Here is a 57,671-nt window from a genome sequence, read left to right as displayed (position 1 = left end):
TCCGGCCTATGAGCCGCTCCGCCTGAACCGTGTTACTATTCTCGGCAGGGTTATCGGACTATTCCGCGATATCCATTAATATGGCCATAGACAAGCAGCTCCGCATTCGTGCGGAGCTGCTTGTCTTATGTTTTGAACCTATAAATGCTCCATAACATATCCTGTATACAAAAGGAGGCGGAATGCTTATGCCTGCATACCGGATTATTGTCGACCTGTCGCAGCGGATGCTTTATCTGCTGGACGGAGATGTAGTGACGCGCGGCTTCCCGGTGGGGATCGGGACCATGTTAACGATGTCGCCGGTGGGAGAGTATACCATTATTAACAAGCAGCCCAATCCGGGAGGACCGTTCGGTGCCTTCTGGATGGGATTATCCAAACCGCACTACGGCATACACGGAACCAATGACCCCTCCTCCATTGGGCATATGGTTTCCCATGGCTGTATCCGCATGTACAATGAGGATGTTCTGGCTCTATCCGCACTGGTACCGATCGGGACAAGGGTTACGATCCGGGAATAACCGAGCACATCCAAGGCAGTTATTACACTGACAGGTTAACCCTGCGCTCTGCCTTACGGAGCAGCGGGGTTAGCTATGACAGCGGCTTATCTTCCGCAGCATTATAGGTTTGCTCATATCCCAGCTCCGCAAGGATGGACTCCGCCAGAGCATATTGCACGCCTGCAGGCTCTTTGGACCGTCTGGCGTACTTCACTGCGCTGGCCGTTACCTTCTCGATCAGCCTGCGGCCCTGCTCTTTGGTAATTGCCACTTCTGCGCCCGAACGCCCGGCTACCTCGGACAAGCAGAAGAAGGCAATGCGCATACTGTAGTTCTCCCTGCTTAGAAAGTAAAATAAATACGGAATATTTCTCAGCAGACGGTCCATCCAGACCGTAATCTCGCGGATTTGATACACTTCGCGCGGATCATATTCATAGCCGGTAAAAACCAGTGAAATACGGCCTCGGTACCGCCGCTTCTCGTATTTCTTGAATTCCTGCAAATAATTTTGCAGACGGCCCCGCTCGACATCTTCCCGGGGGATCTGCAGGAATACCAGTTCCTGCTCTTCGTTACCGGAATTACCGGCCTGCGAATCTTCCGCAATTGCCTGCCTTTCAGGCAGCGCCAGCAATTGCCGTAATCGTTCTTCCATGCTTCCTCACCTTCCGCCAATGGCACAGCCGCCTACTTCAAAGTAACTTAACGGCCACATATTCACATTTCATTATACTACTGGCGGAGCTGCTCTCCAAACGGACCATGCCTGACACAGCAATTCTAGTACGGCCCCATAAAAAAAGCATCCCGAAGGATGCTTCATTCCGCTACAGCAAGCTGCGCAGCAAGCGGATGGCTACAGCGTTAAGCCGCAGCGCTTCACGGATAGAGGCTCTTGCGGCCAGCAGCTCGCGGCGGGCGCGGCTGCCTCTCGGAACTCTGCGCAAGTTCTCGTTGATCTCTTCCAGTCTTTCCAGCAGGACTGCTCTTTGTGCACGCAATACATTAATCGTACGGCGGATTCTTCTGCGTTCTCTTTCCGTCATGATCGCACCTCTTTTACCAGGGATAGTATAAGAGATGCCAGTCTTACCGTTTTGGCCTGTGCGAATTGGCAGATTTATAGAGCCCGCATATATTGGAGCACCTAATCTTCTTCGCCGGATAAACGGACGCGGAATTCATACTCCCGGCGGTTATACACCATTCCGGCCAGCAATACTTCTTCCGGGGTCCATCTTTGGATCGGTCCGGCATAGTCGGCAATGACATGCGGCTTGCCCTTAACCAGTTGCACCACATACACATTCGCTTCGCAAAGAGCTGCTGCGAATAAATCAGCGTCGGTCTTAAGCACTTTATACGTCGTGTTATTCATAAGAACTCCCCCTGTCGGCTGATTCGTATTTCTCACGGATTTCCCGGTTCTTGGCGTATATGTACAAATCCAGCGCAGTGATGCCCCTGCGGGCCAGCTTCACCGCCAGTACAATGATATATATTATTAACACAAGTGACGCAAGCCAAATTAGCAGAGACAATATTCCCCCGAAAACCCCCAGTATTCCAAAAACAGCCTCAGGCTGTGACGACATTGCTAAGCCTCCTCTTAACATAGTACATGAATAGGACTAACGTCTCTCTTTAAAGCCATAATATACAATTTTCCATCTGAGGGGTATGATATCCTTCTCGTTTTACCATATTTCGCGTAAATTCTATGTAAAAAATTGCTCCTGCCATAAATTCGCATTACTCAACCACTATACTCCCAATATATGCCTCTGGCGCAAAGATGTAAATATGCTGGAAGTCATGTTCAATGCTTGATTAAGCATGCACGTGTCAGGCTCAGCCATATTCAGAACAAAAGCCCGCCGGGAAACCACCCGACAGGCTCTGGCACGATTGTGCCGGCTCAATATTTATATCCTAGATATAGAATGCCTTAGTAATAATGACGAGCAGAATGAACAGAACAAGAATAGCTCCGGTCGAGGTCCAGTAGTAGCCGCCTGCTCCAACATTTTCACCCATGATAATGCCTCCTTCGAAAAGTAGATTACAGCATAATTTATGCAGGCATTTGTTACGTGGTCTGGGTGTTTAGGCAAACATCGCACAGTAGCCTTTGGAAGAGCCGGGGCAATTACCCCACGGATATTCCGGAGAAAGTGACCGGTCCGGTGACACTCGCCGTATTCAGTAGAATGTTCAAACTGTTGTTTGCAATGCCCAAAGAATAGGCATGATAACCGGCAGGGACACTGCGGTCCTGATAAGACATGGAGATCGGCTGGATCGCCAGCACCGCCAGTCCGCTGGAACCTACATTATAAACGGGTTGTCCGTCACGGTAAATCGTGAAGATCACGCTTGGAGCACCCAAGGTCGTCTGAAACCCGATATTTGCACTTAACTGCACGAAGCCTCCGGCAACGGTAGCAATGCCAAACTCTGCAAGAATCTGATTGCTGCCGGGGGCAAGAATTGGAATAGACACCGTCTGTGTCCCTGTTGTAGCTGTACTGCTGCCGGAATCAATGATCGTTGCCATAATCGCGCTCACATCCTCTCAATTTTTACTCTACAGACTATGAGCAAAAAAACCGATGTGCTTGGACGATCTCCCCAAATTTCCGGATCTGCTTAACTCTTGCGTTTTGGCGGATGGACTCTGCGGCTGACGGATCGCCCGGATCTTTGGGAGGTAGGCAAGTCATTCAAGCCTGCAATCACCTGGAGCGCGTTCCCGACCGATTGCAGTACGTTACCGGCAACCGTCAAATCATTCGCTTCTTTATCCGATGCTGCGCTTCGCTGTGCTGCGGTCAATTCGGCCTGCGCCGCATTGGCGATGGATTGCATGGCATTGCCCAGGATGGACAGCTTATTCGCTTCTTCCTGCTGCTTTTTGCTCTTGGACAAAGCTTTAGTCTGGCCCAGTGCCGCAATGTTGGTTCCTATAGCCTGCAGCCAGGCAAAGGCAGCCAATTGTTCATCGATACTCAACTTTTTGGCCAAAGCATTCATCCCGCTTCCACACGAAAATAAGGTTTGTACACTATATTACCGTTTCATGGGTTCGGTGCGGAATTTCCATAAACACCCTTTTTCTTCTTACAATAAGCTCAGCGCAGAACTGGTCCCGATTTCATAGATTTTTTGGAGTGTACGGGCAAGCTCCTCCTTGTCTTCAGCGTCCTCTGTATGCACATACCCATCCACAAGCCTGTATCCAAAACATATAAGGATCATCTCGTAGACGCAGGGATCGGAGATCGAAGAAACATCGGCATACTCCGAAAAACCTTTGTAATATGCGGTTACACACCGTTGGTAATATTCAACCATATGATCAATGTCAGCCTCATCCGCGATCAGGCTGGCGAGATCCTCTCCCAGATAGCCCCAGCCGGATGTATCCCAGTCCATAACCGCAATAGTCCCGCCGGCATGGATCAGGTTGGTCACCCAGAAATCCCGGTGGCATAGCACAAGAGGCAGCTTTTCAATTCGGGCAAAAATCTCGTCTGCATGCTCATCGACGCCAATGAGCATTTGCCGGAGGTGCTGCGGCAATTTGCATTCCTCCGAACGGATATAATTATAGACGACCGGCCACGAACGGTAATGCAGATACGTCTTTTTCATGAAGTCCGGGTGGCTCAGATTGGTCAGGCTCTGCAATATTGCAGGCTGCTCCGCATAGAGCTTGCCTTGATAGCGGCCTAACTCCAGGGCAGCCTGCTCATACATGTCACCGGTCAAGTCTAAGCCGGTTGTGCCTTCGATATATTCCAGCCACACCTGGAATTCATCAGCTTCAGCATTCATTTCAGCGTGATAACATTCCGGCCACCGGAGAACGCCCAAGAATGTCGTCCCCAAGTCGGACGCATAAAGGTCATATTCCCGCCGCCATGAACCCGGGTCACCATAACGCTCCCATTTCTTCTGCATTTTCAGCACGATACGGTACGGCAAATGTTCACCATCCACGGTTTCGGCGATCCCGGTTAACAGATACACACTCCCCACAGTTCCGCCATGTAACGAAGTGGCCTGGTAGCCGGCAGAGCTAATATCCTTCTTCAAGCATCGGCTTAAGGCATAGATCAGCGTTTCCAAGTTAATCATTGTTCCCATTCCCCGTTCCTTTAATGTGTTGGTGGACGTAAAAAAGCCACGGACAAGCAGCCTTCAAACCAAAAGCTGATGTCGCGCGGCAATTAAACGCAAAGATAGATACGACCTTCATCGTATCCTGCAAACAGCATTATTCACGAAAGGTTACTTTAGATGGCATACCAAATAACACAGGATTGGTCCCGTTGGTTTGCACATGCCTGCTATTCAATTTTAAGACTCAACCACCTTATAAGTAGCTGCCATTAAAATCACATCCCCCTTCGTGTCAGGAACTCGCTTATCGCTAAGCTGAATATAAAATAACCTGTTATGCCAAATAAATCTATGTAAACTTCATTTAGAAAACGTTTGTTACCGCCAGATTGTCACCCTGATATCTCCTACCCTCACACAACAAAAAACCCCCGGAGCCTTACGGCCCCAAGGGTTACTTTATCCTAGTACAGCGTCATGTATTGATCGCGTTCCCACTCATGCACTTGCGTGCGGTAGATGTCCCACTCGATTTCCTTCAGCTCGTAGAAATGAGCCAGCGCATGCTCGCCGAGCGCTTCAGTAATCACCTGGCTGCGGATCATTTCGCTGAGCGCTTCCTTCAGGTCGGCCGGCAGGCTTGGAATGCCTTCTTCGATCCGTTCTTCCTCGGACATCACATAGATGTTGCGGTCGATCGGTGCAGGCAGATCCAGCTGGCGCTTAATGCCGTCGAGGCCGGCTTTCAGCATTACAGCCAGAGCCAGATAAGGGTTGGCTGCCGGGTCCGGGTTACGGACCTCGATGCGAGTGCTCAGGCCGCGGGAGGCCGGAATACGGATCATCGGGCTGCGGTTGCTGGCGGACCAGGCCACATAGCAAGGCGCTTCATAACCCGGAACCAGACGCTTGTAGGAGTTCACGGTCGGATTCGTGATGGCGGCAAAAGCACGGGCATGCTTCAGGATGCCGGCCATGTAATAACGGGCTGTCTTACTCAGACCCAGCGTGTCGCTTTCGTCATAGAATACATTCTCATTGCCTTTGAAGAGCGACTGGTGGGCATGCATCCCGGAGCCGTTCATGCCAAATAGAGGCTTAGGCATAAAGGTAGCATGCAGGCCGTGCTGACGGGCCACCGTCTTCACAACCAGCTTGAAGGTCTGAATCTGGTCGGCAGCTTTAATGGCATCGGCATATTTAAAGTCGATTTCATGCTGGCCGGAGGCCACCTCATGGTGGGAGGCTTCGATTTCAAAGCCCATTTCTTCCAGGGTCAGTACGATTTCGCGGCGGCAGTTCTCGCCGAGATCCATCGGCGCCAGATCGAAATATCCGCCTTGGTCATTGAGCTCCTTGGTCGGATTGCCCTTCTCATCGGTTCTGAACAGGAAGAATTCCGGTTCAGGTCCGACATTCATGGCGGTATAGCCCATTTCCTCGGCTTCCTTCAGGCAGCGTTTCAGAATACCGCGCGGGTCGCCGGCGAAGGGTGTGCCGTCAGGCATGTATACGTCGCAGATCAGACGGGCAACACGGCTGTCCGTGACCCAAGGGAAGATAACCCAGGTGCTGAGGTCAGGGTACAAATACATATCCGATTCTTCGATCCGGACATAGCCTTCTATGGACGAACCGTCGAACATCATTTTATTGTCGAGCGCCTTTTCAAGCTGGCTGACTGGAATTTCTACATTTTTGATCGTGCCGAGCAGGTCGGTGAATTGCAGACGAATGAAACGGACGTTTTCTTCCTTGGCAATGCGCAAAATATCCTCTTTAGTGAAGCTCACTTTACCCTCTCCCTTTCATGTCTCTTTCAGTTATTTATTAAAAAACCGGGATAGCTCGCCTTGAATAAGTGATACTTGTCCCGGTCTTTTACCGGAAACCAGTTCTTGCTTCAATAATCGGTGCAGCTGCGAATCGGACAGCTCTCTGCGGCGAACCTCGGTATCCGGGGTGATCACCGTAGCTTCCTCGGATTCCTTCGATACCGGGTTCATCACCTGCTTAATGCCGGCGATATTGACACCCTTCTCAATCAAGGCCTTGATTTCGAGCAGACGCTCAACATCATTAAACGAGAACAAACGCTGGTTGCCGGAGGTGCGCGCAGGTACGATCAAACTGTGCTGCTCATAATAACGAATTTGTCTAGCAGATAAATCGGTCAGCTTCATTACGATCCCTATAGGAAATAATGCCATATTTCTGCGGATTTCATCACCCATGACTCATCCAACCTTCCAATGATCTATTATCTCATCTCATTGTACATTTCGTATTCAGGCGTGTCAATGGTATGTAAGATATACTTACAGCAATTTTGCATCCCGCATGCGCTGCAGTGCCATTAACACGCCAAATTTCACATGCGAATAGGTCAGCCCGCCTTGCATATAACCAATATATGGCGCCCGGATCGGCGCGTCGGCAGATAACTCCAAGCTTCCACCTTGAATAAAGGTACCTGCCGCCATGATGACAGGATGTTCGTAACCCGGCATGTCCCAAGGCTCGGGAACTACATGGCTGTCGACGGCGGCAGCACGCTGAATCCCTTGCACGAAGGCGATCAGATGCTCCGATCCGTCAAAAGCTACCGCTTGAATCAGATCGGTGCGCGGCTCGTTCCAGGCCGGCTTCGTGCTGAACCCGCAGCGGGCGAACACGGAGGCGGCGAATATGCTCCCTTTGAGCGCCTGGCCAACCGTGTGCGGTGCCATAAACAGCCCTTGGTAGAGCCCGCGCGTCGTTCCCAGCATAGCCCCCACTTCTCCGCCAATGCCTGGCGCCGTCAGGCGGTATGCAGCCAGCTCCACGAGGTCGGCACGTCCGCAGATATAGCCGCCCGTCTCGGCGATGCCGCCGCCCGGATTCTTGATCAGCGAGCCGGCAACCAGATCGGCACCAACCTGAGGCGGCTCCAGCTCTTCCGTAAACTCTCCATAACAATTGTCTACGAAAACAATCACTCCAGGTTTCAAGCTTTTGACTTTGGCGATCATTTCACCGATCTCGGCCACCGTGAACGACGAACGCCAATCGTAGCCGCGAGAGCGCTGAATACCGATTACCTTGGTATTACCCTGAATAGCCTGGGCCACCGCATCCCAATCCACACCACCATCAGCCGTTAAGGCAGTCTCTTTATAGCCGATTCCGAAATCGGCCAGCGAGCCGGTCCCGTCTCCGGATTCTCCGATGACCTTATGCAGGGTGTCATACGGTCTGCCCGTGATATACAGCAGTTCGTCTCCCGGCCGCAGTACACCGAACAGCGCCGTAGATATCGTATGGGTGCCGGAGGCGAAATGGGGTCTTACAAGCGCCGCCTCGGCGCCGAAAATATCAGCGTAGACGAGGTCCAGCACCTCCCGGCCCCGGTCATTATAAGCATATCCGGTCGAACCGGCAAAATGAAAGTCACTGACCTGATGACGCTGAAAGGCTTCAATGACCTTCCATTGGTTATGGTCGACAATCCGGTCCAGCAGCTTAACCGCTTCTGTGATCTCAAGCTCTGCGGCATCTGCCGCCTGTATAATATCCTCTGCAAAAACTGCCATTTCCCCTCGTTCTCTCCCTATAACTGAATTTTCGCTCAGGCAAAACTCGGCCCGCAAGCATCCGCACCGTCCGGCAGCGCCGGGGGACAAGATGCTTTGCGGGACCGCGTTCGCCTATGGGCAGCGGACTCCAGATACTACTGCTGCTCCAAGAAATCCGCCAGCTTGTATCCCAACTTGCCGTAATCCTCTTTGTTCACACGTACTGTATATAGCACATCGTTCTCTTCATAAGCTGTTTCGAGCACTTCGCCCACCTGATAGAGCAAGGCGGCTGCTTCACCGCGTTCACCAGGAATCCGGAATTTCAAGGTGTCACCGGCCAGCTCATCGGCAATGGTCTGCCGGATACGCTCCAGATCCTGAGGATGAAACGCGCTGATCTTCAAGAACCCCTGTCCGCCGGGCAGCATCTGCAGCTGTTCCGGTGTACAGATGTCGCACTTATTGAACAGGACAATCTGCGGCTTGCCGGCCGCGCCGAGGTCCTGGAGAATAGCTCCGACAACCTCCATCTGCTCCTCCCGCATCGGCGATGAAGCATCGACCACATGCAGTACAAGAGTGGCTTCATTCACTTCCTCCAGCGTGGCCCGGAATGCCGCCACCAGATCATGAGGCAAATTCTGTATGAAGCCGACTGTATCGGTTAGAACGACTTCCTTGCCGCCCGGCAGCTCAAGAACTCGCGAGGTCGGATCGAGTGTCGCGAATAGCTGGTTCTCAATATACACATCGGCATCCGTAAGCTGCTTAAGGAGGGTGGACTTCCCGGCATTGGTATAACCGACCAGAGCCACTTGGACGGTGCCGCTCTTGCGGCGCCGTTCCCGGTGCAGCTCGCGCGTCTTGACGACATCGTCGAGCTGCCGCTTCAATTCGCCGATCCGGTCGCGGATATGCCGGCGGTCCGTCTCCAGCTTGCTTTCCCCGGGACCGCGGGTACCGATGCCGCCGCCGAGCCGGGAGAGGTTCTTGCCCTGTCCCGATAACCGCGGCAGCAGATAAGTCAGCTGGGCCAGCTCTACCTGGATAATCCCTTCCCGGGTTTTGGCTCTGCCGGCGAAAATATCAAGAATCAGCTGGGTGCGGTCAATAATCTTCAGATCCAGACTTTCCTCCAGGTTGCGCACCTGCGCCCCCGACAGCTCCTGGTCGAAGATGGCCGTATTAGCCCCGAGACCCTCGGCAGCCATACGCAGCTCCTCCACCTTGCCTTTGCCGATGAACCATTTGGGGTCCGGTGTCTCTTTATTCTGGCGCAGCACATCCAGAACCTCTACACCCGCAGTTTCCGCCAGCTGGATTAATTCCTGCAGCGACAACTCCGGGTCTATCCCCGTCTGCTTAATTTTATCGGTGACCAGACTGACGAGAATCGCCCGGTCTTTCATTTCGGTGGTTGTGTCATAGGTAGTTGATGACATGGTAAAATTCTCCTATCCGCCGTGCGCAGAGCCATGAGCTCTGTACATAAATAACCGCCCGGTTCTTATTGAAGTCTTTGTTATCAATGCCCCTGGACAGCCGATAATATCCAAGTGCAAAGTCCGCATTATCTGAATCGGGATCTAATCATTGCCATGATAATACTACCATAAGATTTAAATGTAATATAGGCTGAGGGTTTACTCGTTGAGTAAGGCATCAAGGTACACACGGCATAGAAAAATACAAAGCCCCCGCATGGAGAGGCCATCCATCCGGGGGCTTTGGTTTATGATATTGCACTCTTCACCGTCTGAATCTCATCCGCCTCCAGAATATCTCTGGGCAGTATAGTCATCAATTCTTGCCTGGTCGGTTTAATAGGTCTGCCCATAAGTCTGACTGCCTGATGCCTGATCGATTTCTCTATGATATTGCGTACAAAACGGGCGTTGCTGAACACCGTTTCATCAATAATTTCGTCAAGAATAATTAATTTGAGTTTCTCGATCGTTTCACTGGTCAGCGTGTAGTCCCTTTCACCCGCCATCTTCGCTGCAATTAAGACGAGTTCGTCAACCGTATAGTCGCTGAATTCGATCTTAATGGGAAACCTGGACGGCAATCCGGTATTCGAGTCCAGCAGCATATCCATCTCGTCCGGATACCCGGCAAGAATGATAATGAGGTCCTCGTGTTTGTCCTCCATCATCTTGACCAGACAGTCGATAGCCTCCTTGCCGAAATCCTTGTCCCCGCCGCGTGCAAGACTGTAAGCTTCATCAATAAAAAGGATACCGCCCAGCGCTTTCTTGACCAGATCCCGCGTCTTCTGGGCTGTGTGACCGATATATTCCCCCACGAGATCAGCCCGCTCCACCTCAATCAGATGGCCTTTACTCAAGACACCCATCCGCTGGAATAGCTTAGCAACAATTCGGGCGACCGTGGTCTTCCCGGTGCCGGGGTTGCCCTTAAACACCATATGGTATACATGAGTGTTGGCTTTAAGATTAACTTCGGTGCGCAGCTTCTCAATCTGCAGCAAGGCGTAGATCTCGTAAATAAGTGACTTCACTTTCTCAAGCCCCACCATTTCATCAAGCTCATGAAAAAGATCCTTGATCGGATCGGTCAGATGGGATGAGAACGGGGACCGGGGTTCAATATCGCTGGCCACAAGCTTCGCTTCATCTTGAGCTTTGAAGGTTATATTCATTCGTGCATCATTGATTGTGATTTGCCTCTTCTTATCCTCCAATATGGATCACCTCATGCCCATTAATGCGATCATGCATTGATTGGCCCGGACGGGCTGCCTGCTTCCGCTATATTCTATATCTATTCCGGTTGAACTACGGTTATTAGCAGTTTCAGATTATTCCGGACAAATCAGCAGGCATCCCGGCCTTCAATAGGCCGCAGGTAAGCTCAACTCTCACATTCTCACAAAAAAGGCTGCTGCAGCTTCCACTTGGTATAAGCCAGAATTTCACGGGATTTATACTTGAGCATCGACATCGTCTGGCTCTCCGTCACGGCCAGAGCAGGTTGCCGGTAACCGAGTTGTTCGGCCATTTCCAGCGCCCGCGTGCCATGAAAAGTATGCGTGATAACAATGGCGGAAGCGAAGCCTTCCTCTTGCATAATATTCTGGCTGAAGCGCAGGTTCTCATAGGTGCTGGTAGACTTGTTATCCAGATGAATGACTTCTTCAGGCACTCCGTGAGCTACCAGATAATTGCGCATACCCTCAGCTTCCGTATACTTGTAATCCTCTCTGTCCAGCCCGCCGGATACAATGAAATTGCTGAAGGCGCCCTGACGGTACAGCTCAAGGCCATAATTCAGGCGCTCCTGCAGTCCCGGACTGGGCTCATCGCCCCACATTGACATTCCCAGTATGATCCCGGCGTCTGCCTTAGGCAGCGGTGAGTCTGTGGCAGCGCTGTTAATGTTGTTGAACACGACTGCGACCCAGAGCAGTCCAGCCGCCAGCACCCCTGCCAGCATCGTCAGCAGGAGATATTTGCGCCGCGAGCGGCGCCGCTTCCCCGACATTCTGCGAATCGGGGAAGAATCTTTCTGATACACATACCAATCCATTCTTACTTCCTCCTGAATTCTCCGTGATGAAACAATTCGGCACGGTGTTTTAAAGAGAGTGAGAAATAAGGAAACGCATGCGCATCGATGCTCCGCAATACCGAATCTGCCGTCTTCCAGGCCAGCTGGTATTCGTTCTCTGTAATGTCTTCCCGTTCCAGCGCTTCTTCCAGCTCATCCTCGTCTAGCAGGAATACCTCCCCGTTCCACAGCACTACTACGTCGAGGTACAGATCGTCGAACCAGGGTACGCCCTGATCGGTAACCCCCTGCACCTTGCAGGTGTCGATATACCACTGGACGATATTCTGCCGGTCATCGAACATAGCCGTCACAATGTAGTTACTGTCTTTAGGGAAGTACTGCAGCCAGGAATAGCCCTTATCCGCAATGCGGTAGGTGTGCCGGCCGTAGCTCTTCCACAGCGGCTCCTTCAGCCCGTAGATCGTATACAGCGTAATATAACCGCTGAACTCCCGGGTCTCCACATAACGGCAGGCAAAATGACGGCGCGTAATCCGTCGCCAGTTGGCCCGGTCTCCGAATTTACGTTTCATATAGATTTCCCTCTCAACAAATGGTGTCTCCAGCTTAACATATTTAGGAGAGACACTCAAAACATCGTTTAAGAACTTGCTTTGGTGTACAATTGAGCACAGGAAAAAGGCACAAGTTTAGCAGTTCGGGAAACAATGACGGAAATGCGTTATATAAATAAAAACGGTTCTTCCGGTGCCGAAGCAACAGAAGAACCGTTTATTAAATCTATAGACCTCATTCGTCACTACGGTGACGTTACATCCGTAACAGCGCCGGCAGCCGCAGGATCAGCCGTCACTGCAGGACCTCCGCCGGGAACAGCTTCTGTGGCTGCCGGAGTGGCCGCCGGCTCCTGGATAGGCTGCGGAGTGGCCGGCGGCTGTGTCGGAGTTACTTCTCCGTTATTGCCGCCTCCGCCACCGTTGCCGTTTCCATTACCATTGCCATTACCGTTGCCATTTCCATTTCCGTTTCCGTTACCATTGCCGTTTCCGTTTCCGTTACCATTTCCATTGCCATTTCCATTGCCATTTCCGTTATTCCAGTCACTGCCCGGGTCATCAATCCAGCCGTTGCTTCCGTCATCCGTCGGCACCGGAGTCATCGACTCCACCGGTTCTTCGGTCGGAGGCGCTTCGTCCTCCACATAGACGGAAACGGTGGAGGAAGGATCACTTTCTTCGTCCAGTTCCGGATAATAAGCCGTCACATAATACTCGTAAGTGAGACCCGGCATGGCGCTGATATCTCCAATGGCGGTATCCTGCGTATTCAGCAGCTGGCTGTATTCCTCCTCCGAAGTTTCCCGGCGGTACACTCTGTATTCCGCGCCATCGCCCGGAACTGCCTGCCAGCTGAGGTTGACGGTCAGTGTCGACGCATCATAGGATGCGTTCAGACCGCTCACCGGCTGCACAGCCTCCGGCGTCTCCGTCGGCTCATTGACTACCGCACTCTCCGGCTGCGGGAAGGTCTTGGCCGGAACGCCTTCCAGCGCTTCTTCCATAACCTTGCCCCAGAAGGCTGCGGCCAGCGGACTGCTGTTCTTGAGCAGATGCGTCTTGCTCGGCTTGTCGTAGCCCATCCATACCGCCGCTGTCCATTCCGGTGTATAGCCGACGAACCAGACATCACGGTTATAGCTGATGCCCTCGTAGCCGCTCTGGGTAGTACCGGTCTTGCCGGCGACCGGACGGCTGATTTTGGCTTTTTTGCCGGTACCCTCCGTTACTACTTCTTGCATCATCTGTGTCATCTGATAAGCTGTATCCTCGCTCATCACGCGCTCAGGGGTTGTATTGGCCTTGTAGACCGTCTCCCCGTCACTGTTCTCGATCAATTTGATCGAATAGGCCTCCCGCAGCTCGCCGCCGTTGGCGAATGCCGTATAGGCCTGGGCCATTTCCAGCGTGTTCGTCCCCTTGCTCATCCCGCCGAGGGCCAGCGAAAGGTTCTTGTCCTCGTCGCTGAGCGAGATGCCGAGCGATTTGGCGAACTGGAATCCGGTATTTACACCGATTTCATTAAGCAGCCATACCGCCGGAATGTTCTCCGACTTCGTAATGGCGGCGCTCATGCTGATCGTATTGGAATACCCGTGCAGATTGCTCGGGCAATAATTGCCGAAGCACTGCTTTTCGTTGCTGAGCATGGAAGAGCTGTTAAATTTGCCCGATTCCAGGGCCGGCGCATAGGCCACGATCGGCTTAAAGGACGAACCCGGCGAGCGGCGGCTGTCATTGACACGGCTGAAGCCTTTTTTCTCATAATTGCGTCCGCCCATCAATGCCACAATGCTGCCGTTCTCCTGGTTAATAATCGTCATCGAGCCCTGTACCAGCTCCTCGTCGACGCTTTCTTCAAAATTATCGCTGTCGGCAAATGCTGCCTCTACCGTCTCCTGGGCATGCTTATCCATTGTTGTATAGATTTTGTAACCGCCGATGTTCAGATCATCTTCCGACAAGCCGAACTTGTCTTCCGCTTCATCGATGGCAAAATCAATAAATGCCTGGTACTTCTGCTTGCTCTCCGGCTGCTTATAACTGTAATCTACCGCCTTAGCCTCATTCATCTCCTGCTCGGTGATGATCCCCTGATCGTACATCAGCTGCAGGACTACGCCGCGGCGTTCCTTGGACAGCTCGGGATTGCGCGCCGGATTGTAGCGGGACGGACCTTTCGGCATCGCCGCCAAGGTTGCCATTTCCCATAACTTCAAATCCTTCAGATCGCTCTTGCCGAAATAACGGATGGAGGCCGCTTTGATTCCGTAGGTTGTACCTCCGAAGTTGATCCGGTTCAGGTACATCGTGATGATCTCTTCTTTGGATAATTCATTCTCCAGCGCCATGGCAATGGACATTTCCGTCGCTTTCCGGAAGAATGTCTTGTCACGGGTCAAAAAGATGTTCTTTGCCAGCTGCTGGGTAATCGTACTGCCGCCCTCGACCATGCTGCGGGCCATGACGTCCTTCACCGCCGCCCGGCCGATCGACCAGAAGTCGACTCCTTTGTGTTCTAAGAACCGTTTATCCTCCGTGGCGATAAAAGCCTGGACCAGCAGCTCCGGCATATCCTCATAGTCCACAGGATCGCTCTTCTCCAGCGACAGCTCCGCAATCAGATTCGCATTCCGGTCAAAAATTTGCGTCGGCGGATTAACGGTCAGCTTATCCCTGTTCGCATCCAGCAGCTTCTCCCCGTTCAGCATGATGAACAAATAACCGCCCAATGCACAGATAATGGCAAGCGCCATCGCAAAAAACGTCGTCCACAGCACCTTCCTCTTCGTCAAAAACCTCTTGTTCTTCTTCGGTTTCCCTTTGGGATTTGCAGGGCTCGAAGATCTCGTTCTATTCCGATTATTTCTGGACATATCGTCTCTGGCCATGCTTCCTCCTGACTCCCTTTCGGAACTTCTCTGTAATATTAAGTACACGAATGAAAAGAACAACCTTCGCAGGTTGCTCTCCGCACTCTCTATTCAAACGATTTATAAGCAAAAAGGTTTCGCAGCCAAAAAAAGAAATGTTATTCCTCGCCGCCGTTGTCCTGCATCAGCGATACGCTGCGCTGCGGCGTAAAAGTCGAAATCGCATGCTTGTACACCATTTGCTGACGCCCGTCGCTGTCTATGACAATTGTGAAATTGTCAAAGGCTTTAATAATTCCCCGGATTTGAAATCCGTTGGTCAGATATACTGTTGCAGGGATATTCTCTTTGCGCAGCTGGTTCAAGAACGTATCTTGGATGTTAATGGACTTGTTCATATGACGTACCCCCAATGGTTCAATTAGATTGTTCAAAAGTATATTCAAGACCTGTGAGAAACTTTCCTGCTATTATACCATGGCTGCAAGATGCAGAGCAATTCAGGAAAGCGGTGACCCTTCCTTATACATTCGGCGGGCTGAAGGGTTCTCCTCTTTTTCTATGTTAAATCTTTGGAGCCCTTTCCGTCAATCTCGGAACGGAGTCATCTTGCGCAGCCGCGTGTGCTCATGGGTGCAGGATATCTGCGGCACAAAGACGCAATTTCTCAGCGCTAAAGATTAAGCTTCCGGGAAATGATCTCACGGATCAACAGCAGATTCTGGTGATAATGGGCCTCCTGAAAATCGCCGATCCACTCAATCTCCTTCATATGCCGGAACCAGGACAGCTGCCGCTTGGCAAACCGCCGGGTGTCGCGTTTCAGCAGGGTTACTGCATCCTCTAAAGTCATCTCCCCCTCCAGATAGGTGGCGATCTCCTTATAGCCCAAGCCCTGCATGGATACCAGGCCTCTGCTGCAGCCCCGGCGCAGTAAGCCTTCCACCTCGGCAATCAGCCCTTCGTGCAGCATTTGATCGATCCGGTCCTCGATCCTGCGGTACAGAATCTGCCGGTCCATGGTCAAGCCGAGCAGGCACAGCTCATAAGGCGACTCCCGCTTCTGGGCAGCCTGGGTGGACGACAGCGTAACCTTAGTCTGATGATGTATTTCCAGCGCGCGGATAATCCGGCGGCGGTCATTCGGGTGCAGCCGGGCTGCGCTCTCCGGATCCACGGCCGCCAGCCGCGCATGCAGCGCTTCCGCCCCATGCTCCTCGGCGAAGGCGTCCTGCGCCTGCCGGAAGGCCTCATCGGCCACTGCCGGGGAGAAGCGGAAACCGTAGCACAGGGACTCGATATAGAGTCCGGTGCCGCCGACGATAAACGGCAGCTTGCCGCGGCGGCTGATCTCCTCGATCAGCCGGCCGCCCTGCTCCTGGAATTCGGCCACGGAATACGGCTCCTCAGGGTCATGGATGTCAATCAGATGATGCGGGATACCGTTCATCTCTTCCGGCCGGATTTTGGCAGTGCCGATATCCATTCCGCGGTAGACCTGCATGGAATCTCCCGAGATAATTTCGGCATTGTATTCCCGCGCAAGCTCCAGGCTGAGTCTGGTTTTGCCGACGGCGGTCGGGCCCAGCAGCACCAGCACTTTTTGTTTCTTTGTGGTCAAAGCTCGATCACCCCGTACGATGTTTTGGCGCTGCCGCGCTTTTGTTCTGTAAAGCCCAGCCGGGCGAATTCTCCGCTTTGCGCCTTCTCCTTCAGCACTACCCGCTTGCGGGCGACCCGGAGCGCTTCAGCCACGCTGCCTTCTGCCAGCGCTTCGGGATTCGCGAACCGGCGGAGCGGCGATATCGCCGCCGAATCGGTCAGTGGCGAGCGGAACATCGGGTCGAAATAGACAACATCCACGCTGTTGTCCGGCTGTGCCCGCAGATAGGAAAGATGGTCGCTGTGCATCACGCGGATGCGGCGCAGCGCATGGTCCACCTCGGCGAGACCGGAAACATAGCTGTCCATTCCGGCACACAGCAGCGAATAGATCGGCAGAGAGCTTTCCAGCGCCGTAATCTCCGACCCTGCGCCGCCATACACGGCGAAGAGCAGGGAATCGCTGCCCAGCCCGGCCGTGCAGTCAAGCACGCTGTCCCCGGGCTCCATGCCGGCAGCCTCGATCAGCGGATCGGGTTCGCCTTTGAGAATCCGTTTGGCCCGGACAAAACCCATGCTGGGGTGAAATTCCAGCGGCTCCGCGCCAGAAACGAGCAGCCTCACCGTCTCCTGGAGCACGACCAATATTTCCCTGCCTTCATAGCGCTTCATCAGCTTGTTCAGAGAACATCTGCCTCTGGATACATACATGGCTCCGGTATGCTCCGCGAAACGCAGGGCGCGCGCTTCGTTCTCGGGTGTCGGGTCAAAGCCCGTCGTTATAATCATGATGCCTCCGTTCAGTACACACGTTTGCTGTGATGATATACATTTTTAATGATTGGCTGATCACGGGCTGCCAAATACTCAGCATCGTCATTACATGACGCGCTTAAACAGCTTCTCCAGATCATAGGCGGAGAAGGAGACGACAATCGGCCGCCCGTGCGGGCAGGTATACGGCTGACGGCATGCGGCAAGTCTGGTAAGCAGTGCAGACACTTCCTGCTCGGTCAGCTTCTGGTTGGCTTTAATCGATGCCTTGCAGGAGCAGAGAATGGATGACTTCTCGCGCAGCTTCGCCAGGTCGATCATCCGCTCGCTGAGCACCCATTCCGCCATTTCTTCCACAATCGCCTTCTCGTCGCCTTCCGGGAACCAGTAAGGCAGGGAGCGGACCAGAAACGTCTGTCCCCCGAAATGTTCGAGGTACACGCCTGCCTGCTCGAACCAGTGCAACCGTTCACTGAGCTGGCGGCTCTCCGAAGGTGTAAATTCCAGCGTAATCGGCAGCAGCAGCTCCTGCGAGGCATCCGCCGGCTGTCCGAACTTCTCGTAGTAATATTCATAATTAATCCGCTCATGCGCTGCGTGCTGATCGATCAGATACAGCCCGCTGTCATTCTGGGCGATAATATAGGTGCCGTGATGCTGGCCGATATAGTTCAGCTCCGGGAACTGCGGCAGTCCCGGCTCCAGGCTGCCGGAAGGCGCGTACAGCACTTCCGGCGAGGGATACCCGCCCCGGCCGGCTGCAGCCGGGGCACTCCCGCGGTAGCCGCCGGCGCTGTCCGCGCGGGCCGGCGGCTGGTAGGCAGCGTAGCCGGACGCTGCCTCTCTGATCTGCGGCGGCAACGGCTGGGCCGGAGCCGCCGCAGGCGACAGCAGCGCCGCGGCCGGCGGAGCGGCCGGTGCGCCGGGCCGGGGGTCCGCCCCGCCGGAGCGGACCGGGCCGCCTGCTCCGCTGCCGATCCCCGTGCGGGGATCGGCGAGCGGTGAGCCGCCGTGCGGAGCCTCGGCGGCAGGCGTTCCCGGCGCATCTGATGGCTGCGGTTTGGGGAAGGCAAACTGCTCCTGGATGAAGGCGCCGCTGTTCTTGCCCCCGATGACCTCCCTCGTCGGCCGGGGGATCAGGTTCTCCCCGAGCAGCACCTTGCGCAGCTCCTGCTCCACAAAGGAATACAGCTCAGGCTCCTTGCTGAACCGCACCTCCAGCTTGGCCGGATGAACATTGACATCGACGAGCGACGGATGCATGTCCAGCCGCAGCACCAGCAGCGGATAACGGTTAATCGGCAGCAGGGTATGATAAGCCCGCATAATCGCCGCGTTCAGGCCGTTGCTGCGTATATACCGCCCGCCGACAATCGTCGTAACCCCGTTGCGGTTCGAGCGGGTCCACTCCGGCCGGCTGATATAGCCGGAGATATGATAATCCGGGTCTTCCGCTTTGACCGGCAGCATCGCCTTCGCGGCGGAGGTGCCATACACCGCCGCGATGACCTGCAGCAGATCCCCGTTGCCGAGGGTATGCAGGAGCTGGTTCCCGTTATGCTGCAGCGTAAACGAGATATCCGGATGGGCCAGCGCCATCCGGTACATCGCGTCAGAGATATGGCCCAGCTCGGTTTGAATGCTCTTCATATATTTCAGCCGGGCCGGTGTATTGTAGAACAGCTCGCGTACCGTCAGCTCGCTGCCCTGGCCGGAGGGCGCATCCTCACTGCGGATCAGCTTGCCCCCTTCGATCTCAACCACCCGGCCTTTGCCGTCGTCGGCGCTGGCCGTCAGCAGGGTGAGCTTGGAGACAGAGGCAATACTGGGCAGCGCCTCGCCCCGGAAGCCCAAGCTCGTGATCTGGAACAGATCGCGTCCATTGGCAATTTTGCTAGTCGCATGGCGGTAAAAGGCAGTCTCGCAATCCTCAGGCTCGATGCCCGAGCCGTTGTCCTTGACGCGGATGCTCTGCAGCCCGCCTTCCTCCACCGTCACCTCGATCCGCGTACTGCCGGCATCGATCGCGTTCTCCACCAACTCTTTGACGACGGAAGCCGGACGCTCCACCACCTCACCGGCAGCGATCTGGTTGGCAATGTGCTCGTCCAGCACATGAATTTTAGCCATATTGTTCACCTCATTTACTTGGCTTATGGAACCAACAGCGTCAATACCGATAATAGTTACAGAGTAGAATCATTATATTATACCTACATGGAGATTTGGGCAGTAACCAAAGGGCTAACGGACCTAAGTGCACTTATTCCTGCTTATCGTAAGGTTTGCAGCCGTTACGGACCCCATTGCCGTTATTTCGAACAAATCACGACAAAACTTGCCTTTGGTAAAAGAAATAAGCGCAGCTGTGTCCGTTCCGGCAGCAAAATCCGGCTATTCCACAAAATAACGGTGCTGGGGTCCGCCAGTACAAGAGTACATCCAAATTCAGCGTGAATGACCCGCTGCTTACAGACCTTTGGCCTTAAGCTTCAGCTCATTGAGCAGCCCCATCGCCTGCAACGGAGTCATATTCATCAGATCCGCGTCCTGTACGGCGGCGATCAGCTCTTTAACGACCGGTGCAAGCGGTGCCTGCGCCCCGGCAGCCTGCCGGCGGCCTTTGCGCGGCTCTTCCTCGCCGAAGATGGACAGCTGGACGACTTCCTGGTCCGCTTCGGCGAGGGAGACTGCGGTTTGCGCATAAGCAGCTGCTGCTGCCGCTGCCGGGGACGCGTTCTCGTGCACGGCAGCCGCCCCGGCGGCGTTTGGTCCGCCCGAATGGCTGCTGCTAGGGTAATCCGCTTCGTTTCCGGCTGATTGATCCGCTGGTTGGCCGCCGCCCGAAGCAGGGCTGCCGTCCGCAGACGGAACTGACCCGCCGCTGCCCTCATCCCTGCCGCCCGCATGCGGCACAGGCGCCACAGCGGATGCCTGCTCGATGCCCTGCAAGAGCGTATATGCCCGGTCGATTATGCCCTCCGGCAGTCCCGCCAGCCGGGCGCAATAGATGCCGTAACTGCTGTCAGCCGCACCCGGTACCAGCTTGCGCAGGAAATTGACCTTGTCGCCGCTCTCCTGAACAGCCATGGAATAGTTCCTGAGGCCCTGCAGACTCTGCTCCAGATGCGCCAGCTCATGGAAATGCGTAGAGACCAGCGCCTTGCAGGCAATCGTATCATGCACATATTCGATAACGGCCTGGGCAATGGCCATTCCCTCGCTGGTGGAGGTGCCGCGGCCCAGCTCATCAATGATAATCAGGCTGCGCGCGGTCGCTTTCTCGGTCATGACCTGAATGTCGGCCATCTCCACCATGAAGGTGCTCTGGCCGCCGATCAGGTCGTCAGCCGCGCCGATCCGCGTGAAGATCCGGTCGATCAGCGGCACTTCCGCACTGGCCGCCGGAACGAAGCAGCCGATCTGCGCCAGAATGCAGATCAGGGCGACCTGGCGCATATAGGTGCTCTTCCCGGCCATATTCGGGCCGGTGATGAGCAGAATATTGCCTTCCTCACGGCCCAGAGCTGTACCATTGGCGATAAAAGCCGTATCTTTCAGCACGGCCTCGACCACAGGATGCCGGCCGCCCGTAAGCCGCAGATCATAGCCGTCGGACAGCTTCGGCTTCACGAAGCGGTGCTCGGCGCTGACCGCCGCCAGACTCTGGTACACATCGATCTCGGCCACCTTCTCGGCCAGAGCCTGCAGGCGCGGAATCTGCGCGCTGATCCGCTCGCGCAGCTCGGTGAACAGACTGTACTCCAGGTCGGTCATTTTGTCCTGCGCTTCCAGGATCAGTGCTTCCTTCTCCTTCAGCTCCGGCGTCACGAAGCGCTCGGCATTCGCCAGCGTCTGCTTGCGCTCATACCGGCCTTCCGGCAAGGCCGCAAGGTTCGAACGGGTTACTTCTATATAATAGCCGAACACCTTGTTGTAGCCGATCTTCAATGACTTGATGCCCGTGGCCTGCCGCTCCTTCGCTTCCAGCTCGGCAATCCAGCGTTTGCCGCTGCTGCTGGCTTCCCGCAGCTCGTCCAGCCGTTCGTGGTAGCCCGCCCGGATAATGCCCCCGTCGCGTACGGAAACGGGCGGATCCTCCGTAATGGCCAGCGCAATATCCTCGCGCACTTCAGGGCATTCGTCGATGGATGTTCCGATTTCGCGCAGGGTGGAAGAACCGGAGGCCAGGCACAGCTCCTTCAGGGCAGGAATCTGCGCAAGCGACTGCTTCAGCGCATTCATGTCCCGGCCGTTGGCGCTGCCGAAGGCGATGCGGCCGACCAGCCGCTCGAGATCGTAAATCTCCTTCAGCGCTCCGCGCACATCCTCGCGCACGATAAACTGGTTATACAGATAATCGACGGCCTCAAGCCGCCGCTCAATCGGTGCCCGCTGCAGCAGGGGCTTATCAATCCGGCGGCGGAGCAGCCGGCCGCCCATCGATGTCTCGGTACGGTCAAGCAGCCACAGCAGGGAGCCCTTCTTGGCGCGCTCCCGCACCGTCTCAGTCAGCTCCAGATTTCGCCGCGTGAACGGATCGAGAATCATATAATTCCCCGGTTCATACGGGGAAATCTGCCGCAGCTGGCCCAGGGAACGGCGCTGCGTTTCGCCGAGATACGCGATCAGCAGCGAGAGACAGTGTCCGCGTTCCTGCTCCAGACGCACCCAGGCGGCTTCGCCGAACTGGCGGCGGGCCTGTTCCTCGTCGCGCTTGTCCCACGGGGTATACACCACGGGCTTGGCCAGGAGCGAGGCTTCAGCGCGCAGCGTCTCCAGCAGCCTGGCATCCCCGATAATCTCCGCCGGCTCGTAAATACCGATTTCGTCGCGCAGCCACTCCAGGTTGGACATCACGGAGGTGACATACAACTCGCCAGTCGTCAAATCACAGGCCGCCAGCGCCAGCAGGCCATCCTCTTCGGTTACGCAGACCAGGTAGTTATTGCTCTTGTCGGCAATCTTCCCGTCCATGACCGTTCCGGGCGTGACCACCCGCACGATATCCCGCCGCACCATGCCCTTGGTGACCGCGGGATCGTCCAGCTGCTCGCAGATGGCGACCTTGTAGCCCTTCTCGATCAGCCGCTGTATGTAGCCCTCGGCCGAATGGTAAGGGACGCCGCACATCGGAATGCGCTCCTCCCCGCCGCCTTCGCGTCCGGTTAATGTTATCTCCAGCTCTTTGGAGGCGAGAATGGCATCATCAAAGAACATTTCATAGAAATCGCCCAGCCGGAAAAAAAGGAAGGCATCCTGCGCCCCTTCCTTGACCTTCAAGTATTGTTCTATCATCGGCGTATATTTAGCCATCGTTAACCTCCAAGACTATCACTAAGTGCTATCTATTATAGCAGAAACTTGGACAGTATCGTTACCCACATTAAGGGTCTGGCAATTCCGGCGCCGGCAGGGCAGATGAAAACAGACCGGCCCGATATCCAATTCCGGCGGCATGAGGTACAATGGCAAAAGGCAATTATACATAATGTGTATGGAGGTGGCACCTATGATCCGTAAGCTGGCAGAAGCGGACCGCGAAGCGGTCTTGTCGTTTCTCGGTGCGGAAGCGGCGCTGAATTTGTTTCTGATCGGGGATGTGGAGAATTACGGCTTTAGTCAGGAGTTTATGGAGGTATGGGGGGAGACGGAGGGCGAAGACGGCCCGCTGAAGGCGGTGCTGCTGCGCTATTACAGCAGTTATTTGCCTTACGCGCGCGGACCTTTCAATGTAGAAGGGTTTGCCGCTTTGATCGGAGCCAACACGAAAGCCGAGATGATCTCCGGCTCGGCACAGGTGGCGGAAGCCTTCCGCGGCCAGTTTAACTTCCGCCTGCAGAAGCAGATGCATTTCTCTGAGCTTGCCGCCATGACGGAGGAAGTCGGACAGGCCTGCAGGAACACCCAGATTACGGTAAAAAAGGCCGGCATTGACGATGTCGAAGCCATCTGTGCCCTGACAGATATCATTGAAGAGTTCGCCGGCAGCGGCGGCGGCATGCGAACGGGCCTGCGCCAGTCGCTGCAGAGCGGTACCGGGCGCACCTATTATGCGGAGCGGGACGGCAAGGTCATTGCCTGCGCCTCTACATCGGCGGAGAATTCGCTGTCCGCGATGATTGTCGGCGTTGCCACTCATCCGGATTACCGTAAGCAGGGACTGGCCCGCAGCCTGGTGGCACAGCTCTGCAGCGACCTGCTGGCGGAAGGGAAGTCGCTCTGCCTGTTCTACGATAATCCCAAAGCGGCAGAGCTCTATGAGCATCTCGGCTTCCGCCGGATCGGCTCCTGGCGGATGATGTACCTTCAGCATTAGAGCTGCTTCACAGACAAGGTCCGGGCGCTCCACAGCGGCCGGATATTTCGCGTTTCATCCCAGGTACGCCCCTCGGAAATCAGCCGGAACAGCGGCTCGATGCTCCCTGCAGCTTCCGCATAGCCCTCCAGCCTGCGCAGCCGGGCGATCAGCGGCGGAATCTCGGGGCGCAGCAGCGTTCTATCACCGCTGTAGAATGCGGTGTGCAGGTCATCGCGGTCGAGCGGCCGGTCCGGCAGCTCTTCATAGCGGCTGGCGATCAGGTGGGCCAGATACACGGCGCCCCGGGCGATCAGCGGCGACACCAGGAAGCTCGGCAGCGTCCGGTATTCGAAGCCGCCGTGCGGCTGGCGGCGGAAATCGCCGAGCGTCCCGTAATGCGGACGCCGGCCCGCCGCCCGGCCGTCCTCCAGCAGCAGCAGCGGCAGCGCGAGATAGTTGTCGAGCGCCCGCAGGAGCGGCGCTGTCAGGGCTACGCCGCTGAAGTGCAGGTGGCCGCCGAGCGCCCAGCCCGGCAGCGGCATGCCCCCCGCCCGCCACGCCAGCGTGCGGTCGGCGATGCGCCGGTCCGCCGTGGCCGCGGCGGACATTAGCTGCGCCAGCAGCGCCCGCGGCGTGCCGCGCGGCGCCGGGCGCAGCTCGGCGACCGGGAACGCGCCGCGCGTTCCCGCAGGTCCGGCGTCGCACCCAGCGACGCCGTCCGTGGGCAGGAACCGCGCCGCCGGCACGACGCGGCCCGTATCCTCCCGGAGCAGGAGGAACTCCGGGTCCATGCCCATAAGCAGCCCCGGGCGGCCGGGCTGCTCTCCGGCAAGCGCGCGGGCGAGCCGCCGCTCTTCCGCGCGGCAAGGCGGCGGCAGCGGCCTGTCCGCCGCCAGGGGCTGCACCGCTTCCACCGTATAGCGGCGCTCACCCAGAGCCGCCAGCCGCACTTCCCCGCTGTCGAGCCCAAGCGCCTGCAGCGCGCGCACGGCGGTCGACGCCAGGCGTTCGGCGGCTCCGCCGCTCCGCCGCTCCGGTTCGGCAGGTCGAGCCGGGCCGGGCCCGCCTGCATCTGGAGCAGCTGCGGGCTGTGCAGCAGCATCGCCAGCCAACAGAGCCGGCCGGCCGGCGCCCTCCTGCCTGTACCCGCGCAGTCTTCCCTCCAGCTGTTCCTGCATCCCGCGCCCCATACCCCAGGATCGGATTTCCACCACTTGCAGCTGAAACACCAGCAGCGAATACCGCAGACGATGGCGCTCTGCAGTTCCGCCTCCATATGTACTCAGGCCGGTCAGCCTACAGGCTGCCGCAGGAACGGAAGCGAGCTCGGCGGCCAAGCCGCTGCGCCGTAAGCGGGCTTCCCGCCCGGCCGGTGACAGACTTCGGTATACTTCCAGCCCCTCATTCATAAGCGCTCTCCTAACGGAACAAAAATAACTTTACATTTTTACAAAAAAGGAGGGCATCCGCCCTCTCGCCGCCGCCCCCGCTACATATAATGTATTATCATTTAGGCAGTCACCCGATGAAGCGGCGGCACCGTCCTCCTACAGCTCATCATCCAGGGCATCGGGGTCCAGATCGTCATAATCGAAGCTCTCGCTGTCATAGTCATAATCCTTGTCTTCCGGATCGTCGCTCTGATCGCTGACATACACGCGGACCTTGGTCTCAGCCACCAGTTCCGCCTCGAATTCCCGTTCCACACGGAGCGTCACACTTCCGCCGCCCGGCGATACTCCGGCTTCCACACAGTTGGGTTCCTGCGTTGCCTCCGCAGTGACCTCCACCGTGGAAGCCCGGTGTCTCGGGTCCAGATAGGACAGCGGAATAAGCTCTACATAGGAGACCGTTTCTTTGGCTACCTCCGTCTGTTTGTTTTTGTCATACGAATACCAGATGTTTACATCATAGGTCCCGATGACTTCGATTCCGTTCCCGGCGGCAACCGCTTCGTACTGGTGGTTGATAATCCAGGCCCCCAGAATACTCGTCGGATGATGTGGCGGAGTCACGGTATGGGTTGCTGTAGAGAACTTACGACCTTTGCCGCAAACAGCCTTCGTAATGATCTCTCTTGTCTGACGTTTATGGCTTAATGACATCTTTGAACCTCCTCCATACAATCATTCACTATCAAGTGTATGCAGGTTCTGGGCATTTGTTGATTGTTAGAGTAGAAATTATTTGGGTAAGCCCTGAACCCTCATATTTATTTCAGGCGGAAGCCGGATATGAATTACAAGGCGAAATAACTCCTCAACACATGAGCCTTAACCATCAGTACCAGCAAAAAAGGACCCCCGCCGGCGTGAGCCTTAACAAAGCGGAGGTCCTGATTCTATTTCTCTTTTAGCACCGCATTACGGAATCACCTTCACGACCCCGAGATCGCGGCGAAGGCTCAGATCGATGAAATCCTCACCGATGTTCACCAGCGGACGCAGCGGGTCGTGAACCGGGATCATAATGATTTTCCCCGTCCTGCCGTCGCTTAGAAGCACATCGCTGCCTATCATCGACTGCATCAGCTTACCGATAAACACCCGGCAAATGTAAGGGTCGAGCTTACCGAAGACATCGTCTTCCATCTGCCGCAGCACCTCATAAAGAGGCGCAGCCGGACGGTGATTACGGTCCGAGGTCATCGCATGAAAAACATCGCATACCGCGACAATTTTGCTGAAGTCAGTAATCCGGTGCCCCTGTACGCCAAACGGATAGCCGCTCCCGTCCATCCGTTCATGATGCTGCAGCGCGACCAGTGCCTGCATATGGGAGGTTCCAACCGTATCACGGATCATTTCGTAGCCGTAAGTGGTATGTTTCTTGAGCAGGGCATGCTCCTCCGGAGTCAGCGCCCCGCTCTTGGCCAGGATCTCTGCGGGGATCATCACTTTCCCGATATCATGCAGGGTGGCGGCAATCGTCAGCGAGCCGAGCTCTTCCGGCCTCAGCTTCAGCCAGCGCCCCAGCAGGGTGGACAGGATGCCGACAGCGACATTGTGCCGGTATGTATAATCGTCCTTGGACTGCAGCGCAGCCAGAATGCCAAAGAAATCATTTTTCTCCGAGACCTGCTGGATGAACGGGAGAACTTCACCCCGCAGCTCAAACATCGGCAGACGGCGGCTCTTCGTATAGTGCAGCTGTTTAAAAATCCGTTCCATGGCAGCCGTGCATTCATCCACCGCCAACTGATAGTAGACGGCATTGTCCAGATGCACCACGTCATGCTCTTCCAGAAGAATCCCATGCTGGGAAATCAGCCGGATATGCTCTGCCGTGAGTATGGTGTAGGCGGGCAGGACAAATACCCCGCTTTGGTTAAAGAGATTGGCTGCAAGCTGTTTACCGATATACTGTTCGTTGTTGTAGATTATCCTCACCTGCCGGAGCAGAGATTCACGAAAGGCGAACCGCTGCCAATTTGGGGACTGCACGCAAGCTGCTTAACTCAATGATGCCTTCTGCGAATTATAAAATGCTGATAAGCACCTTTACTTTGTTATCGTATGAAGACGCCTGATAATAAATAGGCCTTGCCGCTTATCCAACCATAGTCTTATTCATGTCCGTACAGCCGCAGGCTGCGTCTGGCCGGTTTGACCTCCACCGGAACTTTGTGCCGCTTGGCGATTTTGAGATACAGCGCCAGTTCCCGGCACAGCTGCAGAATGGCCGAGCGCACCTCGAACTCCTCCCGTGTCCCCGGCAGCTCCATCTCCTGAAATTCCTGCTCCAGTTGGTCCAAAAGCTTCTCCGTCCGCCCCGTATATTCTTCGGCCAGCACGTCGCCGCTGAGCTGATCGAACAGCTCGGCCACCATCTCGCCGTGCGGAAGCTGACTGTACACCTGGGAGAGCAACTGCATCATGTTTTGTATGGACTCCAGCTGTTCCTTGCGCATGTAAAAATAGACGTTCCATGCTTCGTCCGGATGAATCACGTGGTTCTCCATCTCCCGCGAAGCCGCCGTTATCCCGCGCTGAATCGCATCGTTTGCCGCAATCAGCTCCTTGCCGTCCCAGACCAGCGAGGGATCGCGCAGCGTACGCGCCATCTGCCTGAAAATAACCGAGAACTGATTGTCCACCTCCTTGCGGATACCGGCAAGCTTGCTTCCGCCCTGGGGCATATAGATCAGGTTGACCAGGCCCGCCGAACCTAACCCGATAATGAGCAGCTCAATCTGCTGCAGCAGCACATGCAGCGAAAGCTCGGCTTGTCCGAACACGCGGAAGACGACGACGGAACTGGTGACAATGCCTTCCTTGAAGCCGGATTTCACAATCAGCGGGAAGCCGAACAACACATACAGGCCCAGCACCCAATAATGAAAGCCCAGCAGATAAAACAGGACAACGCCGCAAAGGAGCCCCACCAGTGAGGCCGAGAACCGTGCCGTTATGGTGCGCAGACTCCTTTTGCGCGTCGTCTCCACCCCGAGGATGGCCAGCAGTCCGGCGCTTTGCGCGCTGGGGATTCCAGCCGCCGCCGCCAGCAGAATCGACAGCAGCGTGGCGGCCGCTGTTTTGATCACCCGAAATCCCATGTAAATACCTCTCTCTTTAAACGTTATGCGAAGATACAGGTAAAGATATAGACATGGTACAGGATTTTCCGGGAGGACACAATATGACATTCTTCTCACCGCCGCGACAAAATCAGTTTCTCCACATAGACCACAAGCTGATACATCGCCGTCGCCACGGCCGCAATAATGAGCAGACTGGACATGACCAGTGTGAAGTTAAATACCTGGAACCCGTAAATAATCAAATATCCGAGACCGGATTTGGCGACGAGAAACTCACCGACAATGACGCCGACCCAAGACATACCTACATTGACTTTCAGCGTGGAGACGATCGCGGGAAAAGAGGCCGGCAGAATCACTTTATTGAATTCCTGTACGCGCGAAGCGCCGAAGGAGCGGACCACTTTTACCAAATTCGGATCAACGCTGCAAAAGCTGTTATAGACCACCAGTGTCGTAATAATTACAGTAATCGATAAGGTTGTAATGACGATCGCGGTAAATCCTGCGCCGAACATAACGATGAAGATCGGGCCCAGCGCCACTTTCGGCATGCTGTTAAATACAACCATGTACGGATCGAGCACCGCGGATAAAAAAGGCGACCACCAGATGACGACAGCCAGCAAGGTCCCGAGCAGGGTCCCGAGCAGGAATCCTATGATCGTCTCCCCGACTGTCACTGACAGATGCGGCCACAGACTGCCCCCGGACAGATCGGCCCATATATGCCGGAAGACTCTGCCGGGTGAACTGAACAGCAGCGTATCAATCCAGCCTGCCCGCGCAGCCGTCTCCCACAGGGCAAAGAGAAACACCAGCAGAAGGGCGCGTACAGCCATAACCCGGCTGGTGCGGCGCAGCTTGGCTTTGCGGAATTCCTCATGCTTCTGCTCCAGCCACAACTTGCGGGAAACGGCAAGTTCAATTTGCTCTACCGATTTCATATTATTCCTCCCTTCCGGCGATCTCCATTTCCTTCCACACGGTATGAAAAAGCTCCGCGAAGCCCGGCAGATCCCGCGCATACAGCGGCGGTGCACTGCGGATAGCTTCCGGTACGGTAAAGATGCGGCGGACCCTGCCGGGATTCGGCTGCAGCAGAATGACCCGGCTGCTGACGGCAATGGCTTCAGCCAGATCGTGCGTCACCAGAATTGCCGTTGTTCCCCGGCGCAGCAGCGTCTCCGCCACCAGATCCTCCAGCTGCAGCTTGATTTGGTAATCCAGCGCCGAGAACGGCTCATCGAGCAGCAGCAGCTTCGGCCCGGTGGCCAGCGTCCGCACGAGGGCTACCCGCTGGCGCATCCCGCCGGAGAGCTCGGACGGGAAGGCCTCCTCTTTCCCCTCCAGACCCAGCTCCTTCAGCAGGCTCAGCGTATGCCGGCGCGTCTCGTCATTCAAACTGCCCGTCAGCTCAAGTCCGAGCAAAGCGTTGTTCAGAATCGTCCTCCAGGGAAGCAGGTAATCCTGCTGCAGCATATACCCGATCTCGGCGGAGGGTTCGGAAACAGGATGTCCTCCTACATACACTTCTCCGCGGGAAGGCTGGAGCAGGCCGGAGATGATGGACAGCAGTGTAGTTTTGCCGCAGCCGCTGGGTCCGACCAGACTGACGAACTCGCCTTTGTCCACGGTGAGGTGCAGATCCTCAATGGCCAGCATAGCCTCGCGGTCGCCCAGATAGGCATGCGTCACTCCCTTTAATTGCACAAGCGGCAGCATCTTGATCTCCTCCCCATGTATGGTCGGCATACGGCCTACTCGCCCGATTTGACCGTTTCCTCCGCTTTTTCCGCAAAGCTGTTATCCACGATATCTGTGAGCGGTACACGTTCCTTCAGTTCCCCCGCATTCTCCATTACATCCAGCAGATTGTTCCATTCCTTCTCGTCGATGACGGGATTCCCAGCATACGTATCCTGCTCTTTGTAACGTTTGATTGCGGACACCACGATCGCACGGTCGGTATTCTCGAAATAAGGCAGCACCGCGTCGGCTATTTCTTCCGGACTATGAGCTTTAACCCACAGCTGCGCCCGCTGGATCGCGTTCGTGAATTTCTGCACGGTTTCTTTGTTGCGGCCGATAAAGCTTTCCTTGGCCATAAATACCGTATACGGCAAATATCCGCTCTCCACACCGAAGGAAGCCACGACCGCCCCGCGGCCTTCACTTTCAAAGATGGAAGCCTGTGGTTCGAACAGCTGCACATAGTCGCCTGTACCGGAAGCAAAGGCACCGGCAATGTTCGCAAAGTCAATGTTTTGGATTAGCGTAAGATCCTTCTCGGTATCGATGCCCTTTTGCTTCATCGCGAATGCGCCAGCCATCTGGGGCATTCCGCCTTTTCTTTGGCCAAGGTAGCTTGAGCCCTTCAGCTTCTCCCAATCGAAGCTGCTGTCTGCCTCGCGCCCGAATAAGAATGTCCCGTCCCGCTGGGTGAGTTGGGCGAAATTGATAACAGCGTCATCCGTTCCCTGCTGGTATACGTACACGGAGGTCTCCGATCCGACCAATGCGACATCGATCGCTCCCGATAGCAGTGCAGTCATCGTTTTGTCGCCGCCCGGGATGGTTTGCAGTTCAACATCTAGGCCTTCTTCCTTAAAGAAATTTTGCGACAGAGCCACATATTCCGGCGCGTAAAAGACCGAACGGGTCACTTCGCCGATCTTCACCTTTAACTTGGCAGAATCGTTGCCGCATCCGGCAAGGACGGTCAAACCCAAGGCAATGAGGCAGCAGAGCAGCAGCGGCTTTTTTCTCCTATTCATTCTGATTTCTCCTTTCATCCGGGTCTTGCGCCCTTGCTTGCAGCATATGCACCGGCCCAGAGAAATGTTAACAGGAAGGCTGCCGAACCGTTTGCATGGATAATTAAGCGGAATTATGCCTTTCCCGCGCACTGTAACCAGGCATTCGAACTATATACACGTTCCATAGAGCTGAATAAGTAAATAAATTAATGAAAATAAGAGGATTAAGGAGCAAAAAATACGTTTAACCTTAATATTAGCTTAAATCAGCTAAAAATCGTTGTATTCACCATGTGCAAACGTTTTACCTAATTAATGAATTCATCTAATATAGCAGTGAAGCGCTTACTCTATATAAATGAAGCAAGTATTCAGGAAGGAGTTCATCATTATGAACTTAAAGCACAGCCCATGGTCCCATTCGTCTCTGCGCAAATCGGCTGCCGCCTTGGCGGCAACAGCTTTGCTGCTGGCCGGCTGTTCCGGCAGCGGGAATCATCCGGACAAAGAAACTGCGCAAGCGTCAGACTCCGTTTCGGCGGCACCGGAAGTCTCTGTGGCCGCCAGCCCTGCCGCCGCCAGCAGTCCTACGCAACCTGCGTTAACCGTTGATGAGCAGCCGGGTACAGTCTATTACGAGATTTTTGTCCGCTCCTTCTATGATTCCGACGGGGATGGCATCGGCGATCTCCGCGGGGTGACCCAAAAGCTGGATTATCTGAACGACGGCGACCCGGCGACCACAGACGACCTCGGGGTCGGCGGCATTTGGCTGATGCCGGTCAATCCTTCGCCCAGCTACCACGGCTATGATGTAACTGATTACCGGACGATCAATCCCGATTACGGTACGCTGGAAGACATGAAGGAACTGATCCGGGAGGCGCATAAGCGGGGAATCAAGGTGATCATGGATTTGGTGGTCAATCATACTTCCAAAGAGCATCCCTGGTTCGTCGATGCTGCCAAAGGGGGCGAACATCGAGACTGGTACGTGTGGGCAGAGGACAGCGGCCGTACGCCATCAGGCTCAAGTGCCACAGGCAGCGGCAATCCATGGCATTCTGTACTAGGTAGCCATTACTTAGGGGTATTCTGGGACGGGATGCCGGATTTGAACTTCGATCAGCCCGAGGTTCGTACTGAGATGAAGGATATCGGGAAATTCTGGCTGGAGCTTGGGCTGGACGGCTTTCGTCTGGATGCCGCAAAGCATATTTATGAAGATCTCTTGTCTGACAAAAGCGAAGCGACCACAGACAAAAACGTCGCCTGGTGGCAGGAATTCCGCTCAAGCATGAACGAAATCAATCCCGAAGCTTATATTGTAGGGGAGGTTTGGGAGAATTCAGCCACCGCTGTGGGGGCTTATTTGGACAAGGCGTTTGATTCCGGCTTCAACTTCGGTCTGGCCGAGTCGCTGGTGAACTCCGCAAAGACAGAGACGAACAGCGGCATCGCCTTTACACTGGAGAGGACTTACAAGCTATACTCAACGATTTCCGGCGGTGCGTTCACCGATGCCATCTTCCTCAGCAACCATGATCAGAACCGGGTGATGAGTGTGCTGGCGAACAACTCCGATCACGCCAAGACGGCGGCGGCCATGCTACTCACCCTGCCCGGCAATCCGTTCATTTATTACGGTGAAGAAATCGGCATGCTGGGCGTGAAGCCGGATGAAGGCATCCGGGAGCCAATGGTCTGGTCGGCGGATGCGGCAAGTGCAGGAACGGCCACTTGGGAACCGGGCACCAATAACGCCGGGAACAGCGGAGGGGATGTAGCGAGTCAATCCGCGGAAGACGACTCGCTGCTGTCGCGGTACCGCCAGCTGATCGCTGCTCGTAGTGAAGTGGAAGCGCTGAACAGCGGTGATATCCGCGACTACGCGCTGGATAACAGCGGCATTATGGCCTTTGAGCGGATCAGCGCCAAGCAGCAGGTCCTGGTGGTGCACAATCTGAGCGGCCAGCCGCAGGAGATTGTGCTCCACAGCGGCAGCAATAACGTCACCTATTCCAAAGTGCTCAAGATGATCCCAGGCACAGCCGCAGTCGATGCAGGCAAGCTTACCCTGGGCCCTTATTCATCGGCTATTCTGGAGTAGTAAGCGGCTTACCGGCAGCAGACCCATTCGAACAAGGCTGCACTCATCTGCATTTTGGAGGCCGGGACCGCAACGATCCAGTCTTCTCCGGTCCGGCAGCTCATGCGCAGCAGCCATCCGCCTCCGGCATCCTCGATATAGCCGGCCTGCTGCAGATTCCAGCCGCTCCCGCTGCGCGAGCCAAGACGCAGCTCGCCGTCGGCGGTGCGGCATTTCAGCGCCCGGGCCAGCTGTGCCGAGTGCACGAGATCGCCGGTTTCGGCGGTAAGGCATTCGGCAAGAAAATACAGGGTGTAGGAACCCGCTTTCTCCTTCAGCTCCTCGTATCTGCGCCTGGACAGCAGCAAGGCCGGCGCCTCCGGCGCCTCAGTCTCGTCTGCATCCAGGCAGTTGAACAAATAGAAGCAAGCCCGCTTTATTTCAGCAGAGTCCCGCAAAACATAGGCAAAGGCATCCGCCTGCTGCAGACTGGAAACCAGCGTCTGATCTTTATGTACCTCTAGGCATACATCCTGTGTATAGTCGCCTTCTGTGTATGTTAACCGGCAAATCCGGTCTGCGGCGGATACCCTTTGCAGCACATCCTTTCCGGCTCCGTCCGGAAACAGAAAGTGCGCCAAATCCACCCCGTCGTTTGTTTTCACATTGATAATCCTTCCTGGCTTCTCGGAGAATATCCGGAAGTGGCCCAGAATTCATGAGCTCTATCTCTGAAACTTGCAATCTTTATGTTATCATAAGCTAATTTTAAGGTAAAATTAAGAAAAGCAAGGTATCATCTTATCATGAATTACTTGTAGCGAGGTGATTTCAATATGAGAACACTCATCACATTTCAGAACAAGCTTGTACCCGTGTATATCACTAGCGAAGATAACAAACAACCAACCCAAAAGGTGCTGCGCATCCTGAACAGCACGCTGGAGCTCAAATTCCAAAAAGGCAAAAGTGCCATTCAAAAATGTCTGAACTCTCTTATCAGTATAGAAATTAAAGGCTCTGAGGCTATATTGCACAGTTACAGTGAAAATGATTCATTGGCGCTATCCCTCTATTAACAGAGGGGTAGTTTTTTTGTACAGACATAGAGATAAAGAAGCTGTTTACATAATAAAAAAAAGCACATCGCCCCAGATGTGCCCCGCTCTATATATGGCCTTAAGTATTCACAGTGTATTTGTGCATCACTCAACATCAGCTTATCCGGTGTTTACGGTCCTCTTCTTTTTCCGCTTTTTGAATCCGCAGCTTGAACAACTGTACTAAGTTGCGCCGTGTATGCTCTTCGTGACAGCTGTCCAATTTTTTAATAATAAAACGGTCAATGGACATGTCAATCGCTCCTTTAACAGTAAAGGTTATTCGCCAGAGCGGAGAGGAAATGATTACCTGTCCCCCCTTGTATGACCTATATAACCGGGTCCCGCGCAGCTTAAACCTTGCCCAAAAACGCAAAAAAACCTGTCAAATCACCGCTACACTATATCTTGAGGCATTTAGCCGAAATCCCCAGCCTTATAAAGAATATGTGGTGGCTTTGCGAAGAATAGCAGGCTCCTGTCGAGGAAAACAAAATTTGTTTCGACCGCAGTTTACAAACGAAATATTAAATGCTATATTAAATATAGTTAGTAATAAATATATATTTGAGGAGAAACCATAATGTCTAATGTACTTTTTATCAAAGCCAATAACCGCCCCGCAGAGCAAGCTGTAAGTGTACAGCTTTACAACGCCTTCCTGGCCAGCTACAAGGAAGCTCATCCGGAAGATCAGGTTACTGAACTGGATCTGTTCGCCGAACAGCTTCCATACTACGACAACACCCTGATTACCGGTGTTTTCAAAGCGAACCAAGGTCTCGAAGCAACTGCCGAAGAAGCTGCAGGCGCTGCAACTGTAAGAAAATATATCGACCAGTTCCTGGCCGCCGACAAAGTAGTCTTCGCTTTCCCGCTGTGGAATATGACGGTTCCGGCAGTTCTCCACACTTACATTGACTATCTGAACCAGGCAGGCACTGCATTTAAATACACTGCTGAAGGTCCTGTTGGTCTGATCACCGGCAAGAAAGCCGCTGTCCTGAACGCCCGTGGCGGCGTATATTCCGAAGGTCCGGCCGCAGCTGCTGAAATGGCTGTGAACTTCATTGTCGGCAACCTGAAGTTCTGGGGCTTCCAGGACATTACCCAAGTGATCATCGAAGGACATAACCAGAACCCTGCCGAATCCGCCAATATCATCGCCGCCGGCCTTGATCTGGCTAAAGCTGAAGCAGCCAAGTTCTAATCTAGCAAGCTTGATGAAGATAAAAGAGGGGCATCCGTTCTTGCGACGGATGCCCCTCTTTCTTAATATTCCTCCAGTTCCCGCCGCCAGTTTACCTTCCGCGTCCTCGGCACCGCCGGTTTGGCCGCTGCAGCCGTCTTGCGCTGCTGCTTCGCTTCCTTGCTGCTCTGGTAACGCAGCTCCCGCTCTGTCTTGCGGAAATTCAGCAGCCGCTTCTCCTCCAGATCCCCGGAGGCGACGGCCGCCGTTACGGCGCAGCCTTCTTCCCGGTCATGACGGCAGTTGCTGTAACGGCAGGCTGCCGCCAGAGTGCTGATATCCCCGAACGCCAGGTCCAGACCACCTTCATCCTCCCACAGCTGCAGCTCCCGCATCCCCGGCGTATCCACAATAATTCCGCCTTCGGGGAGCAGGAACAATTCGCGGTGGGTAGTCGTGTGCCGTCCACGGCTGTCATCCTCCCGTACCTCCTGGGTCAGCTGAAGCCGCTGTCTGCTGAGCCAGTTCACCAGCGTCGATTTGCCGCAGCCCGAAGAACCGGTCAAGGCTACCGTCTGACCCGGCCGGATGTACGGCAGAAGCGTCTCTCTGCCTTCGTCCCGCAGCGCGCTGACGGCGTGTACGGCTACGCCGGGGGCAGCGTGCTCCATTTGGGTCATCCGTTCTGCCGCATCGGGACACAAGTCCGCCTTGGTCAACAGGATGACGGGCGTCGCGCCGCTGTTCCAGGCCATGATCAGATAACGCTCCATCCGCCGTACGTTATAATCGTCGTTCAAGGCGCTGACCAGAAACAGTGTATCCACGTTCGCAGCCACAATCTGCTCCTCCTGTGTCGTACCGGCCACCTTGCGCGAAATAACGCTGCGTCGGGCCAGCACCTCCTGGATGACGGCTTGATCACCGCTTGCCGGCAGCGCGGCCGCGACCCAGTCGCCGACGGCCGGGTAAGCGCCTTTCACCGTCAGTGCATACCGCAGCTTGCCGGACATTTCGCCCCACACCTCGCCCCGCATGGTCATAAGCCGGTATTTGCTGCCGAAATCGCCGACGACCCGTGCAGGCGCCAGCTCTTTGCCCGGCTGCCCGCAGGCTGCGGCCGCCCAAGTCTCTTCCCATTGTTTATTCCAGCCATAATCCTTTATACTCATCCAATTCCTCCAAAAAGTTTTTTTCGGGTTCTGCTACATGTCCGGGAACGCAAAGAAGCCGCCGGATTCGTTATTCCGGCGGCTTGAGCGTCACAGTCCTCCTGCCGGGAAAGGCAAGATCAGGAATGGTTCGCCCGCTGGCAGGGAATCCGGCCTCTCCCGATTGGAGAAACCGGATTCCCCGGCATACTTCAGAGTCATTGTACGGATAGCATCTCACTATCTGTAAACGCTGAATACAGCAAAAAGCCGCCGGAACACTAACGTTGTCCGGCGGCATGAAAGACCTTGCGAAAAGTTACAGCTTAAACGGAATCAATTCCGGCTAGACTGAACCTGTTCCCGGAGAACGCGTAAATACAACAGACAGGGGTGAAATTGCAGATAATACTGTCATATTACATCGTCTCCTTTCCATCATTTCTGCAGCAATCATACGACTTGTAGTGAAGAACTGTCAAGTGCGCTGATATATAACAGCAGTTGTAAGGTAATTAATGGTATTCATTTAAAAATAATTATATATCCATATAATCTTATTATCAATAACCATTTTAATATGTAAATAACATTTTTTAGTATATACTCTCTTCAATTCTTAGAAGGGAGGTGAATAATATGAAACGAGAAGAAGAAGAATTGTTGTTATCCATCATGAATATTACAGAAGAATGCGGTGCCATCTTTTCACCGGACAATAACAATATCAACATCAACTAACATGATTGCATCTGACAGCCTCCCCATTTACATAAATGGGGAGGTAACCTTTAATAATGGAGGCAATGCAATGCTAAAAACTGCACTTATATATCCTCCTATCAGTGACCCTACATCGGGCTATCATAGCCTATGCGCATTGGCAGCCTTTGCACAGCAGTTCGGGTTTGAAGACATTGATATCATCGACAGCAATATCGAGTCCTGGTTACATACTACGAGCCCTGAACAAATTGCAGCAACCATGTCAGCGATTGAGAACCGCTTGGAAATCTTAAAGAAACTGGATAACCCTTCAGCCATTGAGCAAATGGAACTATACTACGCCCTGAAAGTTCAAGGAATTGATTTTCTTGCTGAGCTGCCGTCAGCTATAAGCACCTTGCGGTCGGAAGCAGATTTCTTCGACTATTCTAAATATACCGTTGCTGTAGAAACCCTTTTACTCTGGATGGATGCCTTATCATTACATGCATTTCCGGGACAATTCAAGGGGTTTAGCCTGAACACCCACGGTTTCTATAATTTATTCAGCTCAGCGGATATCAGCGACCAGGCAATTACCGAACGAATATCCCAGCCTTTCAGCTCTTATTTTAAAGACGTGCTGATCCCGCAAATCCGGCATAACAATTATGCGCTTGTAGGCATCAGCATTACCTATATTGCCCAGATGCCGTTTGCCTTAAGTATGGCGCGGCATATCCGGACAAGCCTTCCGGAAGTAAGACTGATCTTTGGGGGTACGGCCGTATCGGATTTTTGGAAGTACATTCTCGACAAAGCGCAATTCCAGGTTATTTTCGAAAGCGCGGACGCCTGCATCATTGGCGAAGGGGAAAGTGCTTTTGTTGCGGTCCTTGACGCCTTGAACCATGATGCCCCGCTTCCATCGACTGCCAATATCGTGTTGATTTCCGGGAATTTCGCGCATCCTTCCGGTTCACTCCCGGAAATCCGATATGAGAATATTTGCTCTTTGCCTGTACCCGACTATTCGAAGCTGCCGTGGGACCAATACCTTTCCCCTTTTCCTTTTGTCTACTATTCCCCTTCCCGCGGGTGTTATTGGAACAAGTGCACGTTCTGCGATTATGGCCTGAATACCGATTCTCCCACCAGTCCATGGCGACAGTATACTGTCGAGAAAATCATGGAAGATCTAAGGACAATCACTGTCTCTTATAAATATATATACTTTTCGGTAGATGTGCTCGCCCCGTCCTTACTGTTAAAGCTGGCCAGAGCAATCATTGCAGAGAACCTGGATATCCGTTGGAGCGCTGAAATCAGATTAGAAGAATACTGGTCGCCGGATAAATGCGAGCTGCTGTATAACAGCGGCTGTATTGCCATATCGGTAGGCTTCGAATCCGGTAACCAGCGTATATTAAATCTGATCGATAAAGGAACCAAGGTGGATCGTCTGCAAGAGACCATTCAGATGTTCAGCAATGCAGGAATTGGTGTGCAAATCATGGGATTTACCGGTTTTCCGACAGAAACGATAGAAGATGCTTTAAGTTCCACCGCTGTACTGGAGCAAATCAGAGAATACTGGACCTTCGGAGGGCTTGGCCATTTCATTCTGACCAAAGGTGCCATTGTTGCGAGAGAACCGGATCGTTTCGGTATTACCGGCGTTCGTCCTTATGAGGGAGAAGATATTGCATGGAGGCTTCATTACAAGGACCAGGATGACTTACTTGAACATTTATCCCGATACGGCTCCAAAGAACTCACTCAAGCAAAAGCAGCCCTGACCGTCAATCATTTTGACCGGCCTTGGGTTGGCGGAGTAGATTCACCGCACACGATGTTCTATCATGACCGTTACGGGACCGACATTTTGAGGATTATCAGTAGTACGGGCAACCCCGAAGCTGCTGAAATGAGTATTTTAGAGCTGAATGGATATATCCTGGATCATGTACACCATCTTCCCGTAAATCAACTATTCAACAAAAAGGACTTGCAGAAATTTCATGATTACTATGAAAAAAGCGGCATAGCGATTACCGCCCAGAACTTCAGCGAGCTTATGGAGCGTTTTAAATCGGATAACAGCGAAGATCAGGCCGAACAAGAAGCACAGAGGCTATTTGTACGCCGGGATGGAACGGTTTACCCTTTTCCGGAGCCTATGATTGATTTCCTGCTGCGGTTTAAAAATGGTTTAAGCCTGCAGGACCTGCTGGCTCATTCCACACAGAAGGAGTTTCATACTAAGCTCTGGCATCACTGTATCCGCAACCGATTTTTGCGTGTAAGAACTCCCGAACCCGTTGTCGTAAATTTGGCTGAGGCATAAATATGTTAAGGCAGGAGGAAGAAATGAAAATGAAGGTCACACCGGCAAAACCTAACTACAGACTGCTGCTGAAGCTGAACCCGGACTTCCGCTTCCTGTGGATGGCCCGCACCTTCTCGTTCTTCGGTGATTCCTTATATAATCTGGCAATCAGCTGGCTCGTATACTCAATGACCGGCTCTTCGCTGCAGGTCGGGCTAGTGATCGTCACCAAGTTCCTGCCGGAAATGCTGCTCGGGTTATTCATCGGCGCTTGGGTAGACCGGCTGAACAAAAAACTGCTGATGCAGATCGCAGATGCCGCCCAAGCCATCCTCACCGGTATCCTTGCACTGCTGATGATTACCGGTCGACTTGAACTGATGCATATCTACCTGATTACGGTCTGCTTATCCATCACAGGCAATATATTCGCCACCTCCCAAAGCTCCTGGCTGCCTGAATTGATTGAGGATAAATCCTATTTGCTTACCGCCAACTCACTGCTCTCGGTCTCGCTGCAGATTACCCGCATCGTCGGTACCGTGGCTGGCGGGATCCTTGTAGCTGTCATTGGAAATTCGGGAGCGGTGGTTTGGGATGCGGTAACGTTTGTCATCTCCCTTTGCCTGATCCAATTTATTAAGAAACGCGGTAAATTTCAAAGAGAAGCCCGCCAGGATTCCACGTCAATCTTTACGGAAATCCGGGAGGGCTGGGGTTGGTTGAAGGGACAGACTGCTCTGCTCTTTCTTATCCTCCTCGGTACTCTGAGCAACATCGCACTCGGGCCGAGCAATGTTCTTCCGCCGATGCTGGTGCAAGACAGATTACACGGGGATTCTACGCAGCTGGGAATCTTCAATGCTTTCATTGCGGTCGGGTTGCTGTTGGGCGGACTCTTTATCGGGAGGATATCGCCCAAGAAAGTTGGCCTATGGTTTGTGTGCGGACTCGGGATTCAGGGCATCGGCATGTTCGTAATCGCCGCTTCGCCTGTCCTCTGGCTGGCGTGTGCAGGCAACCTGATCCTCGGTTTGGGGGTCACAGTAACCGTAATCCCAATGAGCACCCTGTTTCAGCTGCTTGTTCCGGCAACGCTTCGCGGAAGAGTCAACAGCATCACATCAATGGCATTTAACGTATCCATCCCTATAACTTACGGTGTGGTGGGTATCCTTGGTGATTGGCTGGGCGCGGGATTATGCTTTGGACTTGCGGCTGTGCTGTTTGGGGTCTGCCTGGCGATTGGCTTGTCCAATCCGCAACTGCGAAGCCTGAACCTGAAAGCCTTGCAATCCTCTGCACCAACTCAATCCAGTCTGTCTGTATAGTCCCGCTTTTAACCGTTAAACGCTCGCTCTCAGTTCGTCAAGCTCATGAATCGTCTTCCATGGGTGCACATCCAGGCTGTCATCCCAGGCATGATTCCGTTTCAGCCAGATGGTAGTCATTCCGGCCTTGCCGGCGCCCCAAATATCGTTGACGGGATGATCCCCGATAAACAAGGTATGCGCAGCCGCGGTCTCCATCCGTTCCAAGGCCAGCTTGTAGATGGCGGGATCAGGCTTGCGGATGCCCACCGCACCGGAAATGACGATAGCTTTGAAGTATTTGCGCAAGCCGAGCAGGTCGATTTTACCGTCCTGAATCGCTTGTTCACCGTTGGTCACCAGCCCCAGTACGTAGCCCTTGCTGCGGCAATACTCCAGCACATCAATAGCATCCTTCATAATTGCCCCATGTCCCGCATAATTTGTTTCGTAATAATCGCGGATTTCTTCCGCAGACAGCTTGGTGTCCCATGGCAGCACGTCACTGAGCTCTCTGAAGAAGCCGTTCTTGTCCCGGTATCCGTCCTGGTCCCGTACGATAATGTCTTCCACAACGCGCTGCGCTTCCTCCGGGGCGAGATGACCCAACTTGTCGCACACAAATTGCGTACTGAAGCCGCGGAAGGTAGAGTCGCGGTCCATCAGCGTGTTGTCCAGGTCAAACAAAATGCCTTTCATTTCTTCCATTGCCCAAGTCTCCTTATCCGCTGGTTTCGGTTTATTGTACTATGCCGCTGCAGACAAAGAAAAGACCGCTGCAGACAGAAAGGCATTGGTTTCTCCTTCTGCTCAAGCGGTCCGCGGGTACATCAGCGTTCATGTCTCAACCGAAATGCTCCGGCCGGTGCGTCAGCATCATCTCGTCTTCGGTAATGTAAAGCGGGAACGGCGGCGTTTCCTTGAGATAACGTTCCGTCGCCAGCAGCCGGTAATGCACCTCGGGCAGCCAGGCATCCTCGAGCAGCGGAAGTTTACCGGTGTCGCTGATGTAATTATCGACAGCAGTTTGTACCAGATCAAGATAGTAAGGTACCAGCTTGTCGGTTTCCTCGAAGATTTCATACGTTTCGCGCGACATATAGAATTTCTGCTCCGGCACTCCGCCCAGATAGCGTTTCAGCCGGCTTAAGTCAATGCTTTTATCATCCATAATTAACGCGGTCCGGTTAATGGGTGCGGGCATATCCGTTTCAAACTGGCGGACGGCCTGTTTCACCTGATGCAAAGTAACGGTTATCGTCTCAGGGGTTTTCTTGGCGCGTTTGAAGATCATACTGAATCTCTCCTTTCGAAGAATATGTCAGATAACGCTTACAATTCTATTTTATTCGTTATTCGGACAATATAATCAGACGACTTCGCATTTGTCACAAAAGCTCCTTAAATTTGAACCAATTATTTGACATTTTCCCAACGCGTCCACATCTCCGGCGGGTTCAGCTCATAGATTTCATTCTCACGGTACATAAAATGGTGCATAATAAACTCGCGGCGGATCGTGGCATAATCTTCGTGGAACTGTTGAATGAAAGCGTTAATCTCTTTCTCGGTGTATTCGGTACCGGGCTCCAGCTGCTCGGCCATATGCTGCAGGGCGATCAGCTTCTTCTTGTATTGGGCAGGAATCTGCCGCAGGCGGCCATCCTTGGCGAAGAAATTGCGCAGCACTGAATCCTTCAGGCTATTCTCCGGAGACAGCGACTCCAGCTCCTCTGCACCTTTGGCAAAAATAAACTTCAGCGAGGCCTCCGATCCTGCGCGGATAAACTCCGGGTTCAGCGAGAAATACACGGTGTTCTTCTCCCTCCGCTCCTTGATCAATGCGGCTTCACGCAGCTTGGCGGCATGATGCGTCACCGTCGGCTGCGACAGGTTCAGCTTCTCAGCCAATGCCTGGCCGTGCAGCTCCCCCTTGGACAGCAGCAGCAGCAGCCGCAGACGGGCCGGATCGGCCAGCGCTTTATGGTAATTGACGATTTTATCGAGCTGCATCGGAAACACTCCCAAGAATTGTATAATGGTAGTCGCAGTATATAGTTTAGATATATATCTAATTATATCTTATTTTTAAACTAATGGCAATGAGCCTCGGCGGTATTGGCAAAAATTTAAGAATTGCGGTACGATTTATACTGCGATTCAAATCACCCGGGGAGGTCAGTATAAGCATGAAAGACGTTATTATTATCGGGGCCGGCCCGTGCGGCCTCTCGGCTGCCATCGAATGCCAGAAGCAGGGGCTCTCTTCGCTGATTATCGAGAAGAACTTTATTGTCCATTCGATTTATCTGTATCCCGTGAATATGCAATTTTTCAGCACCACCGGACTTCTGGAAATCGGCGAGGTGCCGTTTACTTCACCCAACGACAAGCCATACCGCCACGAGGCTCTGGTCTATTACCGGCGTGCCGCGGAGCAGCATGGTCTGGAGATTGCGGCCTATGAAGAAGCGCTGAGTGTGGACAAGCTGGAGGACGGCAGCTTTAATGTACATACCGTGAACAACAAGGGGGATCGCCAGAGCCGCCGGGCGGCTCATGTGGTCATCGCCACCGGCTATTTCGACCAGCCGAACCTGATCGGAATTCCGGGCGAAGACCTGCCTAAGGTATCGCATTATTTCGGCGAAGCCCACCCCTATACCGGAATGAAGGTTGTCGTCATCGGCGGCAGCAATTCCGCCGTAGATGCGGCGCTGGAGCTGACTCGCGTCGGAGCCGAGGTCGATATGGTCTACCGCGGAGCGAGCATCTCGGACAACATCAAGCCGTGGGTACGGCCGATCTTCGAAAGCATGGTGCAGAAGGACAAAATCAGGCTCCATCTGCAGTCCCGCGTAACCGAAATTACGCCGGGCTCGGTAATGATTACCGGCGCGGACGGAGAGACTAGTGAAATGGACAATGATTTCGTCTTGGCGCTCACCGGCTTCCGTCCAAGCCGTACCCTGCTCACCTCGGCAGGAGCGCACATGAACGATGAGCAGGACAAGCCTCACTTCAATCCGTCTACGATGGAGAGCAATATAACGGGACTGTATGTTGCCGGAGTTATTGCCTCCGGCCGCAATGCCAACGAGGTCTTCATTGAGACCGGCCGGGGCCACGGCAAGCTGATTGCCGATCATATCGTATCGAAACGGTTATCAGGCAGCTGAACACCTAAGAAAGGATGCACCCTCTGATGGATCTCACCTCACTTCTGCTGCTGGCATTTGCAGCGCTTGGCATCCTCAGCAGCAATACACCGATTACGGTGGCCATGACCGTGCTTCTGCTGCTGCGGGTGCTCGGGCTGCAGCAGACTTTTCCCTGGCTGGAGAAATACGGGCTGACCGTGGGCATCATCATCCTTACCATCGGCGTTATGACACCGCTGGCCAGCGGCAAAATTCCGCTCAGCACGGTCTGGCACTCCTTTCTGCACTGGAAGTCACTGGCCGCCATCGGCATCGGCATGCTGGTTGCCTACCTTGGCGGACGCGGAGCCACCCTCATGGGCAGCCAGCCCACCGTAGTCGCCGGTCTCCTGATTGGCACTGTGCTTGGCGTCGCACTCTTCAAGGGAGTGCCCGTCGGGCCGCTGATCGCGGCCGGCATCCTGTCGCTGCTGATCGGCAGAATTTAATCCCAATTCACATGCAGGCAATAATCAGGCTCCCGTCCGCTGCTGAGACAGATGGACGGGAGCCTGATTTGCCGATGGTTGATGTTATCTAATATTGGAAATTTTTGTGTTAAAAACAAGGTCATTATGATAAGATAGTAGTAGCAATAGAAGCGCTTACAAGGGCGGACAGCGCATCTTCCGGCAGGGAGGTGATGCTCTGTGGAGGTTAAAGACGCTTTGTCGCTCATGATCAGCTTTGGTGCGCTTATCGTCGCCCTGATGACCCTGGTCGTGACCATCGTCGTTGCCAATAACCGAAACATGAAGAAATAGGCCGCCCTTGAACGGGTCAGCGGCCTATCTCACAGAGTGTTAAACCGCGTTCGTTCTGCTTCCGCCTCTTTAGGCGGCTGATTGCTTAAAGGGAGCCGTGTTGGCGCACGGCTCTCTTGGCGGTGCTTTTACTACATACACTATACCACACCCGGATGGCAGAAGTAAGGGTTAATTTACAAATTATGGACCATTAACCTTCGATCCAGAGCTCCTTTTCCAGTGCTGAGCGATGACCGGCCTCAAAGCGGATAATCTTGGCCGGCGTACAGTCGAGGAGTTCCCGCTCGTCTTCCTGCGTCTCCTGATCCCTTCCCGCAGCCCGTTCTTTAATCTTCGTAACCAGCTCTTCGTCCAACTCCAGCTCAAGCTGTTCCGCTTCCGCTGCATCCACGATCCGCAGCGGCACCGTCCAGCTTTCACTGCTAAGGTTACCGGCAGCATCTTCTGTATCAAGCCGGAGGATAACTGCAGTTATCCCGCAAGCTATCGGATGTTCGGTATATACTGCAAACAGCAGCTCACTGGATGAATCGGGATACGGCAAGATTCTTCTTCCGCTGCTATCCATCCTGCCCGCATCGTCACCGTCGCCGGCGTATATCCCCGCAGGCAGCTGTAGCTGCAGCCATGCAGCTTTGATGCCGGCCATCGGCGGCACCTGCACCCATAAATGGTTCATTCCCTCTTCATGCTCCAGCAGCGGTTTTACCCAGCGGAAATACACATTCGCAATGTGTTCACTCACTACTGCTTCTCTCCTTTCAGTACTTTCCCCAGGGCAGCCACAATTTCTGATCTTAGCTCTGCCGGTACGCGGGGGGTTAGGGTCAGCATGACATCCTCACTAAGCACCAGCGTTTCATTGGCCAGAATATGCTCCGGCTGAAAGAAGCGCAAGCGCTCGCCCAAGCCGGCGATTTCCGCTTCCGGCATCGTTTCCAGCTTACTTTGGATTTGCGCCAGGGTCTCTCCGCTTTTGGAGAGCGTCAAGATGGCCCGCAAATGGTCCAGATGCCGTCTGGTGTATACCCGCTTATTCCCGGCCAGCTCCAGCGGCGGAAGCATGCCGAGCTGGGTATAATAACGCACTTTCCGGAGATTCATCTCCGGGTCCTCCTGCTGCAGAATATCGGCGAGCTGCTGTGCCGTGTAGATATCCGTTGTAGTACACCTCCAGAGTGAAATTACAGTTCAGTGTTATAGTTACAGTATAGTGTAACTATAAGCTGAAAGCAAACAAAAAGGCATCCCGCACAGGGATACCTCTTTAACCGTTTTCGCTTTACCCATCGAGACGCTGCACATTGAAGAGCCTGGCATAGCTGCCCTCCAGCTGCATCAGCTCTTCATGGGTTCCGCGTTCAGTAATCTCACCGTTCTCCAGTACGATGATCTGATCGGCATGGGTGATGGTGGATAACCGGTGGGCAACTATCAGCGTCGTCCGCTCCGAAGCCAAAGCTGCAAGAGATTGCTGGATCAGATGCTCCGATTCCAGATCCAGCGCCGAGGTTGCTTCATCAAGAATGAGCACCTTAGGGTCCTTGAGGAACACGCGGGCGATAGCCACCCGCTGCTTCTGGCCGCCGGACAGCTTCACGCCGCGCTCGCCGACCTCGGTATCGTACCCCTCCGGAAGCTGCATGATGAAGTCGTGGGCATTCGCCGCCAGCGCAGCCCGCACGATCTCTTGCTCGCCGGCGTCCGGGTTCCCGAACAGAATGTTGTCCCTGACTGTTCCGCTGAACAGAAAGTTGTCCTGCAGCACCATGCCGATGCTCCGCCGCAGGCTCTCCTGCGTCAGCCCGCGCACATCCTGCCCGTCCACGCGCAAACTGCCTTCCGAAATATCGTAGAAACGCGGGATCAGGCTGATGAGCGAGGATTTGCCGCCTCCGCTCATCCCCACGAATGCGACAGTCTGGCCCGGACGGATCTGCAGACTGATATCCTTGAGCACCCAGTCCTGGTCTTCGCCGTATTTGAACCAGACCCGCTCGAATTCGATGGAGCCGGCCGGTTTCAGCAGCGGCCGGGCAGCCGGACTGTCGGTAATATCGTACGTCTCAGAGAGCAGCTCCATCACCCGTTCGAGCGAGGCGGAAGCCTGGGTCAGCACGGTCGAGGAATTAATCAGCCGCCGCAGCGGCGCATACATCCGGTCCAGGTACCCGAAGAAGGCGACAAAGGTCCCCAGCGTCAGGTTCCCTTGAATAACCTCATATCCGCCATAGCCGATGACAAGCAGCGGAGCAATGTCCGTCAGTGTGTTGATAATGGCAAAGGTTACAGCGTTCCAACGCGTATGGGCCATGGCTTTGTTCAGAAATTTACCATTGATGCCCTCGAACTGCCGCTTGTCCACCTGCTCCATCGTAAAGCTACGGATCACGGAAATGCCCTGAAACCGCTCGTGCAGATAACCCTGAATGCCTGCCAGCGCCTGCGAGCGGTCCTTCGTGAGCAGCTTGAGCCGTTTATAGAGCAGGTTGACAGCAATTCCGTAGAGCGGCAATATGGCGATCGAGACGAGGGCCAGTACCGGGTTCAAATAAAACATGAAGGCGAGCGCGAACACAAGCGAGAACATATCCAGCCAGACGTTCATCATGCCCACCTCGACGAGGTTCTTGGATTGCTCCACGTCGTTGATAAACCGCGAGATCGCTTCGCCGACCTTCGTGTTCTGGTAATACCGCAGCGAAAGCCGCTGCATATGGGCGTACAGCCGGTTGCGCATATCGAACAGCACCCTGCTGGTAATGTACTGGGCGAAATACTGCCGGTAGTATTCCACAGGCCCGCGGACGATGACAAAGAGCAGCAGTGAACCTCCGAGCACCGTCATTAGCTTCGAGATACGTTCCTGCATGGTCAGAACCGTATTGCTGAGCAAGTCGTCGACTACATATTTCAGGATCAGCGGAAGCGTCAAAGGAATGGCGAACTTGATCATTCCGATGAACAGCGTGAGCACAATCCACTTCAGATACGGCCGGACAAAAGGATAATAGGATTTCCAGAGTTTCACAGAATGTTACGTCCTTTCCGTTGTTACTTGACTGGGTATGGTTGACATTTGGGCCGCACAATGTTTTTATATTTTTAAGATCAATTGCAGGTTGCAGCACCGAAATTCAGGAGGATAATGATGTCCAGACAATTTGTGACGGAAGCCGTCATGATGGCAATCTACGGCCAGCTTCTTGTGCCGAACAGCCATGTAGAATATATCGTGCCTTACACCACCGTAATGGAACTCTACGAGCTGCGCGACAGCGACGAGCCATTAATGAACCGTGCGGATGATGACCGCCATGTCAAGCGCAAGATCAGCGAGCTGATCGCCTACTTTGAAGAGCCGCTCAATGCCAAGAAAATTAACCGCTGCCTTAGTGTTCCCTGGACGAAGAGCTCTGGCATACTGCTCGGCAACCAGGCGCAGATCACCATCATCAACAGCGTGGACAACGCTACCTACGGTGAGCTGTTCGACCCTATCGAGACCGAGCTGCTGCTGGCCTCACAGCGGGAGAAGGCGCCGATTCTGACCGACCAGTTCGAGCTGATCCAGCGGATTATCGAAGGCGGCGTGCCTGTTCAGGTATACGATATCGACGATTTTGATTTCGCCATGGAGGAAGAGACCTTCCGCAGCTCGCACTGAGCTTCCCGGCAGCGTTAAGCAGAATAAGCCCTTGCCTTCTCCTGGAGGCAAGGGCTTATTCGTTCTTTCCGCTAAGTATTTCTGGCGCTCCGGCACCTCAGCAGCGGTTATTCCTGCACGCCTCCGGCTACGGCCACAGGCTTGTAATTATATTCGATATCGTCTTCGGCCTTCGAATATTCAATGGCCAGACTGTATCCTTCCATATACCACAAGTCCTGTTCTTCCATATAAAATACAATGCCGCCCGCCTCGGTCTCTACCGCCGGGCGGGCCGGACGCTCATTTGCGATTCCCAGTGAAAATCCGGGATGAAGCCCTCCTCCCGAACTGTAGCGGGGAAACAAGCGGATATAATCCTTGTCCTGAAGTCCGAGCTCCCGCCGGAACCAGGCGGACGCTTCGGGGCTAACGGTCATAATCATCGTGGTCAACTCCTCCATATGCAGTTATCATAACCCAAATCAGCGTGATTCCAAACTTCGCCTGCTTTCTATCTTACCGCTATTTCGCAATATGTTCAAAATTATGTTTGACAATTCTTTTAAGTGGATGATAAGATCGGAACAGAACTTGAGCGATTTCAAGTTATTACCAAACTGATGAAAGGGTGAGCATGGTGTTTACTATGGTTAAATTAGATGATCAATACTTTGCCGGCAATAACCAACCGAATATCCATGCAGCCCGAATAGTGGAATCCTTCTGAAGCGACAGCTGCGCCGGAACAGGCGCGCTCCTAGTTGCAAGAATGCTAATTCCATGCTCTGCGGCTGCCATAATCACCGCAGACATGATAACCGCTGTATCAACACAGGCGTATCGTCCGTTTTCGGATGGTATGCCTTTTTTGTTGCCAACCGGTATGTTCCGCTATCTTCAAGTTACGTAAGCCCTCAATACAAAGACAACCAATATCAACCCGAAAGGAAGCGATTCACTTGTTCTCCGTTCTCCGTGACCTCGGCTGGTTCTTCCGCCGGGAAAAAAGGCGTTACGCCGTGGGCATGATCCTGCTAATTGTGGCAGGCGTACTCGAACTGCTGCCGCCCCGTCTCCTTGGCAACGCCATTGACGAAATTGTGTCCGGTTCGATTACTACCGGCTCACTCCTGACGTACGTCGGCCTGATTCTGGCCCTGCTGCTCCTCATTTACTGGATCACCTACATATGGATGCACAGCCTGTTTGGCGGCTCTAATCTAGTGGAGCGTCTGCTACGCTCACGCTTTATGAACCGCCTGATGACCATGACGCCAGCGTTCTTCGAACGCAACCGCACAGGCGATCTGATGGCCCGTGCGACCAATGACATCCGCGCGGTCTCGACCACCGTAGGCTTTGGGATGCTGACACTTGTCGATTCTACCATGTACTTCACGGTTGTGCTGATGGCGATGGGCTTCCTGGTCAGCTGGAAGCTGACCCTGGCCGCCGTCCTGCCCCTGCCGCTGATCGCCATTGCCATGATCTATTACGGCAAAGCTATCCATGACCGTTACAGCCTGGCCCAAGACGCCTTCGGCGACATGAACGACCAGGTGCTGGAGTCGGTCTCGGGGGTCCGCGTCATCCGCGCCTATGTACAGGAAAGGCTGGACGAGAAGCGGTTCGCCGACATTACTGAGGATGTTTACCGCAAAAATATGGCCGTGGCCAAGGTAGACTCCTTCTTCGAGCCGACCATCCGCTTCTGTGTCGGTCTGAGCTATATTATTGCGCTGACTTACGGCATTTATCTCGTATTCCGCAACCAGATTACCCTTGGCGACCTGGTATCCTTCAACATGTATTTGGGTATGATTGTGTGGCCGATGTTCGCCATCGGCGAACTGATCAACATTATGCAGCGCGGCGGTGCCTCGCTGGAGCGGATCGACGAAACGCTGAACACGAAGCCGGATGTCGAGGATGTGCCGCATCCTACAGCTGTAACTGAACCGAAACGGATTGAACTGAAGGACGTTACCTTCCGTTATCCGACCTCGACCGTCGATAATCTCAGCGGGGTCAGCCTGATGCTGGAGAAGGGCCAGACCCTCGGCGTCGTTGGACGGACCGGCAGCGGCAAATCGACGCTGCTCAAGCAGCTGCTTCATGAATATCCGACCGGCCGGGGCGAAATCCTCATCTCCGGTGTACGGATTGAGCAGATTGCGCTGGAGCAGCTGCACAGCTGGATGGGTTATGTCCCGCAGGAGCAGATTCTGTTCTCCAAGAGCGTGCGCGAGAACATCCAGTTCGGCTATGCCGGCGCAGACGATGAGCGGATTATGGCCGCCATCACGGCAGCGGCATTCCAGAACGATCTCGGCACCCTTTCGGACGGCCTGGATACCCTGGTCGGTGAACGCGGCGTATCGCTTTCCGGCGGACAGAAGCAGCGCGTATCCATCTCGCGGGCATTCATCGCAAACCCGGAAATTCTGATTCTCGATGATGCCCTGTCGGCCGTCGACGCCCGGACCGAAGCGCAAATTATCGAGAACATCCGCCGGGAACGCTCCGGTAAAACGACCCTGATCTCGACCCACCGGCTCTCGGCCATTGAGCATGCCGACCATATAGTCGTACTGGAAGACGGCCGGATTACAGAGCGCGGCACCCATCAGGAACTGCTGGCACAGAACGGCTGGTACCGTGAGCAATTCGACCGTCAGCAGGTTGAGAATAATCTTACGAACGAATAATCTGCATCCAGCAGCATAGGAGGTGTCACCGTGACACAGAGTACAGGCAAACGCCTGCTGCAGTACGCCCTGACCGCCAAAAAAACCTTTATCGCCGCCCTGCTCCTGCTAACCATCGGGGTAGCCGCCGAGCTGGCCGGTCCGTTTATCGCCAAGAGTATGATCGACAATCATATGCTGGCTATCGAAAGGCCCTACTTCGCCACAGATTCTTCCGAAGAGGCAGCACAGTATAATAACCAATATTATAAACGCGGCGACCGCTTCGCCGAAGGAGAAACGAAAGGCCAAGAGGTGCGGCTGCTGCAGATTGGCCGAAGCTTCTATTTCATTAACGAGCCTGTTGCGCAGCAAAGCGGCACGCGGGCCTACAGCGACGGTATGGTGAAGATCACGAACGGGGATACCGAAGCCGTCTATCCGGCCGTGAAGCTGTCGGCGGATGAGCTGTTTGCTTTTTATAAACCCGAGCTTCCCGGCATTTATGAGCTGGTCGGATTGTACGCGGTCTTCCTGGTGATTTCCATCTTCGCCGAATTCGGCAAAACCTACTGGCTGCAGTCGTCGGCCAACCAGGTCATCCGCAAGCTGCGGACCGATGTGTATGCACATATCCAGCGCCTGCCGGTTTACTTTTTCGACAATCTGCCTGCCGGCAAGGTCGTCTCCCGGGTCACCAACGACACAGAAGCGGTTAAGGATCTGTTCATCGCCGTATTATCCAATTTCAGCTCCGGCATCATCAATATCACCGGCGTGTATATCGCGCTGTTCCTTCTGGATTGGCGCCTGGGTCTGGTCAGCCTGTTCATTGTGCCGATTATTATCGTCTGGATTGTGCTGTACCGGAAAATTGCCACCAAATACAATACCATCATCCGCTCGCGGCTCAGTGAAATCAACGCCATTATTAACGAGTCGATTCAGGGAATGTCCATCATCCGGATTTTCCGCCGCCAGAAGCAGAGCTCGGAAGAGTTCGAGCGGCTGAATGACGACTATATGACCTATCAGAATAAGATGCTGAACCTGAACGCCTTCACCTCGCATAATCTGGTCGGCTCGCTGCGCAATTTCGCATTCGTCATGATCCTGTGTTACTTCGGCTTCGGCAGCATGGGCGGTTCCACCTTTGTGTCGCTGGGCGTACTGTACGCCTTCGTCGACGTGCTCGGGCGGCTGTTCCAGCCGATTACCGGAATGGTGAACCAGCTGGCCAACCTGGACACCTCCATGGTCTCCGCCGGACGCGTCTTCAAGCTGATGGATGAGCCGGGAGAGCCGGTTACCGATGGTTCCATGCCGCGCTACAAAGGAAATGTGGTCTTTAAGGATGTTTCGTTCGCCTATAAGCAGGACTTTGTACTGCGTGACATCTCCTTTGAAGCCCGTTCCGGCGAGACAGTTGCTCTAGTCGGACATACCGGCTCCGGCAAAAGCTCCATCATCAACCTGCTGTTCCGCTTCTACGATCCGCAGCGCGGCAGCATCACGATCGACGGGCAGGAGGTCAAGGAGATTCCGAAGCAGTGGTTGCGCAGCCATATGGGCATCGTGCTGCAGGACCCTTATCTCTTCACCGGGACAATCGCCAGCAATGTAAGCCTCGGCGATGAACGGATCTCCCGTGAACGGGTAGAGCGCGCACTGCGTGAGGTCGGAGCCGACAAGCTGCTGGCCCACCTGCCGAAGGGCTTTGACGAGCCGGTGGTCGAGAAGGGCAGCACCCTTTCCGCCGGACAGCGCCAGCTGATCTCCTTCGCCCGGGCGCTGGCCTTCGATCCGGCGATCCTGATTCTGGACGAAGCGACATCGAATATCGATACCGAGACGGAAAGTCTGATCCAGCAGGCGCTTGAGGTGCTGAAGCAAGGGCGAACCACCTTCATCATCGCCCACCGCCTCTCCACCATCCGCAGTGCGGACCAGATTCTCGTGCTGCACCGCGGCGAGATTGTCGAACGCGGCAGCCACGACGAGCTGATGGCGCTGGGCGGCAGATACTTCCGCATGTACCAGCTGCAGCTCGGTGCCGGTGCTTCCGGACAGCCGGAAGCTGCGCCAGGGGAACACTCAGCCGCACGGCTGCAGCCGTCAATTAACGAAGGCTGATTCATTTAAGAACAGAGGCAATTCTAACAAGAGACAGTTCCTTATGGGGGAGCTTGTCTCTTTTTTTGATGCAAAGATTAGCTATAAAGGAAAGTTTCCATAGACACAACGCAGCCGGGCAGTTATGATACCTGCAACTAACAACGAGTATACCTTCTTAATGAATAATGATAATGAGGAGTGAAGATAACGATGTCCACAGCGGTAACCCGCTATTTCGACCATGCCGTTATGCCGGTGATCCGAAAACAATTTCCTGAGGCTGTTCCCGAGATGAGTCTCATGATCCTGGGCTCTGTCGGGCTGGGGATCGATGATCCCCTGTCCGATCTGGAAGCGGCCGTATATTTGCCCGATGACCGCTGGAAGGCCTATGGAGGACAATTGCAGCTGTCGCTGAACGGGCTGTTGGCCCGGACAAACCCTTGGAAGCAGGAAGGCTCTGTGATCTCGGTCCTTCCCGTGTCCTGGCTGCTGGACGGGAAGGCTCAGGCATTCCTCGAAGGCTCCGGCGATCTGCCATGGGAAAGCGTGTCCTTTGAATCATTATTCACGGTCCAGTACAACCGGATTGTTCACGATCCGCAGGGTATTCTGCACCGTCTAAGGTCAGCTACTGCTCCTTCCCTCTATCCGGAACCTCTCTGGAAGAAGAGCATCCTCCGGGCACTGCAGCAGTTGATCGCGGAGGATTATGCCGAACTGCGTTCTTGTGTGTTACGGGAAAGGCTGGCTGAAGCGCATCTGATTTATGGCCGGGTAATCGAGGGCTTGTTCCGGCTCGGGTTTGCGGTATTCCACCGGTATTACCCGTGGCGGACGCATTTACGGTGGGCTTTCGGGGAACTGCCGGATGAAGCAGCAGGCTTCACTTCCGCTCTGGATGAGCTTGCCGCATCGGAGCGCTGGAATGAGCGGGTAGAGATCATAGCGGGCTTGATCACATCTTATAAAGCTTTTATTACGGGGCATATGCTGCTTCCTGAGGTGAATCTGTACAGCGGGAATCCCGGCGAAGAACTGCTGTGGGCAGAGCGTCTTAGCGCCTGGGAACATCCGCAGTGGCGGAACTGGATCGACGACTGCTCCAGGAAGGCTGTCCAGAACGGGTATTCCGCCGAACAGTTCTGGGTGTGGAGCTTATGGGGCTGGAACAAGGAGGCGGACCAATAATAAGCTGCTGGCTATCAACGCTTTTGTCAGCTTAATTTATATATAATGTACTGGTTCAAGGAAATTCCCTCCTGCCGCGCTTTGATGGCAAGCTTCTGATGCAATGACCGGGGAAGATGCAGCATAAGCTGCCCGCTATACACCGATTGGGGTTCAGGAATCAGTTCACCGCGTTCATACCGGATCGAAATCCAAGCCAGCTTAGCATCCGTCATATTAGAGACTAAGTCTTCGATCGTATCTCCTTTGCTTTCGCATCCATTAAGCTCAACATAATTCCCATAGAAATAGTGTCCCAACTCATCATGAATTTCCCGGATTTCCAAGGTGTAGGGCAAGTTCAAATAATATTCTAAGTTGTTGTCCATCATAAAGTTTGTCATCCCATCGTCGCCTTTCTTATTATGATACATCGGTATTCCGTTCACTGGGCCTATATAATAATAACATGCTTTCCTAACAAAATCCCAGATTCGTGAGGGGTATACTGTGCTTCATCCATAAAATGATCTCCGTAACTGGTGAAAAGGGTAGTGCAATCTTCCATTCTACGTTATAATCGTGTGAGCTGCATACATTACACCCCAGATTAAGGAGGACTATCCCGATGACCATTAAAGTTGGAATTGCCGGTTATGGCAACCTTGGAAAAGGCGTTATTCATGCCCTGGAACAAAATCAGGATTTTGAGCTGGCAGCCGTATTTACACGCAGACAGCCGGAACAGCTTCATTCCGCTCACCCCGGAGTGAAATTTGAGCATATTTCCGCAGCGGAAAGTTATGCAGGTAGCATTGATGTCATGATATTGTGCGGTGGCTCCGCTACCGATCTGCCTGAGCAGACTCCAATGCTTGCCAGGATGTTCAACACAGTAGACAGCTTTGATACCCATGCCAAAATCCCGGAATTCTTTGAAACCGTCGATGCCGCCGCCAAAGAAAACGGCCACCTCAGCGTGATTTCCACCGGCTGGGACCCGGGTCTCTTCTCCTTGAACCGGCTGCTTGCCGAAGCCATTCTTCCGGTAGGAACGGATTACACATTCTGGGGCAAAGGCGTCAGCCAAGGCCATTCCGATGCCATCCGGCGTGTACCTGGCGTCAAGGGCGGCGTACAATACACCGTTCCTGTACAAGAAGTGATCGAACAGATCCGGGCAGGCGAAACGCCCGAGCTGTCCACGCGGCAGAAGCATCTGCGCGAATGTTATGTGGTGGCCGAGGAGCACGCGGACCAGGAAGAGATTCGTCAGGCGATCGTTTCGATGCCGAATTATTTTGCCGATTACGATACGACCGTAACCTTCATTACTGAAGAGCAGTTGCGCGAAGAGCACGGAGAAATGCCGCATGGCGGCTTCGTCATCCGCAGCGGAGTGACCGGACAGGGCAAGAAGCAGATTGTTGAATTCGGCCTCAAGCTGGACAGCAATCCTGAATTTACGGCCAGTGTGCTGGTGGCTTATGCCAGAGCGGCCGTCCGCCTGAACCGTGAAGGACAAAGCGGCGCCAAGACCGTATTCGACATTCCGTTCAGCTATCTGTCGCCTAAATCGGCGGAAGAGCTCCGGCGGGAGCTGCTGTAATGATGTCAGTCCTTTTGTAAGTACAACAGCGCTGAAATAACAAGGAGCGGTCCGTTGGACCGCTCCTTGTTCCATTTATACAATCATATCTCCGATTCCGTTTCTCTCTATATCTGACTTCATTTGGAACACAGGCTTGAACTTGGTATAATGATCTGCCCATATCAATAGGTCGTCACCCGTAACGAATTGGTCGACAGCTCCGGGAATCTCCAAATGCTGAAGCTCCTCCGGCAGGGAGTACAGCAATGCCTGTTCTATATAATCATAAGAGTAACTTTGCATCCCCCTCTTTAACGGCACAGAAGCTTGAGGTTCTACAGGCCCCGTTACTCCGAGCTTGTTATGGATATCCACCACTTCATTCAGAACGCTTTCAATGAGTTCAACCGCTCGCGATACATCAGCTTCTAGCACAGCGCTTTCAAGCTGACCGGCGAGCCGCTCTGCCAAGGGGCTGCTCTGCAGAAGTTCCCTGGAAATCCACTTGTAGGTGCCGGGTCGGTATTTCCTGTTGTACAGAAAGATCAGTTGGACCACTTTCTCAGCCATTCTATTGATAGCCAGCCGTGCCGAGAACGAATCGCCTCTTCGGTCAGCCAGCCTCGCGATGTAGAGGGGTTGAAGGGAATTCCAGGCGTACTTCAGTTTAAAGCGCCATATGTCGTCCGGGAAATAGGAAAGCACCTTGCGCAGTTCCGTAATCTCCTCGACAGGATCCGTAAAAATTCTTCCTCTCGTCCACTCCAGCAGCTTTTGCTCCGGGATCACCAGCCAATCGAGCGTTGACAGCTCCGGTGTCTGCACACCCAATTGCACATGTTTATGCCGCTTAACCGTTGTAATGGCGACATGATGGATATTGCGGTTACCGTTATAAGGAACCAGCACCTGATGATGATCATCCAGCGAGAAGCGGGCGGGCTGCCCTTTGAATAACATTGGCAGTTCTTCATCGAGCGCTTGGTTCAGAAGGCCCGCATAGTCTTGGTAATCTGATTCCTGTAGCCATAGGTGACATCTCGCCCCCCACTCATGGTCCGTTGACAGGTCATCGTCATGGCCGAGCACATCTGAACCATATCCGATCAATCCTGCAGCATGCCGCTCAAGCAGCTGTGGTAAACGCCTGGCAATGATCGGTCTCACAATTTCCCAGTAAAACGCTTCACTCAAATCTAATCCCTTCAAGCTAATCTCCAGTCCATGCAGAGGGTGCGCACCCGCATCATTTTTTACCGGTTAACTCATCTTAGCATTTCCAGGAAAAATTACTAGACTATTCTTTCCGCTTCAGTTATCATTTAGTTTGAGGTCTTGGTAAAATATACAACTCATTTTTTAAAAGAGCCTGGTTATCCAGGCTCTCAGGCTGTCGAGAAAGTCTCGACAGCCTTCTTTATGGAATATTAATTTCACACGACACCGCGTTAATGTTGTATAATATAGGAAACTACTCATGAACGG

Annotated in this window: 58 protein-coding genes (1 of these 58 running past the window's edge); 18 read left to right on the top strand and 40 right to left on the bottom strand. The window is 54.0% G+C overall.

Annotated elements, in window-relative coordinates:
* Together lexA and F1381_RS18315 are read left to right on the top strand one after the other, a co-directional pair.
* Positions 1-79, top strand: the final stretch of a protein-coding gene (gene lexA / locus F1381_RS18320) for a transcriptional repressor LexA (RefSeq protein WP_151736290.1). Its footprint begins 548 nt before the window's first position; only the last 79 of its 627 coding nucleotides appear in the window; its start codon lies off the left edge, out of view; its stop codon occupies positions 77-79.
* A 109-nt stretch (positions 80-188) separates the two neighbouring features.
* Positions 189-527 carry a L,D-transpeptidase gene (locus F1381_RS18315; protein WP_151736466.1) on the top strand — a complete coding sequence of 113 codons (339 nt, stop codon included), beginning with the start codon at positions 189-191 and terminating at the stop codon, positions 525-527.
* 73 nt (positions 528-600) lie between these two features.
* Here F1381_RS18315 and F1381_RS18310 read toward each other — a convergent pair whose 3' ends face one another.
* The 21 genes from F1381_RS18310 to mutS all read right to left on the bottom strand — a co-directional run bounded on the left by F1381_RS18310 (position 601) and on the right by mutS (position 22,850).
* Positions 601-1,167 carry a hypothetical protein gene (locus F1381_RS18310; RefSeq protein ID WP_151736289.1) on the bottom strand — a complete coding sequence of 189 codons (567 nt, stop codon included), beginning with the start codon at positions 1,165-1,167 and terminating at the stop codon, positions 601-603.
* 172 nt (positions 1,168-1,339) lie between these two features.
* On the bottom strand, positions 1,340-1,558 hold the full coding sequence (locus F1381_RS18305; protein ID WP_151736288.1) for a hypothetical protein: 219 nt from the start codon (positions 1,556-1,558) through the stop codon (positions 1,340-1,342).
* A 101-nt stretch (positions 1,559-1,659) separates the two neighbouring features.
* Complete coding sequence (locus tag F1381_RS18300) at positions 1,660-1,890, bottom strand: hypothetical protein (RefSeq protein WP_151736287.1); 231 nt, start codon at positions 1,888-1,890, stop codon at positions 1,660-1,662.
* Entirely contained in the window at positions 1,883-2,023 is a 141-nt protein-coding gene (locus F1381_RS28920; RefSeq protein WP_246188097.1) for a hypothetical protein, read from the bottom strand. Before F1381_RS28920 ends, F1381_RS18300 begins: the two co-directional genes overlap by 8 nt.
* Positions 2,024-2,444: 421 nt before the next feature.
* Positions 2,445-2,549: a YjcZ family sporulation protein gene (locus F1381_RS28595; protein WP_222850459.1), complete on the bottom strand. Its 105-nt coding sequence runs from the start codon at positions 2,547-2,549 to the stop codon at positions 2,445-2,447.
* Positions 2,550-2,661: 112 nt separating this feature from the next.
* The gene (locus F1381_RS18290) at positions 2,662-3,069 is read right to left on the bottom strand and encodes a hypothetical protein (RefSeq protein ID WP_151736285.1); all 408 of its coding nucleotides are present in this window, start codon (positions 3,067-3,069) and stop codon (positions 2,662-2,664) included.
* A 92-nt stretch (positions 3,070-3,161) separates the two neighbouring features.
* A complete protein-coding gene (locus F1381_RS18285) occupies positions 3,162-3,536 on the bottom strand; it encodes a DUF6944 family repetitive protein (RefSeq protein ID WP_246188096.1) in 375 nt (124 codons plus the stop codon).
* A 96-nt stretch (positions 3,537-3,632) separates the two neighbouring features.
* Positions 3,633-4,652, bottom strand: a complete 1,020-nt coding sequence (locus F1381_RS18280; protein WP_151736284.1) for an aminoglycoside phosphotransferase family protein — start codon at positions 4,650-4,652, stop codon at positions 3,633-3,635.
* Between the two features lie 449 nt (positions 4,653-5,101).
* Complete coding sequence (gene glnA, locus F1381_RS18275) at positions 5,102-6,430, bottom strand: type I glutamate--ammonia ligase (RefSeq protein ID WP_151736283.1); 1,329 nt, start codon at positions 6,428-6,430, stop codon at positions 5,102-5,104.
* A 30-nt stretch (positions 6,431-6,460) separates the two neighbouring features.
* Positions 6,461-6,871, bottom strand: coding sequence for a MerR family transcriptional regulator (locus F1381_RS18270; RefSeq protein WP_019910684.1), 411 nt, complete (start codon positions 6,869-6,871; stop codon positions 6,461-6,463).
* An 84-nt stretch (positions 6,872-6,955) separates the two neighbouring features.
* Entirely contained in the window at positions 6,956-8,209 is a 1,254-nt protein-coding gene (locus F1381_RS18265; RefSeq protein ID WP_151736282.1) for a methionine gamma-lyase family protein, read from the bottom strand.
* 137 nt (positions 8,210-8,346) lie between these two features.
* Positions 8,347-9,636: a GTPase HflX gene (hflX, locus tag F1381_RS18260; RefSeq protein ID WP_151736281.1), complete on the bottom strand. Its 1,290-nt coding sequence runs from the start codon at positions 9,634-9,636 to the stop codon at positions 8,347-8,349.
* A 290-nt stretch (positions 9,637-9,926) separates the two neighbouring features.
* Positions 9,927-10,856, bottom strand: a complete 930-nt coding sequence (locus F1381_RS18255; RefSeq protein WP_151736280.1) for an AAA family ATPase — start codon at positions 10,854-10,856, stop codon at positions 9,927-9,929.
* A 227-nt stretch (positions 10,857-11,083) separates the two neighbouring features.
* Positions 11,084-11,743: a YdcF family protein gene (locus tag F1381_RS18250; RefSeq protein ID WP_151736279.1), complete on the bottom strand. Its 660-nt coding sequence runs from the start codon at positions 11,741-11,743 to the stop codon at positions 11,084-11,086.
* Between the two features lie 2 nt (positions 11,744-11,745).
* Positions 11,746-12,300: a ribonuclease FAU-1 family protein gene (locus F1381_RS18245; RefSeq protein WP_151736278.1), complete on the bottom strand. Its 555-nt coding sequence runs from the start codon at positions 12,298-12,300 to the stop codon at positions 11,746-11,748.
* A 227-nt stretch (positions 12,301-12,527) separates the two neighbouring features.
* Positions 12,528-15,176 carry a PBP1A family penicillin-binding protein gene (locus F1381_RS18240; protein ID WP_151736277.1) on the bottom strand — a complete coding sequence of 883 codons (2,649 nt, stop codon included), beginning with the start codon at positions 15,174-15,176 and terminating at the stop codon, positions 12,528-12,530.
* A 140-nt stretch (positions 15,177-15,316) separates the two neighbouring features.
* Positions 15,317-15,556: an RNA chaperone Hfq gene (gene hfq / locus F1381_RS18235; protein WP_151736276.1), complete on the bottom strand. Its 240-nt coding sequence runs from the start codon at positions 15,554-15,556 to the stop codon at positions 15,317-15,319.
* A 275-nt stretch (positions 15,557-15,831) separates the two neighbouring features.
* Positions 15,832-16,779 carry a tRNA (adenosine(37)-N6)-dimethylallyltransferase MiaA gene (miaA, locus tag F1381_RS18230; RefSeq protein ID WP_151736275.1) on the bottom strand — a complete coding sequence of 316 codons (948 nt, stop codon included), beginning with the start codon at positions 16,777-16,779 and terminating at the stop codon, positions 15,832-15,834.
* Complete coding sequence (locus F1381_RS18225; protein WP_151736274.1) at positions 16,776-17,549, bottom strand: class I SAM-dependent methyltransferase; 774 nt, start codon at positions 17,547-17,549, stop codon at positions 16,776-16,778. Before F1381_RS18225 ends, miaA begins: the two co-directional genes overlap by 4 nt.
* A 90-nt stretch (positions 17,550-17,639) precedes the next feature.
* Positions 17,640-19,664 carry a DNA mismatch repair endonuclease MutL gene (mutL, locus tag F1381_RS18220; RefSeq protein WP_151736273.1) on the bottom strand — a complete coding sequence of 675 codons (2,025 nt, stop codon included), beginning with the start codon at positions 19,662-19,664 and terminating at the stop codon, positions 17,640-17,642.
* A gap of 339 nt (positions 19,665-20,003) precedes the next feature.
* A complete protein-coding gene (gene mutS / locus F1381_RS18215) occupies positions 20,004-22,850 on the bottom strand; it encodes a DNA mismatch repair protein MutS (protein WP_151736272.1) in 2,847 nt (948 codons plus the stop codon).
* A gap of 196 nt (positions 22,851-23,046) precedes the next feature.
* On the opposite strand from mutS, the gene F1381_RS18210 reads away from it, so the two are divergent.
* Positions 23,047-23,853 (top strand): GNAT family N-acetyltransferase, encoded by an 807-nt coding sequence (locus F1381_RS18210; RefSeq protein WP_187355440.1) that lies wholly within the window; start codon positions 23,047-23,049, stop codon positions 23,851-23,853.
* Here F1381_RS18210 and F1381_RS18205 read toward each other — a convergent pair.
* Positions 23,850-24,626: a putative amidoligase domain-containing protein gene (locus F1381_RS18205; RefSeq protein ID WP_246188104.1), complete on the bottom strand. Its 777-nt coding sequence runs from the start codon at positions 24,624-24,626 to the stop codon at positions 23,850-23,852. The two genes, F1381_RS18210 and F1381_RS18205, sit on opposite strands and share 4 nt — an antisense overlap.
* Between F1381_RS18205 and F1381_RS29115 the strand changes: the two genes are divergently transcribed.
* Positions 24,625-24,756, top strand: coding sequence for a hypothetical protein (locus F1381_RS29115; RefSeq protein WP_281349933.1), 132 nt, complete (start codon positions 24,625-24,627; stop codon positions 24,754-24,756). The two genes, F1381_RS18205 and F1381_RS29115, sit on opposite strands and share 2 nt — an antisense overlap.
* 626 nt (positions 24,757-25,382) lie before the next feature.
* Here the strand turns inward: F1381_RS29115 and F1381_RS18200 are convergent.
* The 6 genes from F1381_RS18200 to F1381_RS18175 all read right to left on the bottom strand — a co-directional run bounded on the left by F1381_RS18200 (position 25,383) and on the right by F1381_RS18175 (position 31,152).
* On the bottom strand, positions 25,383-25,940 hold the full coding sequence (locus F1381_RS18200; protein ID WP_151736269.1) for an outer spore coat protein CotE: 558 nt from the start codon (positions 25,938-25,940) through the stop codon (positions 25,383-25,385).
* 258 nt (positions 25,941-26,198) lie between these two features.
* Entirely contained in the window at positions 26,199-27,224 is a 1,026-nt protein-coding gene (locus tag F1381_RS18195; RefSeq protein ID WP_246188095.1) for an HD-GYP domain-containing protein, read from the bottom strand.
* Positions 27,225-27,400: 176 nt separating this feature from the next.
* Positions 27,401-28,390: an aromatic acid exporter family protein gene (locus F1381_RS18190; RefSeq protein ID WP_151736268.1), complete on the bottom strand. Its 990-nt coding sequence runs from the start codon at positions 28,388-28,390 to the stop codon at positions 27,401-27,403.
* 95 nt (positions 28,391-28,485) lie between these two features.
* Positions 28,486-29,322 (bottom strand): ABC transporter permease, encoded by an 837-nt coding sequence (locus F1381_RS18185; protein WP_151736267.1) that lies wholly within the window; start codon positions 29,320-29,322, stop codon positions 28,486-28,488.
* A gap of 1 nt (position 29,323) precedes the next feature.
* Entirely contained in the window at positions 29,324-30,100 is a 777-nt protein-coding gene (locus F1381_RS18180; RefSeq protein ID WP_151736464.1) for an ABC transporter ATP-binding protein, read from the bottom strand.
* A 35-nt stretch (positions 30,101-30,135) separates the two neighbouring features.
* Positions 30,136-31,152, bottom strand: a complete 1,017-nt coding sequence (locus F1381_RS18175) for an ABC transporter substrate-binding protein (RefSeq protein WP_151736266.1) — start codon at positions 31,150-31,152, stop codon at positions 30,136-30,138.
* Positions 31,153-31,525: 373 nt separating this feature from the next.
* Between F1381_RS18175 and F1381_RS18170 the strand changes: the two genes are divergently transcribed.
* Entirely contained in the window at positions 31,526-33,244 is a 1,719-nt protein-coding gene (locus F1381_RS18170; protein WP_151736265.1) for an alpha-amylase family glycosyl hydrolase, read from the top strand.
* Positions 33,245-33,252: 8 nt separating this feature from the next.
* On the opposite strand, the gene F1381_RS18165 is transcribed toward F1381_RS18170, so the two are convergent.
* Positions 33,253-33,888: a hypothetical protein gene (locus F1381_RS18165; protein ID WP_151736264.1), complete on the bottom strand. Its 636-nt coding sequence runs from the start codon at positions 33,886-33,888 to the stop codon at positions 33,253-33,255.
* Positions 33,889-34,059: 171 nt separating this feature from the next.
* On the opposite strand from F1381_RS18165, the gene F1381_RS18160 reads away from it, so the two are divergent.
* Positions 34,060-34,302 (top strand): hypothetical protein, encoded by a 243-nt coding sequence (locus tag F1381_RS18160; protein ID WP_151736263.1) that lies wholly within the window; start codon positions 34,060-34,062, stop codon positions 34,300-34,302.
* 136 nt (positions 34,303-34,438) lie between these two features.
* Here F1381_RS18160 and F1381_RS28405 read toward each other — a convergent pair whose 3' ends face one another.
* Positions 34,439-34,576, bottom strand: coding sequence for a hypothetical protein (locus tag F1381_RS28405; protein WP_187355438.1), 138 nt, complete (start codon positions 34,574-34,576; stop codon positions 34,439-34,441).
* Between F1381_RS28405 and F1381_RS28400 the strand changes: the two genes are divergently transcribed.
* Positions 34,569-34,907: a hypothetical protein gene (locus F1381_RS28400; RefSeq protein WP_187355437.1), complete on the top strand. Its 339-nt coding sequence runs from the start codon at positions 34,569-34,571 to the stop codon at positions 34,905-34,907. The genes F1381_RS28405 and F1381_RS28400 overlap by 8 nt on opposite strands.
* On the top strand, positions 34,907-35,533 hold the full coding sequence (locus F1381_RS18155) for an FMN-dependent NADH-azoreductase (protein WP_151736262.1): 627 nt from the start codon (positions 34,907-34,909) through the stop codon (positions 35,531-35,533). The genes F1381_RS28400 and F1381_RS18155 overlap by 1 nt, the downstream gene beginning before the upstream one ends.
* 62 nt (positions 35,534-35,595) lie before the next feature.
* On the opposite strand, the gene rsgA is transcribed toward F1381_RS18155, so the two are convergent.
* The gene (gene rsgA / locus F1381_RS18150) at positions 35,596-36,684 is read right to left on the bottom strand and encodes a ribosome small subunit-dependent GTPase A (RefSeq protein WP_151736261.1); all 1,089 of its coding nucleotides are present in this window, start codon (positions 36,682-36,684) and stop codon (positions 35,596-35,598) included.
* A 790-nt stretch (positions 36,685-37,474) separates the two neighbouring features.
* Between rsgA and F1381_RS18145 the strand changes: the two genes are divergently transcribed.
* Entirely contained in the window at positions 37,475-39,715 is a 2,241-nt protein-coding gene (locus F1381_RS18145; protein ID WP_187355436.1) for a B12-binding domain-containing radical SAM protein, read from the top strand.
* A gap of 23 nt (positions 39,716-39,738) precedes the next feature.
* A complete protein-coding gene (locus F1381_RS18140; protein WP_187355435.1) occupies positions 39,739-41,028 on the top strand; it encodes an MFS transporter in 1,290 nt (429 codons plus the stop codon).
* A 15-nt stretch (positions 41,029-41,043) separates the two neighbouring features.
* Here F1381_RS18140 and F1381_RS18135 read toward each other — a convergent pair whose 3' ends face one another.
* The 3 genes from F1381_RS18135 to F1381_RS18125 form a co-directional block, all read right to left on the bottom strand.
* Entirely contained in the window at positions 41,044-41,715 is a 672-nt protein-coding gene (locus F1381_RS18135) for an HAD family hydrolase (RefSeq protein WP_151736258.1), read from the bottom strand.
* Positions 41,716-41,851: 136 nt separating this feature from the next.
* On the bottom strand, positions 41,852-42,301 hold the full coding sequence (locus tag F1381_RS18130) for a DUF3939 domain-containing protein (RefSeq protein WP_151736257.1): 450 nt from the start codon (positions 42,299-42,301) through the stop codon (positions 41,852-41,854).
* A 122-nt stretch (positions 42,302-42,423) separates the two neighbouring features.
* Positions 42,424-43,020, bottom strand: coding sequence for a DUF2087 domain-containing protein (locus tag F1381_RS18125; protein ID WP_151736256.1), 597 nt, complete (start codon positions 43,018-43,020; stop codon positions 42,424-42,426).
* Positions 43,021-43,196: 176 nt separating this feature from the next.
* Between F1381_RS18125 and F1381_RS18120 the strand changes: the two genes are divergently transcribed.
* The 3 genes from F1381_RS18120 to F1381_RS28395 all read left to right on the top strand — a co-directional run bounded on the left by F1381_RS18120 (position 43,197) and on the right by F1381_RS28395 (position 44,971).
* The gene (locus tag F1381_RS18120; RefSeq protein WP_151736255.1) at positions 43,197-44,186 is read left to right on the top strand and encodes a YpdA family putative bacillithiol disulfide reductase; all 990 of its coding nucleotides are present in this window, start codon (positions 43,197-43,199) and stop codon (positions 44,184-44,186) included.
* A 26-nt stretch (positions 44,187-44,212) separates the two neighbouring features.
* Positions 44,213-44,656 (top strand): DUF441 domain-containing protein, encoded by a 444-nt coding sequence (locus F1381_RS18115; RefSeq protein WP_151736254.1) that lies wholly within the window; start codon positions 44,213-44,215, stop codon positions 44,654-44,656.
* 201 nt (positions 44,657-44,857) lie between these two features.
* The gene (locus F1381_RS28395; RefSeq protein WP_187355434.1) at positions 44,858-44,971 is read left to right on the top strand and encodes a putative holin-like toxin; all 114 of its coding nucleotides are present in this window, start codon (positions 44,858-44,860) and stop codon (positions 44,969-44,971) included.
* 193 nt (positions 44,972-45,164) lie between these two features.
* Here the strand turns inward: F1381_RS28395 and F1381_RS18110 are convergent, their stop codons facing one another.
* The 3 genes from F1381_RS18110 to F1381_RS18100 form a co-directional block, all read right to left on the bottom strand.
* On the bottom strand, positions 45,165-45,719 hold the full coding sequence (locus F1381_RS18110) for a hypothetical protein (RefSeq protein WP_151736253.1): 555 nt from the start codon (positions 45,717-45,719) through the stop codon (positions 45,165-45,167).
* The gene (locus F1381_RS18105) at positions 45,719-46,078 is read right to left on the bottom strand and encodes a MerR family transcriptional regulator (protein ID WP_246188094.1); all 360 of its coding nucleotides are present in this window, start codon (positions 46,076-46,078) and stop codon (positions 45,719-45,721) included. The genes F1381_RS18110 and F1381_RS18105 overlap by 1 nt, the downstream gene beginning before the upstream one ends.
* 178 nt (positions 46,079-46,256) lie before the next feature.
* The gene (locus F1381_RS18100) at positions 46,257-48,005 is read right to left on the bottom strand and encodes an ABC transporter ATP-binding protein (RefSeq protein WP_151736251.1); all 1,749 of its coding nucleotides are present in this window, start codon (positions 48,003-48,005) and stop codon (positions 46,257-46,259) included.
* Between the two features lie 120 nt (positions 48,006-48,125).
* Between F1381_RS18100 and F1381_RS18095 the strand changes: the two genes are divergently transcribed.
* The gene (locus F1381_RS18095) at positions 48,126-48,641 is read left to right on the top strand and encodes an ADP-heptose synthase (protein WP_151736250.1); all 516 of its coding nucleotides are present in this window, start codon (positions 48,126-48,128) and stop codon (positions 48,639-48,641) included.
* A 107-nt stretch (positions 48,642-48,748) separates the two neighbouring features.
* Here the strand turns inward: F1381_RS18095 and F1381_RS18090 are convergent, their stop codons facing one another.
* Complete coding sequence (locus F1381_RS18090; protein ID WP_151736249.1) at positions 48,749-49,066, bottom strand: HesB/YadR/YfhF family protein; 318 nt, start codon at positions 49,064-49,066, stop codon at positions 48,749-48,751.
* Positions 49,067-49,582: 516 nt separating this feature from the next.
* Between F1381_RS18090 and F1381_RS18085 the strand changes: the two genes are divergently transcribed.
* The 3 genes from F1381_RS18085 to F1381_RS18075 all read left to right on the top strand — a co-directional run bounded on the left by F1381_RS18085 (position 49,583) and on the right by F1381_RS18075 (position 54,616).
* Positions 49,583-51,331, top strand: coding sequence for an ABC transporter ATP-binding protein (locus F1381_RS18085; protein ID WP_151736248.1), 1,749 nt, complete (start codon positions 49,583-49,585; stop codon positions 51,329-51,331).
* 30 nt (positions 51,332-51,361) lie between these two features.
* Complete coding sequence (locus tag F1381_RS18080) at positions 51,362-53,443, top strand: ABC transporter ATP-binding protein (RefSeq protein WP_151736247.1); 2,082 nt, start codon at positions 51,362-51,364, stop codon at positions 53,441-53,443.
* Between the two features lie 192 nt (positions 53,444-53,635).
* Positions 53,636-54,616, top strand: coding sequence for a DUF4037 domain-containing protein (locus F1381_RS18075; RefSeq protein ID WP_151736246.1), 981 nt, complete (start codon positions 53,636-53,638; stop codon positions 54,614-54,616).
* A 26-nt stretch (positions 54,617-54,642) separates the two neighbouring features.
* Here F1381_RS18075 and F1381_RS18070 read toward each other — a convergent pair whose 3' ends face one another.
* Complete coding sequence (locus tag F1381_RS18070) at positions 54,643-54,987, bottom strand: toxin-antitoxin system HicB family antitoxin (protein WP_151736245.1); 345 nt, start codon at positions 54,985-54,987, stop codon at positions 54,643-54,645.
* Between the two features lie 230 nt (positions 54,988-55,217).
* On the opposite strand from F1381_RS18070, the gene F1381_RS18065 reads away from it, so the two are divergent.
* A complete protein-coding gene (locus F1381_RS18065) occupies positions 55,218-56,204 on the top strand; it encodes a diaminopimelate dehydrogenase (protein ID WP_151736244.1) in 987 nt (328 codons plus the stop codon).
* A 75-nt stretch (positions 56,205-56,279) separates the two neighbouring features.
* On the opposite strand, the gene F1381_RS18060 is transcribed toward F1381_RS18065, so the two are convergent.
* Positions 56,280-57,380: a DUF4037 domain-containing protein gene (locus F1381_RS18060; RefSeq protein ID WP_187355433.1), complete on the bottom strand. Its 1,101-nt coding sequence runs from the start codon at positions 57,378-57,380 to the stop codon at positions 56,280-56,282.
* Positions 57,381-57,671 lie beyond the last annotated feature (291 nt).

This window comes from Paenibacillus tengchongensis (assembly GCF_008973665.1).
GTDB classification, from domain to species: domain Bacteria; phylum Bacillota; class Bacilli; order Paenibacillales; family Paenibacillaceae; genus Paenibacillus_AQ; species Paenibacillus_AQ tengchongensis.
The sequence above is the reverse complement of the archived record's forward strand: the minus strand, read 5'-3'. Positions and strand labels throughout refer to the sequence as shown.

Bases quoted from the DNA above. Each gene is read 5' to 3' on its own strand.
- F1381_RS18075 (WP_151736246.1), top strand. From the start codon at position 53,636: ATGTCCACAGCGGTAACCCGCTATTTCGACCATGCCGTTATGCCGGTG.
- F1381_RS18130 (WP_151736257.1), bottom strand. From the start codon at position 42,301: ATGATCTTCAAACGCGCCAAGAAAACCCCTGAGACGATAACCGTTACT.
- F1381_RS18090 (WP_151736249.1), bottom strand. From the start codon at position 49,066: ATGATTATGACCGTTAGCCCCGAAGCGTCCGCCTGGTTCCGGCGGGAG.
- F1381_RS18240 (WP_151736277.1), bottom strand. From the start codon at position 15,176: ATGGCCAGAGACGATATGTCCAGAAATAATCGGAATAGAACGAGATCT.
- F1381_RS18155 (WP_151736262.1), top strand. From the start codon at position 34,907: ATGTCTAATGTACTTTTTATCAAAGCCAATAACCGCCCCGCAGAGCAA.
- F1381_RS18270 (WP_019910684.1), bottom strand. From the start codon at position 6,871: ATGGGTGATGAAATCCGCAGAAATATGGCATTATTTCCTATAGGGATC.
- F1381_RS18180 (WP_151736464.1), bottom strand. From the start codon at position 30,100: ATGCTGCCGCTTGTGCAATTAAAGGGAGTGACGCATGCCTATCTGGGC.
- F1381_RS18140 (WP_187355435.1), top strand. From the start codon at position 39,739: ATGAAAATGAAGGTCACACCGGCAAAACCTAACTACAGACTGCTGCTG.
- F1381_RS18160 (WP_151736263.1), top strand. From the start codon at position 34,060: ATGAGAACACTCATCACATTTCAGAACAAGCTTGTACCCGTGTATATC.
- F1381_RS18245 (WP_151736278.1), bottom strand. From the start codon at position 12,300: ATGAAACGTAAATTCGGAGACCGGGCCAACTGGCGACGGATTACGCGC.
- F1381_RS18205 (WP_246188104.1), bottom strand. From the start codon at position 24,626: ATGGACCCGGAGTTCCTCCTGCTCCGGGAGGATACGGGCCGCGTCGTG.
- F1381_RS18225 (WP_151736274.1), bottom strand. From the start codon at position 17,549: ATGATTATAACGACGGGCTTTGACCCGACACCCGAGAACGAAGCGCGC.
- F1381_RS18170 (WP_151736265.1), top strand. From the start codon at position 31,526: ATGAACTTAAAGCACAGCCCATGGTCCCATTCGTCTCTGCGCAAATCG.
- F1381_RS18120 (WP_151736255.1), top strand. From the start codon at position 43,197: ATGAAAGACGTTATTATTATCGGGGCCGGCCCGTGCGGCCTCTCGGCT.
- rsgA (WP_151736261.1), bottom strand. From the start codon at position 36,684: ATGAGTATAAAGGATTATGGCTGGAATAAACAATGGGAAGAGACTTGG.
- F1381_RS18125 (WP_151736256.1), bottom strand. From the start codon at position 43,020: ATGCAGCTCGATAAAATCGTCAATTACCATAAAGCGCTGGCCGATCCG.
- mutS (WP_151736272.1), bottom strand. From the start codon at position 22,850: ATGGCTAAATATACGCCGATGATAGAACAATACTTGAAGGTCAAGGAA.
- F1381_RS18105 (WP_246188094.1), bottom strand. From the start codon at position 46,078: ATGAATCTCCGGAAAGTGCGTTATTATACCCAGCTCGGCATGCTTCCG.
- F1381_RS18315 (WP_151736466.1), top strand. From the start codon at position 189: ATGCCTGCATACCGGATTATTGTCGACCTGTCGCAGCGGATGCTTTAT.
- F1381_RS28400 (WP_187355437.1), top strand. From the start codon at position 34,569: ATGGACATGTCAATCGCTCCTTTAACAGTAAAGGTTATTCGCCAGAGC.
- F1381_RS28595 (WP_222850459.1), bottom strand. From the start codon at position 2,549: ATGGGTGAAAATGTTGGAGCAGGCGGCTACTACTGGACCTCGACCGGA.
- F1381_RS18280 (WP_151736284.1), bottom strand. From the start codon at position 4,652: ATGATTAACTTGGAAACGCTGATCTATGCCTTAAGCCGATGCTTGAAG.
- F1381_RS18310 (WP_151736289.1), bottom strand. From the start codon at position 1,167: ATGGAAGAACGATTACGGCAATTGCTGGCGCTGCCTGAAAGGCAGGCA.
- F1381_RS18185 (WP_151736267.1), bottom strand. From the start codon at position 29,322: ATGAAATCGGTAGAGCAAATTGAACTTGCCGTTTCCCGCAAGTTGTGG.
- F1381_RS18290 (WP_151736285.1), bottom strand. From the start codon at position 3,069: ATGGCAACGATCATTGATTCCGGCAGCAGTACAGCTACAACAGGGACA.
- F1381_RS28405 (WP_187355438.1), bottom strand. From the start codon at position 34,576: ATGTCCATTGACCGTTTTATTATTAAAAAATTGGACAGCTGTCACGAA.
- F1381_RS18210 (WP_187355440.1), top strand. From the start codon at position 23,047: ATGATCCGTAAGCTGGCAGAAGCGGACCGCGAAGCGGTCTTGTCGTTT.
- F1381_RS18200 (WP_151736269.1), bottom strand. From the start codon at position 25,940: ATGTCATTAAGCCATAAACGTCAGACAAGAGAGATCATTACGAAGGCT.
- F1381_RS18115 (WP_151736254.1), top strand. From the start codon at position 44,213: ATGGATCTCACCTCACTTCTGCTGCTGGCATTTGCAGCGCTTGGCATC.
- F1381_RS18095 (WP_151736250.1), top strand. From the start codon at position 48,126: ATGTCCAGACAATTTGTGACGGAAGCCGTCATGATGGCAATCTACGGC.
- F1381_RS29115 (WP_281349933.1), top strand. From the start codon at position 24,625: ATGCCCATAAGCAGCCCCGGGCGGCCGGGCTGCTCTCCGGCAAGCGCG.
- hflX (WP_151736281.1), bottom strand. From the start codon at position 9,636: ATGTCATCAACTACCTATGACACAACCACCGAAATGAAAGACCGGGCG.
- F1381_RS18265 (WP_151736282.1), bottom strand. From the start codon at position 8,209: ATGGCAGTTTTTGCAGAGGATATTATACAGGCGGCAGATGCCGCAGAG.
- F1381_RS18070 (WP_151736245.1), bottom strand. From the start codon at position 54,987: ATGATGGACAACAACTTAGAATATTATTTGAACTTGCCCTACACCTTG.
- mutL (WP_151736273.1), bottom strand. From the start codon at position 19,664: ATGGCTAAAATTCATGTGCTGGACGAGCACATTGCCAACCAGATCGCT.
- F1381_RS18145 (WP_187355436.1), top strand. From the start codon at position 37,475: ATGCTAAAAACTGCACTTATATATCCTCCTATCAGTGACCCTACATCG.
- F1381_RS18135 (WP_151736258.1), bottom strand. From the start codon at position 41,715: ATGGAAGAAATGAAAGGCATTTTGTTTGACCTGGACAACACGCTGATG.
- hfq (WP_151736276.1), bottom strand. From the start codon at position 15,556: ATGAACAAGTCCATTAACATCCAAGATACGTTCTTGAACCAGCTGCGC.
- F1381_RS18300 (WP_151736287.1), bottom strand. From the start codon at position 1,890: ATGAATAACACGACGTATAAAGTGCTTAAGACCGACGCTGATTTATTC.
- F1381_RS18250 (WP_151736279.1), bottom strand. From the start codon at position 11,743: ATGGATTGGTATGTGTATCAGAAAGATTCTTCCCCGATTCGCAGAATG.
- F1381_RS18305 (WP_151736288.1), bottom strand. From the start codon at position 1,558: ATGACGGAAAGAGAACGCAGAAGAATCCGCCGTACGATTAATGTATTG.
- F1381_RS18175 (WP_151736266.1), bottom strand. From the start codon at position 31,152: ATGAATAGGAGAAAAAAGCCGCTGCTGCTCTGCTGCCTCATTGCCTTG.
- F1381_RS18255 (WP_151736280.1), bottom strand. From the start codon at position 10,856: ATGAATATAACCTTCAAAGCTCAAGATGAAGCGAAGCTTGTGGCCAGC.
- F1381_RS18190 (WP_151736268.1), bottom strand. From the start codon at position 28,390: ATGGGATTTCGGGTGATCAAAACAGCGGCCGCCACGCTGCTGTCGATT.